This window comes from Mesocryomonas fontinalis (genome assembly GCF_055730125.2).
The window spans coordinates 112,483-166,040 of record NZ_JBUZWG020000006.1; the positions used below are offsets into that span (position 1 = coordinate 112,483).

The 53,558-nt window shown below is 67.2% G+C and carries 55 protein-coding genes, 2 tRNA genes and 1 pseudogene (2 of these 58 only partly in view); 37 read left to right on the forward strand and 21 right to left on the reverse strand.

Annotated features, from left to right (window positions below):
- A protein-coding gene (ppk2, locus tag ACZL02_RS15735; protein ID WP_472939595.1) for a polyphosphate kinase 2 crosses the window boundary here: on the reverse strand, positions 1-774 show its 5' portion. It extends 51 nt beyond the left edge of the window; only the first 774 of its 825 coding nucleotides appear in the window; the start codon lies at positions 772-774; the stop codon falls past the left edge of the window.
- Positions 775-1,086: 312 nt separating this feature from the next.
- Between ppk2 and ACZL02_RS15740 the strand changes: the two genes are divergently transcribed.
- The 3 genes from ACZL02_RS15740 to ACZL02_RS15750 all read left to right on the forward strand — a co-directional run bounded on the left by ACZL02_RS15740 (position 1,087) and on the right by ACZL02_RS15750 (position 2,513).
- Entirely contained in the window at positions 1,087-1,374 is a 288-nt protein-coding gene (locus ACZL02_RS15740; RefSeq protein WP_472939210.1) for a type II toxin-antitoxin system VapB family antitoxin, read from the forward strand.
- Positions 1,374-1,772 carry a PIN domain-containing protein gene (locus ACZL02_RS15745; RefSeq protein ID WP_472939211.1) on the forward strand — a complete coding sequence of 133 codons (399 nt, stop codon included), beginning with the start codon at positions 1,374-1,376 and terminating at the stop codon, positions 1,770-1,772. Before ACZL02_RS15740 ends, ACZL02_RS15745 begins: the two co-directional genes overlap by 1 nt.
- Before the next feature lie 123 nt (positions 1,773-1,895).
- The gene (locus tag ACZL02_RS15750; RefSeq protein ID WP_472939212.1) at positions 1,896-2,513 is read left to right on the forward strand and encodes a ribonuclease D; all 618 of its coding nucleotides are present in this window, start codon (positions 1,896-1,898) and stop codon (positions 2,511-2,513) included.
- Between the two features lie 253 nt (positions 2,514-2,766).
- Here the strand turns inward: ACZL02_RS15750 and hisA are convergent, their stop codons facing one another.
- The 4 genes from hisA to hisB all read right to left on the reverse strand — a co-directional run bounded on the left by hisA (position 2,767) and on the right by hisB (position 5,784).
- Positions 2,767-3,498 carry a 1-(5-phosphoribosyl)-5-[(5-phosphoribosylamino)methylideneamino]imidazole-4-carboxamide isomerase gene (gene hisA, locus ACZL02_RS15755; protein ID WP_472939213.1) on the reverse strand — a complete coding sequence of 244 codons (732 nt, stop codon included), beginning with the start codon at positions 3,496-3,498 and terminating at the stop codon, positions 2,767-2,769.
- 538 nt (positions 3,499-4,036) lie between these two features.
- Positions 4,037-4,693, reverse strand: coding sequence for an imidazole glycerol phosphate synthase subunit HisH (hisH, locus tag ACZL02_RS15760; protein ID WP_472939214.1), 657 nt, complete (start codon positions 4,691-4,693; stop codon positions 4,037-4,039).
- Positions 4,693-5,175 (reverse strand): DUF2628 domain-containing protein, encoded by a 483-nt coding sequence (locus tag ACZL02_RS15765; protein WP_472939215.1) that lies wholly within the window; start codon positions 5,173-5,175, stop codon positions 4,693-4,695. Before ACZL02_RS15765 ends, hisH begins: the two co-directional genes overlap by 1 nt.
- A 9-nt stretch (positions 5,176-5,184) precedes the next feature.
- Positions 5,185-5,784, reverse strand: a complete 600-nt coding sequence (gene hisB / locus ACZL02_RS15770) for an imidazoleglycerol-phosphate dehydratase HisB (protein ID WP_472939216.1) — start codon at positions 5,782-5,784, stop codon at positions 5,185-5,187.
- Positions 5,785-6,036: 252 nt separating this feature from the next.
- Between hisB and hslV the strand changes: the two genes are divergently transcribed.
- Both hslV and ACZL02_RS15780 read left to right on the forward strand, forming a co-directional pair.
- Positions 6,037-6,594, forward strand: a complete 558-nt coding sequence (gene hslV / locus ACZL02_RS15775; protein WP_472939217.1) for an ATP-dependent protease subunit HslV — start codon at positions 6,037-6,039, stop codon at positions 6,592-6,594.
- 143 nt (positions 6,595-6,737) lie between these two features.
- Positions 6,738-8,405: an adenylate/guanylate cyclase domain-containing protein gene (locus ACZL02_RS15780; protein WP_472939218.1), complete on the forward strand. Its 1,668-nt coding sequence runs from the start codon at positions 6,738-6,740 to the stop codon at positions 8,403-8,405.
- 85 nt (positions 8,406-8,490) lie between these two features.
- Here ACZL02_RS15780 and ACZL02_RS15785 read toward each other — a convergent pair whose 3' ends face one another.
- The 4 genes from ACZL02_RS15785 to ACZL02_RS15800 form a co-directional block, all read right to left on the reverse strand.
- Positions 8,491-8,964 carry a BrnA antitoxin family protein gene (locus ACZL02_RS15785; RefSeq protein ID WP_472939219.1) on the reverse strand — a complete coding sequence of 158 codons (474 nt, stop codon included), beginning with the start codon at positions 8,962-8,964 and terminating at the stop codon, positions 8,491-8,493.
- On the reverse strand, positions 8,948-9,202 hold the full coding sequence (locus ACZL02_RS15790; RefSeq protein WP_472939220.1) for a BrnT family toxin: 255 nt from the start codon (positions 9,200-9,202) through the stop codon (positions 8,948-8,950). The genes ACZL02_RS15785 and ACZL02_RS15790 overlap by 17 nt, the downstream gene beginning before the upstream one ends.
- A gap of 180 nt (positions 9,203-9,382) precedes the next feature.
- Positions 9,383-9,458 (reverse strand) — tRNA-Ala (locus tag ACZL02_RS15795).
- 206 nt (positions 9,459-9,664) lie between these two features.
- The gene (locus tag ACZL02_RS15800) at positions 9,665-10,072 is read right to left on the reverse strand and encodes a TIGR02300 family protein (RefSeq protein ID WP_472939221.1); all 408 of its coding nucleotides are present in this window, start codon (positions 10,070-10,072) and stop codon (positions 9,665-9,667) included.
- 336 nt (positions 10,073-10,408) lie between these two features.
- Here ACZL02_RS15800 and aroA point away from each other — a divergent pair, with 336 nt between their 5' ends.
- From aroA to ACZL02_RS15830, 6 genes are all read left to right on the forward strand, one after another.
- Positions 10,409-11,764: a 3-phosphoshikimate 1-carboxyvinyltransferase gene (gene aroA / locus ACZL02_RS15805; protein WP_472939222.1), complete on the forward strand. Its 1,356-nt coding sequence runs from the start codon at positions 10,409-10,411 to the stop codon at positions 11,762-11,764.
- The gene (locus ACZL02_RS15810; RefSeq protein ID WP_472939223.1) at positions 11,761-12,213 is read left to right on the forward strand and encodes a hypothetical protein; all 453 of its coding nucleotides are present in this window, start codon (positions 11,761-11,763) and stop codon (positions 12,211-12,213) included. The genes aroA and ACZL02_RS15810 overlap by 4 nt, the downstream gene beginning before the upstream one ends.
- Complete coding sequence (gene cmk, locus ACZL02_RS15815; protein WP_472939224.1) at positions 12,213-12,851, forward strand: (d)CMP kinase; 639 nt, start codon at positions 12,213-12,215, stop codon at positions 12,849-12,851. The genes ACZL02_RS15810 and cmk overlap by 1 nt, the downstream gene beginning before the upstream one ends.
- A 272-nt stretch (positions 12,852-13,123) precedes the next feature.
- A complete protein-coding gene (rpsA, locus tag ACZL02_RS15820; protein ID WP_472939226.1) occupies positions 13,124-14,848 on the forward strand; it encodes a 30S ribosomal protein S1 in 1,725 nt (574 codons plus the stop codon).
- Positions 14,849-14,936: 88 nt separating this feature from the next.
- Positions 14,937-15,629: a GYF domain-containing protein gene (locus ACZL02_RS15825; RefSeq protein WP_472939227.1), complete on the forward strand. Its 693-nt coding sequence runs from the start codon at positions 14,937-14,939 to the stop codon at positions 15,627-15,629.
- A gap of 9 nt (positions 15,630-15,638) precedes the next feature.
- Entirely contained in the window at positions 15,639-15,974 is a 336-nt protein-coding gene (locus tag ACZL02_RS15830; protein ID WP_472939228.1) for a hypothetical protein, read from the forward strand.
- Positions 15,975-16,086: 112 nt separating this feature from the next.
- Here the strand turns inward: ACZL02_RS15830 and ACZL02_RS15835 are convergent, their stop codons facing one another.
- Positions 16,087-16,266, reverse strand: coding sequence for a hypothetical protein (locus tag ACZL02_RS15835; protein ID WP_472939229.1), 180 nt, complete (start codon positions 16,264-16,266; stop codon positions 16,087-16,089).
- 196 nt (positions 16,267-16,462) lie between these two features.
- On the opposite strand from ACZL02_RS15835, the gene ACZL02_RS15840 reads away from it, so the two are divergent.
- From ACZL02_RS15840 to ACZL02_RS15865, 6 genes are all read left to right on the forward strand, one after another.
- On the forward strand, positions 16,463-16,882 hold the full coding sequence (locus ACZL02_RS15840) for a hypothetical protein (RefSeq protein WP_472939230.1): 420 nt from the start codon (positions 16,463-16,465) through the stop codon (positions 16,880-16,882).
- Between the two features lie 53 nt (positions 16,883-16,935).
- Entirely contained in the window at positions 16,936-17,490 is a 555-nt protein-coding gene (locus tag ACZL02_RS15845) for a Uma2 family endonuclease (RefSeq protein ID WP_472939231.1), read from the forward strand.
- Between the two features lie 114 nt (positions 17,491-17,604).
- The gene (hisF, locus tag ACZL02_RS15850) at positions 17,605-18,414 is read left to right on the forward strand and encodes an imidazole glycerol phosphate synthase subunit HisF (RefSeq protein ID WP_472939232.1); all 810 of its coding nucleotides are present in this window, start codon (positions 17,605-17,607) and stop codon (positions 18,412-18,414) included.
- Positions 18,411-18,758, forward strand: a complete 348-nt coding sequence (locus tag ACZL02_RS15855; RefSeq protein WP_472939233.1) for a phosphoribosyl-ATP diphosphatase — start codon at positions 18,411-18,413, stop codon at positions 18,756-18,758. The genes hisF and ACZL02_RS15855 overlap by 4 nt, the downstream gene beginning before the upstream one ends.
- Before the next feature lie 14 nt (positions 18,759-18,772).
- A complete protein-coding gene (gene coaA / locus ACZL02_RS15860) occupies positions 18,773-19,720 on the forward strand; it encodes a type I pantothenate kinase (RefSeq protein ID WP_472939596.1) in 948 nt (315 codons plus the stop codon).
- 213 nt (positions 19,721-19,933) lie between these two features.
- Complete coding sequence (locus ACZL02_RS15865; protein WP_472939234.1) at positions 19,934-21,499, forward strand: OpgD/OpgG family glucan biosynthesis protein; 1,566 nt, start codon at positions 19,934-19,936, stop codon at positions 21,497-21,499.
- A gap of 206 nt (positions 21,500-21,705) precedes the next feature.
- Here ACZL02_RS15865 and ACZL02_RS15870 read toward each other — a convergent pair whose 3' ends face one another.
- A complete protein-coding gene (locus ACZL02_RS15870) occupies positions 21,706-22,419 on the reverse strand; it encodes a LuxR family transcriptional regulator (RefSeq protein ID WP_472939235.1) in 714 nt (237 codons plus the stop codon).
- Positions 22,420-22,896: 477 nt separating this feature from the next.
- Here ACZL02_RS15870 and hslU point away from each other — a divergent pair, with 477 nt between their 5' ends.
- On the forward strand, positions 22,897-24,195 hold the full coding sequence (hslU, locus tag ACZL02_RS15875; protein ID WP_472939236.1) for an ATP-dependent protease ATPase subunit HslU: 1,299 nt from the start codon (positions 22,897-22,899) through the stop codon (positions 24,193-24,195).
- Positions 24,196-24,408: 213 nt separating this feature from the next.
- Here the strand turns inward: hslU and ACZL02_RS15880 are convergent, their stop codons facing one another.
- Positions 24,409-25,206, reverse strand: a complete 798-nt coding sequence (locus ACZL02_RS15880; RefSeq protein ID WP_472939237.1) for a class II glutamine amidotransferase — start codon at positions 25,204-25,206, stop codon at positions 24,409-24,411.
- A gap of 51 nt (positions 25,207-25,257) precedes the next feature.
- Positions 25,258-25,977 carry an aspartate/glutamate racemase family protein gene (locus tag ACZL02_RS15885; RefSeq protein ID WP_472939238.1) on the reverse strand — a complete coding sequence of 240 codons (720 nt, stop codon included), beginning with the start codon at positions 25,975-25,977 and terminating at the stop codon, positions 25,258-25,260.
- A gap of 163 nt (positions 25,978-26,140) precedes the next feature.
- Here ACZL02_RS15885 and ACZL02_RS15890 point away from each other — a divergent pair, with 163 nt between their 5' ends.
- The 4 genes from ACZL02_RS15890 to ACZL02_RS15905 all read left to right on the forward strand — a co-directional run bounded on the left by ACZL02_RS15890 (position 26,141) and on the right by ACZL02_RS15905 (position 29,885).
- Positions 26,141-26,602 carry an Lrp/AsnC family transcriptional regulator gene (locus tag ACZL02_RS15890; protein ID WP_472939239.1) on the forward strand — a complete coding sequence of 154 codons (462 nt, stop codon included), beginning with the start codon at positions 26,141-26,143 and terminating at the stop codon, positions 26,600-26,602.
- 180 nt (positions 26,603-26,782) lie between these two features.
- Complete coding sequence (locus tag ACZL02_RS15895) at positions 26,783-27,748, forward strand: DUF1402 family protein (RefSeq protein WP_472939240.1); 966 nt, start codon at positions 26,783-26,785, stop codon at positions 27,746-27,748.
- Positions 27,745-29,205 carry an SNF2-related protein gene (locus ACZL02_RS15900; RefSeq protein ID WP_472939597.1) on the forward strand — a complete coding sequence of 487 codons (1,461 nt, stop codon included), beginning with the start codon at positions 27,745-27,747 and terminating at the stop codon, positions 29,203-29,205. Before ACZL02_RS15895 ends, ACZL02_RS15900 begins: the two co-directional genes overlap by 4 nt.
- Before the next feature lie 173 nt (positions 29,206-29,378).
- Entirely contained in the window at positions 29,379-29,885 is a 507-nt protein-coding gene (locus ACZL02_RS15905; protein ID WP_472939241.1) for a MarR family winged helix-turn-helix transcriptional regulator, read from the forward strand.
- Between the two features lie 89 nt (positions 29,886-29,974).
- Here the strand turns inward: ACZL02_RS15905 and ACZL02_RS15910 are convergent, their stop codons facing one another.
- Positions 29,975-30,271: a response regulator gene (locus ACZL02_RS15910; protein WP_472939242.1), complete on the reverse strand. Its 297-nt coding sequence runs from the start codon at positions 30,269-30,271 to the stop codon at positions 29,975-29,977.
- A gap of 321 nt (positions 30,272-30,592) precedes the next feature.
- On the opposite strand from ACZL02_RS15910, the gene ACZL02_RS15915 reads away from it, so the two are divergent.
- The 4 genes from ACZL02_RS15915 to ACZL02_RS15930 all read left to right on the forward strand — a co-directional run bounded on the left by ACZL02_RS15915 (position 30,593) and on the right by ACZL02_RS15930 (position 33,737).
- Positions 30,593-31,483 (forward strand): aldose 1-epimerase family protein, encoded by an 891-nt coding sequence (locus tag ACZL02_RS15915; protein ID WP_472939243.1) that lies wholly within the window; start codon positions 30,593-30,595, stop codon positions 31,481-31,483.
- 168 nt (positions 31,484-31,651) lie between these two features.
- Positions 31,652-31,834 carry a hypothetical protein gene (locus ACZL02_RS15920; RefSeq protein ID WP_472934257.1) on the forward strand — a complete coding sequence of 61 codons (183 nt, stop codon included), beginning with the start codon at positions 31,652-31,654 and terminating at the stop codon, positions 31,832-31,834.
- 918 nt (positions 31,835-32,752) lie between these two features.
- Complete coding sequence (locus ACZL02_RS15925; RefSeq protein WP_472939244.1) at positions 32,753-33,250, forward strand: MarR family winged helix-turn-helix transcriptional regulator; 498 nt, start codon at positions 32,753-32,755, stop codon at positions 33,248-33,250.
- A gap of 160 nt (positions 33,251-33,410) precedes the next feature.
- Positions 33,411-33,737: a PepSY domain-containing protein gene (locus ACZL02_RS15930; protein WP_472939245.1), complete on the forward strand. Its 327-nt coding sequence runs from the start codon at positions 33,411-33,413 to the stop codon at positions 33,735-33,737.
- An 85-nt stretch (positions 33,738-33,822) separates the two neighbouring features.
- Here the strand turns inward: ACZL02_RS15930 and copM are convergent, their stop codons facing one another.
- Positions 33,823-34,302, reverse strand: a complete 480-nt coding sequence (copM, locus tag ACZL02_RS15935; protein WP_472939246.1) for a CopM family metallochaperone — start codon at positions 34,300-34,302, stop codon at positions 33,823-33,825.
- Between the two features lie 395 nt (positions 34,303-34,697).
- On the opposite strand from copM, the gene ACZL02_RS15940 reads away from it, so the two are divergent.
- The 3 genes from ACZL02_RS15940 to ACZL02_RS15950 all read left to right on the forward strand — a co-directional run bounded on the left by ACZL02_RS15940 (position 34,698) and on the right by ACZL02_RS15950 (position 38,668).
- On the forward strand, positions 34,698-35,714 hold the full coding sequence (locus ACZL02_RS15940) for an iron ABC transporter substrate-binding protein (protein ID WP_472939247.1): 1,017 nt from the start codon (positions 34,698-34,700) through the stop codon (positions 35,712-35,714).
- 201 nt (positions 35,715-35,915) lie between these two features.
- Positions 35,916-37,577, forward strand: a complete 1,662-nt coding sequence (locus ACZL02_RS15945) for an ABC transporter permease (protein ID WP_472939248.1) — start codon at positions 35,916-35,918, stop codon at positions 37,575-37,577.
- Positions 37,574-38,668 (forward strand): ABC transporter ATP-binding protein, encoded by a 1,095-nt coding sequence (locus ACZL02_RS15950; protein WP_472939249.1) that lies wholly within the window; start codon positions 37,574-37,576, stop codon positions 38,666-38,668. Before ACZL02_RS15945 ends, ACZL02_RS15950 begins: the two co-directional genes overlap by 4 nt.
- A gap of 107 nt (positions 38,669-38,775) precedes the next feature.
- Here the strand turns inward: ACZL02_RS15950 and ACZL02_RS15955 are convergent, their stop codons facing one another.
- The 4 genes from ACZL02_RS15955 to ACZL02_RS15970 all read right to left on the reverse strand — a co-directional run bounded on the left by ACZL02_RS15955 (position 38,776) and on the right by ACZL02_RS15970 (position 42,459).
- Positions 38,776-39,429: a DUF1345 domain-containing protein gene (locus ACZL02_RS15955; RefSeq protein WP_472939250.1), complete on the reverse strand. Its 654-nt coding sequence runs from the start codon at positions 39,427-39,429 to the stop codon at positions 38,776-38,778.
- Positions 39,430-39,687: 258 nt separating this feature from the next.
- Positions 39,688-40,269, reverse strand: coding sequence for a hypothetical protein (locus tag ACZL02_RS15960; protein WP_472939251.1), 582 nt, complete (start codon positions 40,267-40,269; stop codon positions 39,688-39,690).
- Positions 40,270-40,282: 13 nt separating this feature from the next.
- Positions 40,283-40,741 carry a hypothetical protein gene (locus ACZL02_RS15965; protein WP_472939252.1) on the reverse strand — a complete coding sequence of 153 codons (459 nt, stop codon included), beginning with the start codon at positions 40,739-40,741 and terminating at the stop codon, positions 40,283-40,285.
- Positions 40,742-40,911: 170 nt separating this feature from the next.
- Positions 40,912-42,459: a chromosome partitioning protein ParA gene (locus tag ACZL02_RS15970; protein ID WP_472939253.1), complete on the reverse strand. Its 1,548-nt coding sequence runs from the start codon at positions 42,457-42,459 to the stop codon at positions 40,912-40,914.
- A gap of 361 nt (positions 42,460-42,820) precedes the next feature.
- On the opposite strand from ACZL02_RS15970, the gene ACZL02_RS15975 reads away from it, so the two are divergent.
- From ACZL02_RS15975 to ACZL02_RS16010, 8 genes and pseudogenes are all read left to right on the forward strand, one after another.
- Positions 42,821-42,897, forward strand: a tRNA-Arg gene (locus tag ACZL02_RS15975).
- A gap of 506 nt (positions 42,898-43,403) precedes the next feature.
- The gene (locus ACZL02_RS15980) at positions 43,404-45,557 is read left to right on the forward strand and encodes a methyl-accepting chemotaxis protein (protein ID WP_472939254.1); all 2,154 of its coding nucleotides are present in this window, start codon (positions 43,404-43,406) and stop codon (positions 45,555-45,557) included.
- 258 nt (positions 45,558-45,815) lie between these two features.
- On the forward strand, positions 45,816-46,709 hold the full coding sequence (locus tag ACZL02_RS15985; protein WP_472939255.1) for a proline iminopeptidase-family hydrolase: 894 nt from the start codon (positions 45,816-45,818) through the stop codon (positions 46,707-46,709).
- A 54-nt stretch (positions 46,710-46,763) separates the two neighbouring features.
- Positions 46,764-47,702 carry an ABC transporter permease gene (locus tag ACZL02_RS15990; RefSeq protein WP_472939256.1) on the forward strand — a complete coding sequence of 313 codons (939 nt, stop codon included), beginning with the start codon at positions 46,764-46,766 and terminating at the stop codon, positions 47,700-47,702.
- Between the two features lie 41 nt (positions 47,703-47,743).
- Complete coding sequence (locus tag ACZL02_RS15995) at positions 47,744-48,580, forward strand: ABC transporter permease (protein WP_472939257.1); 837 nt, start codon at positions 47,744-47,746, stop codon at positions 48,578-48,580.
- Positions 48,577-49,659 carry an ABC transporter ATP-binding protein gene (locus ACZL02_RS16000; RefSeq protein ID WP_472939258.1) on the forward strand — a complete coding sequence of 361 codons (1,083 nt, stop codon included), beginning with the start codon at positions 48,577-48,579 and terminating at the stop codon, positions 49,657-49,659. Before ACZL02_RS15995 ends, ACZL02_RS16000 begins: the two co-directional genes overlap by 4 nt.
- A pseudogene (locus ACZL02_RS16005) lies at positions 49,635-50,678 on the forward strand (ABC transporter ATP-binding protein); the annotation flags it as partial. The gene ACZL02_RS16000 and the pseudogene ACZL02_RS16005, both read left to right, overlap by 25 nt.
- A gap of 35 nt (positions 50,679-50,713) precedes the next feature.
- Entirely contained in the window at positions 50,714-52,189 is a 1,476-nt protein-coding gene (locus ACZL02_RS16010) for an ABC transporter substrate-binding protein (RefSeq protein WP_472939598.1), read from the forward strand.
- A 147-nt stretch (positions 52,190-52,336) separates the two neighbouring features.
- Here the strand turns inward: ACZL02_RS16010 and ACZL02_RS16015 are convergent, their stop codons facing one another.
- Together ACZL02_RS16015 and ACZL02_RS16020 are read right to left on the reverse strand one after the other, a co-directional pair.
- Positions 52,337-53,353 (reverse strand): AI-2E family transporter, encoded by a 1,017-nt coding sequence (locus ACZL02_RS16015; protein ID WP_472939259.1) that lies wholly within the window; start codon positions 53,351-53,353, stop codon positions 52,337-52,339.
- 154 nt (positions 53,354-53,507) lie between these two features.
- Positions 53,508-53,558, reverse strand: partial view of a CsbD family protein gene (locus tag ACZL02_RS16020; protein WP_472939260.1) — the final stretch only. Its footprint extends 165 nt past the window's final position; the window shows 51 of its 216 coding nt (coding positions 166-216); the start codon falls outside the window, past its right edge; its stop codon occupies positions 53,508-53,510.

Sequence of the window (53,558 nt, forward strand, 5' to 3'; positions counted from 1 at the left end):
GTCGTCGTGCCGCTCGCGCGGCGGCAGCGTCACCGGCGGCTTGACCACTTCCTGGTAGGGGATCTGCTGCAGCAGATGGGCGATGCAGTTGAGGCGGGCGCGCTTCTTGTCGACCGCCTCGACCACCCACCAGGGCGCCTCGACGATGTGCGTCCGCTGCAGCATCGCCTCCTTGGCGCGGGTGTAGTCTTCCCAGCGCCGACGCGACTCGACGTCCATCGGCGACAGCTTCCACTGCTTCAGCGGATCGTTAATGCGCATGTGGAAGCGAAATTCCTGCTCCTCGTCGGTGATCGAGAACCAGTACTTGATCAAGATGATGCCCGAGCGAACCAGCATGCGCTCGAAGTCCGGCACGGTGCGGAAGAACTCCTCCACCTCCTCGGCCGTGCAGAAGCCCATCACCCGCTCGACGCCGGCCCGATTGTACCAGGAGCGGTCGAACAGCACCATTTCGCCGGCCGCCGGCAGATGCGGCACGTAGCGCTGGAAATACCACTGGCTGCGCTCGCGCTCGCTCGGGGCGGGGAGCGCGACGACCCGGCAGACCCGCGGGTTCAGCCGCTGGGTGATGCGCTTGATGGCGCCGCCCTTGCCGGCGGAATCGCGGCCCTCGAAGATCACCACGACCTTCAGCTTCTGGTCCTGCACCCAGTCCTGCAGCTTCACCAGCTCGCGCTGCAGCCGGAACAGCTCCTTGAAATAGACCCGGCGATCCATCGAGTGACCGTGGCCGATGCCGTCGAGGCTCTCCTCGTCGAGCGTCATCTCCATCTCTTCGTCGACGGAGTCGGCGATCTCGTCGCGGATTCGGTCGTAGAAGGCGGCGGTCTCGGCGAGTTCGTCCATGGAAGCGCTCCGGCGGTTTTCCTGAGCCATGGCGGTTTTTTGTTACCGATTTGTGACACCCGGCGGGCGCCGACGAAGCCTTCATTCCCGCAAGAAGCCTTGCTGCCGCAGCGAAACTCTCCTAGCGTCTTCCTCGTCTCCCGCCTGCAATCGACAGAGGCCCTCTGCAATCGCCGCGGGCTAGACATGCCGGGCTCTCCCGCTATACCGCCGGGTGTAGATTGCAGCGATGGTGCGATGCCCTTTCATATCAAGAATCCCGACACCGACGCGCTCGCCCGTCGCTATGCCAGCTTGAAGAAGCTCGGCCTGACCGAGGCGGTGCATCTGGCGCTGGAGGAGGCGCTGGTGCGCGAAGCTTCCAAGCCCTCGCTGCCGGACGTCGCCGCCGGGTTCTATCGCGAGCTGAAGGCGCGGAGCCTCGCTGCCAAGGTGGCCGGCGAGACCGCCTACAAGACCGATGGCAAGACCCCCTACAAGAGCGATGGCAAGACCGATGGCCCGGTGCCGGATCCGGCAGGCTGATGTTCGTCGACGCCTCCGCGCTCATCGCCATGCTCACCGACGAGGACGAGGCCCGGATCTTCGCGGCGCGGCTGCAGGCCTCGGCGAAGCGGCTGACCTCGCCGTCGGCGGTGCTGGAGGCCGTCGTCGCCCTCGCGGCTGCGCTGGACCTGCCGCTGGACGAGGCGGAGGCGGCGGTGAAGCGGTTTCTCGAGCTGATGGGCATCCAGACGGTCGCCGTGCCGGTGCAGGCTTTGCCGCTCGCCGTCGTCGCCCTTGCGCGCTACGGCCGCAGCGACACCCGCCCGGCGGGGCTCGAGGCCGCCGACGCGCTCGCCTATGCCGCCGCGCGCTACTACCGGGTGCCGCTGCTCTACAAGGGCGGGCGCTTTGCGGGGACCGACATCGAGGCGGCCTGACGCCCTCAGGGCGGTCCGGATGCCGCCCGGCGGTCGGGCTTGACCCGGCGGGGCGTTTGCGGTTCTGAAGGCTTCCGGCCAGCGCCGTCCGGCGCCGATCCGATTTCACCAAGAGGTACCGCGATGACCATCCGAGTCCACAAGGGCGACCTTCCCGACCTCGCCCGCTATACCGGCTCGGTCGCCATCGACACCGAGACGCTCGGCCTCGACACCCGGCGCGACCGGCTCTGCGTCGTGCAGCTGTCGCCCGGCGACGGCACCGCCGACATCGTGCAGATCGCCAAGGGCCAGCGCGAGGCGCCGAACCTCTGCAAGCTTCTCGCCGACCAGACCAAGACCAAGATCTTCCACTATGCCCGCTTCGACATCGCCGCGCTCTACCACGCCTTCGGCACCATGACCGAGCCGGTTTTCTGCACCAAGATCGCCTCGCGCCTGACCCGCACCTATACCGACCGGCACGGCCTCAAGGATCTGGCGCGCGAGCTCGTCGGCGTCGACCTCTCCAAGCAGCAGCAGTCCTCCGACTGGGCGGCCGAGACGTTAACCCAGGCGCAGCTCGAATACGCCGCCTCCGACGTTCTCTATTTGCACGACATGATGGGCGTCCTCCTGAAGCGCCTCGAGCGCGACGACCGCATGGCAATCGCGAAAGCCAGCTTCGCCTACCTGCCGACCCGCGCGAAGCTCGACCTGCTCGGCTGGGACAACGAGGACATTTTCTCGCACTCGGCGTGAGGCTTTCCGACCACACGAGGCACGACTTCAAACGTCGTCATCCTCGGGGCCGTAGCCCCGGGGACCCATGCCGAACCTTCCGAACAACACGATCGGGTCGACATTCCTGAGGTCCTGAACCAGAGCATGGCCTTGCAGTATCGGCATGGGTCCCCGGCCTCCGGCCGAGGATGACGACCGTCAAGTGCAGGCGCCTTTCGGTCGGAAACCGTTAGCGACAAGGCAGCCTGTAACGGCGCTAAGTCGTAAGACCCTACGCCAGCACCCGCAGCGCCTCGCGCACGTCGATCCGCCCGTCGTACAGCGCGCGGCCGGAGATCGCGCCTTCGAGCTTGGCGGCGTCCGGCGCGGCGAGCCTTGCGATGTCGTCCATCGAGGCGAGGCCGCCCGAGGCGATGACGGGGATGCGGACGGCGTCGGCGAGGGCGATGGTGGCATCCCAGTTGATGCCGGCGAGGATGCCGTCGCGATCGATGTCGGTGTAGATGATGGCGGCGACGCCCGCGTCCTCGAAGCGCTGGGCCATCTCGGTCACCGAGAGTGCCGAGGTTTCGGCCCAGCCCTCGACCGCCACCTTGCCGCCCTTGGCGTCGATGCCGACGGCGATCTGGCCGGGGAATTGCCGCGCTGCCTCTTTCACCAGCGCCGGATCGCGCACCGCCACGGTGCCGAGGATGACGCGCGACAGGCCGCGGCCGAGCCAGGCCTCGATGTCGGCGAGCGTCCGGATGCCGCCGCCGAGCTGCACCTTCATCGCTCCGCCGACCGCGGCGACGATCGCCTCGACCGCCGCGCCGTTCACCGCCCGGCCCTCGAAGGCGCCGTTGAGGTCGACGACGTGGAGATGGCTGAAGCCGAGGTCGCGGAACTCGCGCGCCTGGGCGGCCGGGTCGGCGTTGTAGACCGTCGCCTGGTCCATGTCCCCGAGCTTCAGGCGCACGCAGGCGCCTTCCTTCAGGTCGATGGCGGGAAAGAGGATGGGCATTTGGTTCAGCCGCGCTTGTTTCGTTCTTAAATGCATCGCGGTTGTGGACAGAGTATATACTGCCAAGACTCGCGACATAGACTCGTATTAACAATTAAGCGACTTCAACAAAAAGCCGAGGTTCGTGGCCTCGGCTCTTTGTCCACAAGCTACGATGCCGTGGTTGCGCATTCGGAAAATGCAATTATGCAAAAAGCATATTTTTATCGACTGTGTGAGAGGTAGGCATCGTTTTCCACTGCGCAAAGGAACCGTGGAGAATGACAAAAACTGCGTTGACATTTGAAGATGCGATTGAGTGTTGGCTGCTCAGGGCGAAGGGTATGATGCGTCGGCAAATTTGGACGCGCTTTGATGTGGATCCACGCCGAGTCTACAGCGTGTGGAGTGGACTGGATCACGTGGGGAGCAGAGATGTTGCTATGCAACGTTTTCGATTGGAGTTTCCGAATAAGTCTTCGGAAAATCTATTCGACTTCCACATCGTAAGTCGTGAAGTTGTACCGATTTCAAGCCAATACGAATTGTTCAGGAAGCTCTAGGGCTTCCACTGCAGGAAATTGGTGAGAAGAGCCAGACCGAGGGTCTGGCTCTTCTCCGGGTGGAACTGCGTGCCGGCCTTGTTGTCGCGGATCACCATGGCGGTGACGGGGCCGCCGTAGTCGGTGGTGGCGAGGACGTCGTCCGGGTGCTCGGCAGCGAGCTGGTAGGAGTGGACGAAATAGGCGTGCAGGCCGTCCTCGCCGGTCGCAATACCCTCGAGCAGCGGGTGCCGGCGGTGGGCGGTCAGCGTGTTCCAGCCGATCTGCGGGATCTTCAGCGCGGGGTCGGCGGGGACGATCGGCACGACGTCGCCGGGGATCCAGCCGAGGCCCTCGGTGATGGTCTTCTCGAGGCCGCGGGCGGCCATCAGCTGCATGCCGACGCAGATGCCGAGGAAGGGCCGCGCTTTTGCCTCGACCGCCTCGCGCAGCGCCTCGACCATGCCGGTGACGGCGCCGAGCCCACTGCGGCAGTCGGCATAGGCGCCGACGCCGGGCAGAACGATGCGGTCGGCGGCGCGCACCGTCTCGGGATCGTCGGTGAGCACCACGGCAATGTCGAGCCCCGCCTCGGCGGCGGCGCGCTCGAAGGCCTTGGTCGCCGAGCGCAGATTGCCCGATCCGTAGTCGATGATGGCGAGGGTTTCGGGCATTATCTCAGTCCTTGCGGGTCGAGCAGGCTGCGGCCGCGGCCCCGTTCGAAGGGGGCGGCTGGGCCTGCGGTCTCGGCGATCGCGTCGGCGACGGTCGGCGGGATCTCGGCCGTTTCGGCATAATAGAGGATGGCCGCCTCGTCCTCGTCGTCCGCCTCGACCACGGCGGCCTCGCGATAACCGCGGCGGCGCAGCCGGCCGGCGCGCAGGCTCGGGCCCTCCAGCGCCACGAGGACGCCGAGCGCCAGCGGCAGCACGGCGGCGGCGGCGCCGAGCCCCGGCATGTCGGCGAGGAGGCCGATGAGGATCACCGCGGCGAGCACCACGAGGCCGGAGAGGATCAGCCCGTGCCGGAACAGCCAGAGGAAGGGAAACAGCACCGCCCACTTCGCCATCGCATCGCGCACCAGCACCGCCCGGTCGCTCTTGGCGGGCGCCTCGCCGATCCCTGCCGGCGGCTCGAAGACGATGTAGCGCGTCATGTCCGTCCCTTACGCCAGCACGCCCTTGGTCGACGGCACGAGGTCGGCCTGGCGGAGGTCAATCTGAACCGCCTCGCCCAGCACCCGTGCCACCGCCTTGAAGCAGGTCTCGGCGATGTGGTGGGCGTTGTCGCCATAATGGTTCTGGATGTGCAGCGTCACCCCGGCATTCTGCGCCAGCGCCTGGAAGAACTCGCGCACCAGCTCGGTATCGAACGTGCCGATCTTCTCGCGCGGGAACTCGACCTTGAAGACGAGGAACGGCCGCCCCGAGACATCCACCGCCGCGCGCGTCAGGCACTCGTCCATGGCAAGGTCGAGCGAGGCGTAGCGGCGGATGCCGCGGCGCTCGCCGAGCGCCTGGCGGATCGCCTGGCCGATGGCGATGCCGGTGTCCTCGACGGTGTGGTGGTCGTCGATGTGGAGGTCGCCCTTCGCCTCGATCACCATGTCGATCATCGAGTGCCGGCCGAGCTGCTCCAGCATGTGGTCGAAGAAGCCGACGCCGGTCGCGGTCTTCACCATGCCCGTGCCGTCGAGATCGACGCGGACGTGGATCCTCGTCTCCTTGGTCTCGCGCGTCACCTCGCCGGTCCGCCGTCCCGCCATGCCGATCGTCCTTTCCTGATTGCCCTCTCGCTTTAGACGAGATCGCGGCCGGAGCGAAAGGGTTTTGCGCCACCGCCGCGTCGTTCCGTCGCCTCCTGGGAGCTGCGCGCCGGCGGCAATGGGGATGCGGGCCGGCGGCATTGGCGATGCTGATTGGCGCCGGGCCCCGGCGCGCTTACATGAAGGGCGGAAAGACGGCATCGGCCGTCCCGCCCGTCTCGGGCGACAGATATTTTGGACAGAGCGATAGCCATGGAAAAGCACGATCCCGCCCAGATGTATTCGACCACCATCGTCACCGTGCGCAAGGGCGGCAAGGTGGTCATCGCCGGCGACGGGCAGGTCTCGCTCGGCAACACCATCATGAAGGGCAATGCCCGCAAGGTCCGCCGCATCGGCAAGGGCGGGGCGGTGATTGCCGGGTTTGCCGGCGCGACGGCCGACGCCTTCACGCTGCTGGAGCGGCTGGAGGCCAAGCTCGAGCAGTATCCGGACCAGCTGATGCGCGCCTCGGTCGAGCTCGCCAAGGACTGGCGCACCGACCGGTATCTCCGCCGGCTGGAGGCGATGATGCTGGTCGCCGACAAGTCGATCACTTTGGCGCTGACCGGCAATGGCGACGTGCTGGAGCCGGAGGGCGGCATCATGGCGATCGGCTCGGGCGGCAATTACGCGCTGGCCGCGGCGCGGGCGCTGGGCGATACCGATTTCGGCGCCGAGGAGATCGCCCGCCGGGCGATGAGGATCGCCGGCGAGATCTGCATCTACACCAATGGCAACATCGTCCTCGAAAGCATCGACGAGGCTTAGAGCCTGCCTTCAAGATGCCGGGAATGCAGGCGATCCAGAGGTTGACGGTGTGGACACGGCCGTGGCCATGGCGGCCGGCGTCCTGAGCTTCTACTCCTGGGTGCACGGCCGCTGGCCGTCCCGATGACGAAGGATGCGCTCGCTTGCCCTGGAGAACTGCGCTGAGCACCCGCCGGGTGCGCCTTATCACCGGCTGGATCCTCTTCGCCTTTGTCGCGATGCATCTCCTCAACCATGCGCTCGGCCTGATCTCGATCGAGGCGATGGAGGCGGGCCGCTGGTGGTTCAACCTGGTCTGGGGCGGCCTTCTCGGCGCGCTGCTGTTCTACGGTGCGCTCGCGGTGCATTTCGCGCTGTCGCTGCAGACGCTCTACCGGCGGCGGACCCTGCGCATGCCGGCGCGCGAGGCGATGCAGCTGGTGCTCGGTATCGGGCTGCCGCTGCTGCTGATCCCGCACATCGTGGCACTGCGTGTCGCACCGGTCGCCACCGGCCACTACCTCGACTACGGCCGGGTGGTGCATTCGCTGTGGAACAACCCGGTTTCCGGCTTCCGGCAGGTGGCGGCGCTGCTGGTCGCCTGGATCCACGGCTGCCTCGGTCTGTGGTTCTGGCTGCGCCCGCGCGACTGGTTCGCGCGGTTCACCCCGCTGTTCCAGGCGATGGCCGTGCTGGTGCCGGTGCTGTCGCTGCTCGGCTTCGCCAGCGCCGGCAAGGAGATCGACGACGGGCTCTACCGCGTGGTCCAGTATCCTGCCTCGGCAGAAGGCGTGCAGCTCGCCAGCGACGCCTCGCTGGCGCTCTACGCGCTCTGCCTCGGCAGTGTCGCCCTGGTGCTGCTGGCGCGGGCGATGAACCGCCACCGCGGCCTGCAGCGCGGCTTTCGCGTCACCTATCCCGATGGCAAAGCGATCGCCGTGCCGCTCGGCGCCAGCGTGCTGGAGGCCAGCCGGATGGGGATGATCCCGCACCTCGCAGTCTGCGGCGGCAAGGGTCGCTGCTCGACCTGCCGGGTGCGGGTGGTCGCGGGGCTGGCGCTGCAGCCGCCGGCCGGGCCGGAGGAGCGGGCGACGCTCGACCGCATCCGCGCACCCGACGACGTTCGCCTCGCCTGCCAGCTCAGGCCGGTCGGCGACGTCTCCGTCGCGCCGATCCTCTCGGCCGGCGACCTGCAGCCGCCCGGCGCCGTCCAGGAACTGCGCTCGGCCGGCTCGGAGCGGCGGATCGCCGTGCTCTTCTGCGACATCCGCGGCTTTACCCGGATGACCGAGCGGCGGCTGCCCTACGACACGGTGTTCCTGCTCAACCGCTATTTCGCCGCGGTGGGCGAGGCGATCGAGAGTTCGGGCGGCTATATCGACAAGTTCATCGGCGACGGCGCGATGGCACTGTTCGGCCTGGGCAAGAGCCAGGACGAGGCCTGCAATGACGCGATCCTCGCCGCCGCCCGCATCGCCCGCGCGGTGGAGGCGCTCGACCGCGCGCTGTCGCGCGAGCTCGACGGCGAGCGGCTGCGTGTCGCCATCGGCATCCACACCGGCCCGGCGATCGTCGGCCGCATGGGCTATGGCCGCGCCGTCAACCTCACCGTCGTCGGCGACACCATCAACACCGCGAGCCGCCTCGAGGGCGTCGCAAAACTCCACGACGCCGACCTCGTCATGTCCCTCGACCTCGCCCGTCGCGGCGGGCTGTCCGACGCTGCCGGCGAGCGCCGCGAGGTGGAGATCCGCGGCAGAGCAGCGCTGCTCGACGTGGTGATCGCGCGGGACGCGAAGGCGGTGGACGGGTTTTTGGCGGGGGCGGCTTAGGGTTTCGGGGGGAGAAGTTGCCGGGAGACCGACGGGCAACGAGCCGCCGGGCAACCGCGCCATCCGCGGAGCGTCATCCTGCGGCTCAGCCGCGGGCTTTTGCCGAGGGCGTCGGTCCGGCGCCGTCCGCCTTGCCGTCCTCCGGGCCAAGATTTTCCACGACCGCGAACCTCGCGAAGGCAGCCGCCAGCGCGGTGGCCAGCGCCGACGGCGGTGCCGCGTTCCTCTGTTGAGCAAGGACCGTGATGGCCGATGCGACGTCCGGCGAGAGGGTCATCATCCTCGCCGCATCGTTGACACGGCTTTGCCATCCCGGTCCCGAAGCGCGCAGCCTTTCAAGGACGTCGTCGTCCAGTCTGACGGAGACCAGGGTCTTGCGCCGAACGGGGCCGGGCTTGCGGGCCTTCGCGAGCGCCGCGTGGACCTCCGGCAGCGCTTCGCGCATCGGGCGGAGGGTCGCGAGTTCCGCGTCCGTCAGTTCAGGGCTGTCGACCGCGTCCCAGTCTTCGCGGGAATAGCCGCGGGCGGCGGCCTGACGGGCGTCAAATTCTTTCGGCATAGGCATTTCTCTCCTTTTCAGAAGCCGGGCGCATGCTGATGACGGACAGGGCTTCGGAGCCAAGCTGGACGAAGATGACGGTGATGATGCCGTCGATCTCGCCAATCGCTTTCAGGCGAGCGCCGTTGGCCGCGCCCACAAGAGCGTCCGCGAAGAAGCCGGGGTCGAGGTCGGCAAAATCCATCCCGTGCTTGACGAGATTGGCCTGCCGTTTCGGCTCGTCCCACAGGATCATCATCACCTGTATCTACAGGATGTAAGCGCTTGCCGCTATGCCGCCGCGCTACCGCAAACGCCTCAGAGCGCCGAAGTCAGCAGGATTTGCCACCGATAGCTCAACGCTCGTTCAGCACAAGGCCGCTAATGACCAAGGCTAATTGAGCAGTATCGCTGAGCAGATAGGATCGAGAAAACTGATTGGTGGAGCCAGACGGAATCGAACCGACGACCTCTTGCATGCCATGCAAGCGCTCTCCCAACTGAGCTATGGCCCCACTGGATCGCTGCCGAGGCGCGAACCTTGTCACGAAGCGTTTGGGGCGCTTCGGTCGTGGCGGGTTCATACTGAAGCTCGGCCGAGAGATCAAGCGGGAAATCCGCCGATCTTCAGAAAGTGCCGCCCGAGGAGGTTTTTCGGGCGGCAGCAGATGCCAGAACGGCGATTGCCGTTCGTCGTCGGGTGTCGAAAAGGCGACTGCCGTCAGTCGTCGTCGTCGTCGCGCGAGCCGATGATGTCGGTCATGTCGTCGTCTTCGTCCTCGTCCGGCTCGAGGAAGGTGTCGTCGGCATCCTCGACCTCAACTTCCTCGTCGTCGTCGATGTCGACCACTTCGTCCTTGGCCGCGACTTCCTCGTCTTCCTCGACATCGGTCAGCGAGACGGTCTCGACGGCGTCGGTCTCGGCCTCGACGACCTCGACCTCCTCCTCCTCTTCCGCCTCGGGCTGGACGACGGCAGCGCCGCGCTTGGCCCGGGCCGGGATCTCGAAGAAGCTGATCGGATAGCTCGTGCCGGTATAGGGCGAGACGATCGGGTCCTTGTTCAGATCGTAGAACTTCCGGCCGGTCTCCGGGCAGATGCGTTTGGTACCAAGTTCGGGATTCGCCATGCTCGCCTCGTGTTGAATGTCAAAGTCTTCGGCCGTCAGTGCCAGGGCTTGCCCCGAGCCATTTCCGAGGCCGCCGCGCAGGGCTTCGGAGCGCCGCCGCCGACAGGGCTTTCGGAAGAAAAAACCGGTGGGTCCCTTACGTCGTGCCCGGGCCCTTGTCAAAGCACGGTCCTTGCGCGCCCTTGGCGACGATTGCGCTCCCGCGAGGGTGACGCAAGGGTTTTTCTCGTGGTAACGCAGCCCAATGCGGCGGGGGGCCGGCGCTGCCGGCGCAAAAACACCGCCGCAGGATGCGCAAGTCCCCGAAATGGTGCGTGTGGAAGAGGGCGACAAGCCATGAGTGGACATGTTTCGATCCCCCGGCCGTTGAAGGCGGCGCGCAGCGGCGGCCTCAACGGTTCTGCCCGCGTCCCCGGCGACAAGTCGATCTCGCACCGCGCCTTCCTGTTCGGCGGCATCGCCGCCGGCCGCACCCGCGTCACCGGCCTGCTCGAGGGCGAGGATGTGCTGGCCACGGGCCGCGCCATGCAGGCGATGGGTGCCCGCATCGAGAAGGCCGCCGACGGCGCCTGGCTGGTCGACGGCGTCGGCAATGGCTGCCTACTCGAGCCCGAGGGCGTCATCGATTTCGGCAATGCCGGCACCGGCGTGCGCCTCACCATGGGCCTCGTCGGGCCCTATGATTTCGGCGCCACCTTCGTCGGCGACGCGTCGCTGTCACGCCGGCCGATGGGCCGGGTGCTGGATCCGCTGCGGCTGATGGGCGTCCAGGTCGCCGGCCGCACCAAGGACCGGCTGCCGCTGTCGATCCGCGGGCCGCGCGTCGCCGCGCCCATCACCTACCGCGTGCCGATGGCCTCGGCCCAGGTGAAGTCCGCCGTGCTGCTCGCCGGCCTCAACGCGCCGGGCATCACCACGGTGATCGAGCCGGTGATGACCCGCGACCACACCGAGAAGATGCTCGAGGGTTTTGGCGCGGTGATCTCCGTCGAGACGGATGCCGCGGGCGTGCGCACCATCGCGCTGGAGGGCCAGGGCCGCCTCGTCGGCGTGCCGGACTTCGTGGTGCCCGGCGATCCGTCCTCGGCCGCCTTCCCGATCGTCGCCGCGACCATCGTGCCGGGCTCGGACGTCCTGGTCGAGAACGTCCTGATGAACCCGACCCGCACCGGCCTCGTCGCGACGCTCCTCGAGATGGGCGCGTCGATCGAGATCCTCAACCCACGCTCGTCCGGCGGCGAGGATGTCGCCGACCTCCGGGTCCGGCACGCCGCGCTGAAGGGCGTCGCCGTGCCGGCCGAGCGCGCGCCGTCGATGATCGACGAGTATCCGGTGCTCGCCATCGCCGCGGCCTTCGCCGAGGGCACGACGGTGATGCCCGGCCTCGACGAACTCCGCGTCAAGGAGAGCGACCGCCTCGCCGCCGTCGCCGCCGGCCTTGCCGCCAACGGCGTGACGCACGAGGAGGGGCCGGACTGGCTCACCGTCACCGGCCGGCCTGACGGCAAGGGCCTCGGCGGCGGCACGGTGGTCACCCATCTCGACCACCGCATCGCCATGGCCTTCCTCGTCCTCGGGATGGCGTCGGAAAAGCCGGTCGAGATCGACGACGCCGCGATGATCGCCACCAGCTTCCCGCAGTTCGTCGGGCTGATGGAGGGCCTCGGCGCGGTGCTCGTCGCCGCCGGATGAGCCTCTGGCCGCTCCTCGGGCTGCTGGTGCTGCTCGCGCCGCTCGCCGCCGTCTACGGCCTGCGCAAGGCCAGGCGGGCGCGCGACCGCGTCGCTGCCGGCCGCCGGTCGCTGTGGGGGCAGGGGCTGCGCATGCTCGTCCTGCCGGCCGTCGCCATCGTCTCTGCGGCCATGGCGGGCCGCGAATATGGCTGGATCGATGCCGGCCACCGCGCCGCCGAGACCGGCACCACCGCGGTGCCGCCGACCTTCTACACCGGCAACCCGCTGGTCGATCTCCTGGTCTGGCTGGCGCTGTCCTTCGGCAACCTGATGCTGATCCTGTTCTTTGCGTCGATCCCCTACGTCCTCGGCAGCCTGCTGGCCGTCGGGCTGATGATCGCCGACCGGCTCGGCGCCCTGACGCTCGGCCCGACGCCGGCCCCCGACGATCCCACCGGAGACCCCTGATGCCCCTCACCATCGCCATCGACGGACCGGCCGCGGCCGGCAAGGGCACGCTCGCCAAGCGCCTTTCGGCGCACTACCAGCTGCCCTATCTCGACACCGGCCTGCTCTACCGCGCCATCGGCAAGCTGGCGGCGGATTCCGGCGTCGACCTCGACGATCCCCAGGCGACAGCCGCCATTGCCGAGGTCCTCGACACCTCGCACCTCGACGACGGGTCCCTGCGGGGCCGCGAGGCCGGCGAGCTCGCCTCGCGCGTCGCCGTGCACCCGCCGGTGCGCGCGGCGCTGGAGGCGTTCCAGCGCCAGTTCGCCGCGCAGGCGGCCGGCGCCGTGCTCGACGGGCGCGATATCGGCACGGTGATCTGCCCGCAGGCGACGGTGAAGATCTTCGTCACCGCCTCGGCCGAGGTGCGGGCGCGCCGGCGAACCGACGAGCTCTCCGCCAAGGGACGCCATGTCGACTACGAGACCATCCTTGCCGAGGTGCGCGAGCGCGATGCCCGCGACGCCGGCCGGGCCGTGGCGCCGCTGAAGCCCGCAGCCGACGCGCACTTGCTCGATACCAGCGAAATGGATATAGAAACGGCATTCCTGACCGCATGCGCCTTGATCGACAAAGCGCGCGCGACCGGAAACTGAGAAGAAAAGGCGGCTTTCTCGAAAGGCCCGCCTTTTTGGCTTTGATGCGATGGGCTTTATGGCCTCGCCGAGAAGCCGATGCAGAACCCCTGCCCAAGGCCGGTCCACCGCGCCAGCCGGATCGTTTTTCGCCAGCCGAGAAACCTCTCCGGGTCCGACATCGCCGAGGCGAGACGGACGGGACCAGCCCGACGGCGACCCGAAGCACGAACCCAGACGGCGCGCTGCCTCGCCCCCGACGACACGGGGCCCGAGGTTTCCAAGGAGAACGAATGTCAAACACCAACCCGTCGCGCGATGATTTCGCTGCGCTGCTCGAAGCCTCGTACCAGGATCACGATGTCGCCGAAGGCGCCGTGGTCCGCGGCATCGTGGTCGCGATCGAGAAGGACATGGCCGTCATCGACGCCGGTCTGAAGGTCGAAGGCCGCGTCGCGCTGAAGGAATTCGCCAGCAAGGGCCAGCCCGAGCTCAAGGTCGGCGACACCGTCGAGATCTACGTCGAGCGCATCGAGAATGCCCTCGGCGAAGCCGTCCTGTCGCGCGACAAGGCGCGCCGCGAGGAGAGCTGGGTCAACCTCGAGGTCAAGTTCAACGCCGGCGAAAAGGTCGAAGGCCAGATCTTCAACCAGGTCAAGGGCGGCTTCACGGTCGACCTCGACGGCGCCGTGGCGTTCCTGCCGCGCTCGCAGGTCGACATCCGCCCGATCCGCGACGTCACCCCGCTGATGAACACCCCGCAGCCGTTCCAGATCCTGAAGATGGACAAGCGTCGCGGCAACATCGTCGTGTCCCGCCGGACGGTTCTCGAAGAGTCCCGCGCCGAGCAGCGCTCGGAGATCGTGCAGAACCTCGAGGAAGGCCAGACCGTCGACGGCGTCGTCAAGAACATCACCGACTACGGTGCGTTCGTCGACCTCGGCGGCATCGACGGCCTGCTGCACGTGACCGACATGGCCTGGCGCCGCGTCAACCACCCGACCGAAATCCTGCAGATCGGCCAGACCGTCAAGGTCCAGATCATCCGCATCAACCAGGAAACCCACCGCATCTCGCTCGGCATGAAGCAGCTCGAGGCGGATCCTTGGGACGGCATCGGCGTGAAGTACCCGATGGGCGTCAAGGTCACCGGCCGCGTCACCAACATCACCGACTACGGCGCGTTCGTCGAGCTGGAGCCGGGCATCGAAGGCCTGATCCACGTCTCGGAAATGAGCTGGACCAAGAAGAACGTCCATCCCGGCAAGATCCTCTCGACCACCCAGGAAGTCGAAGTGGTCGTGCTCGAGGTGGATCCGGTCAAGCGCCGCATCTCGCTCGGCCTCAAGCAGACCCTGCAGAACCCATGGGAAGCCTTCCGCGACCAGTTCCCGATCGGCACGGTCGTCGAGGGCGAGGTCAAGAACAAGACCGAGTTCGGTCTGTTCATCGGCCTCGAAGGCGACGTGGACGGCATGGTGCACCTCTCCGACCTCGACTGGAACCGTCCGGGCGAGCAGGTCATCGAGGAGTTCAACAAGGGTGACATCGTCAAGGCCCAGGTCCTCGACGTCGACATCGACAAGGAGCGCATCTCGCTCGGCATCAAGCAAGTCGGCGGCGAGTCCGGCGCCTCGGGTGTCGGCGGCGGTCAGCCGGAGACCCCGGCCGAGCCAGGCGATATCCGCCGCGGTTCGATCGTCACCTGCGAAGTGACGCAGGTCACCGACGGTGGCCTCGAGGTCAAGATCCTCGAGACCGACTACACCTCGTTCATTCGCCGGGCCGATCTCGCCCGCGACCGCGAGGACCAGCGTCCGGAGCGTTTCTCGGTCGGCCAGAAGGTCGATGCCCGCGTCACGCAGTTCGACAAGAAGGCCCGCCGCGTCGGCGTGTCGATCAAGGCCCTGCAGATCGCCGAAGAGAAGGAAGCCGTCGCACAGTACGGTTCCTCCGACTCGGGCGCCTCGCTCGGCGACATCCTGGCCGCCGCCATGAAGGGCCGCGAAGAGGAATAGCACCCTTAAGTGTGCCGCTAGGCATACGGTGAGATGAGTGGAACGCGCGGCGAGTTAATCGCCGCGCGTTTTTTTTGGCTTAGGCCAGTTGATCGCCCTCGAACATCTCGCTTTTGACTTGCATTCAGCGAAGGCTTTGCACCATTCTGAGTTGATTGGGGAATGGGTCTTGAAGATGTCTGAATTGCCACTTGCCGTGCCATCGACCACTCTAGGGGAGGTGATGCGGCTTCCGCCCCATCCACTGGATGGAGAGTGGTTTACCCATTCGGCCGGCGAGACATTTGGTCCCTATACGGGTCATCACGTGGCTGGGTTTATCAAGGAAGGCCGAATACAGAGCGATACCCAAGTGATGCGGGTCGACGGATCCGAATGGCGACTTGCAAAGGATGATGCCGTCCTTACGGGCCTCTTCAAGGCTCAGGCGCCGATCCCGCCACCGCATGCTTCGCATGTATCGGCTGCGCCGGGAGCGACGGTGGTGCAGGTGACAAACACAGTGGCACCGGCGAGCCGTCCTGTTATATTTGAAGATGGCCCTGCCAAAGCAAAGTCCGCCGGCGTTGCGCTTCTGCTGTCAATTCTATGCGTAGGATTGGGGCAGATCTACAACGGCCAAGTAGGCAAGGGGATTCTTATGTTCATCCTCTGCGTCGGAATGTGGTTTGTTCTGCTTGGATGGATCATCATGATCTGGTCATGGCTCGATGCGTACAAGCAGGCATCGAGAATGAATGACCGTTACCTCCGACGCTTGGCGGCAGGCTACTCTTTGTAAGTATTTGTCATGGCCGAAAACCGTAATTTAAGGTTGCCAGATTTTCTGGCTCGCCTTCCGACAACGACAGTTGCGCGCGTCCTTGCGCTGGTGCCGTTCCTGATCGGGCCGCCTCTGCTTTCAATAGGGCTGGTCGGGTATCTTCGGCTGAAGGCGACATTGCCGATAGCTGAAAAGCAGAATCTGGACATATCGACCGTTATCGCACTATTGAATATTATTATCAGCGCTTACATAATAAGCAAAGTATCCTATAGCCCAATCGACATGATCTATTATTTAAAGAGCATAATAAAGGGAATTATTGATACGGGTCCGATGGAGACGGGCGTGCGGCAAGTGTAACGCATATATTGCCGCACGCGATTTTATAATTCCCGGGCTTTAGCTGGACGGCAGGCGTTGATCCTGCCGCGTGACCGAAAATCGAATTGCCGAGCCTTCTCTGCGCTTTCGGCTACTTGTCGTCGCGCGCGCCCTCGCCGCCCTTCTTCACCGGCGATTCCGGGGTCTCGTCCTTGCGCTCGGCGGCAGCGGTGCGTTCGGCCGGCTTCGGCTCCACGGCCGGGCCGGTCTTGGCGGGACCCTCGTTCTGCGCCGCCATCGGCGATACGTCTGCGTCGGCCTGTTTCGACATGTCTTCTCTCCTGTTGTGGAAGAAAGACGCGGCCAGCCGCGGCCGGGTTCCGCCGGCCCATCCCTCACGGATCTGTGCGCCGCCGGTAACCGGCTGTTAACCCTATGACTTAACTGGCGCTTTAGTGGAACCGGTGCAGATTGTCCGGGTTATCTCAGCGATCCCTTGCGGGATGATCGAGACGGGAGGGCATGACATGGATTTCGCTGACGTGCTCGACGGCATCGCCAAGCCCGTCCCCACCGACGACGAGGGCAGCTATCGCGCCGCGGGTGCCGCATCCGTGCCGTTCTGGCAGGTGCTCGACCAGATCGGCGGCACAGCGCCCGTCGGCGGTGCCCGGCTGAAGGAAGCCTACTTTCCCGATCTGCCGAAGCAGACGCCCAAGGCCGACTTGCCGACGCCCCAGGAACTCAGTCTCGATCCCGAGGAAATCGCCTTCGAACTGGATATTTCGGCTGTCCGCTCGGTCGAGGAGCTGTCGCACCTCCGCCGTCGCTTCGCGATGCTCAACCACCCCGACCGCACGGCCCCCTCGCTGCGCGCCCGTGCTAACCAGCGCATGACGATTGCCAACACGCTGATCGACGAGGCGGCGCGCAAGTTCGCACGCTGAGGGGCAGGGGCATCGCTCTGGTGAGCGCCTCCGGCCTTTGCTAAAGTGCCACCATGAACCTGCATATGCCGCCCTTGCAATCGGCAGACGACTTCCTGCTCTGGAACGAGGGGCGAGAAGGCCGGCGGGAATTTGTCAGCGGGAGGGTCGTCGAGATGATGACAGGCGGTTCCCTCCGGCATGCCCGCCTGTGCCTCCTATTGGCGACGCTGCTCCACCCCTCGATGGCCGCCATCGGCTTGGTTGCAACCGTTGCTGACTTTGGCGTTCGCACACAGGCGGGCATCCGTTATCCCGATGTCCTGATCCACAGGCAGGTTGACGACGGGCGGGAACTGGCCACCAGCGAACCGCTGTTCCTGGCCGAAATCCTGTCGCCGTCCTCCCTTGCCGCTGATTTTGGGCCGAAGGCCGCCGAATACACCGCCATCCCCTCGCTCCGCCACTACCTCGTCCTCAGCCAAGACGAGCCGCGGGCCTGGCTCTGGAGCCGGATCGACGGCGTGTTTGGCGAGCCGGAGATGCTGGTCGGGGCTGAGGCGGTCCTGCCGCTCGCCGGCTTCGATCTGACGCTGGGCCTTGCCGAGATCTACCGCGGCATCGCATAAGCGGGACGATTTTCGCGACGGGCGGTGCCGCAAGGCCGTTCCGCCGCGTTCCCCGGGCACCCGCCGGTGCCGCTTCTGTGGCGCCTTGGCGCGCCGGGTCGGAAAGACCGTGCGATGACCCTCAAATCCCGCATCATTCCTTGCCTCGACGTCAAGGACGGCCGCGTCGTCAAGGGCGTGCGCTTCGAGGGCCTCGTCGATGCCGGCGATCCCGTCGAGGCGGCCGCGGCCTATGACGCGGCGGGCGCCGACGAACTCTGCTTCCTCGACATCACCGCCTCGTCCGACAACCGCGAGACGATCTTCGACGTCGTCGCCCGCACCGCCGAGCGCTGCTTCATGCCGGTGACGGTTGGCGGCGGCGTGCGTGCGGTCGCCGACATCCGAAAACTGCTGCTCGCGGGCGCCGACAAGGTGTCGATCAACACCGCCGCGGTGGCGCGGCCTGAATTCGTCGCCGAGGCCGCCGACAAGTTCGGCAACCAGTGCATCGTCGTCGCCATCGACGCCAAGCGCGTGAGCGCCGAGGGCGAGGAGGGGCGCTGGGAGATCTTCACCCATGGCGGCCGCACCGCCACCGGGCTCGACGCGGTGGAGTTCGCCCGCCGGGTGACGGCGCTCGGCGCCGGCGAGATCCTTCTCACCTCCATGGACCGCGACGGCACCAAGTCCGGCTTCGACATCGACCTGACCCGCGCGGTGGCCGATGCGGTGGCGGTGCCGGTGATCGCGTCCGGCGGCGTCGGCACGCTCGACCATCTCGTCGCCGGCATCCGCGACGGCCATGCGACCGCGGTGCTCGCCGCCTCGATCTTCCATTTCGGCACCCACACCATCGCCGAGGCCAAGGATCACATGGCACGCGCCGGCCTTGCGATGCGGCGGGATGGCGCCAGTGACCGTCTGACCGGAACAGCCCGATGACCTTCAGCCTCAATGACCTCGAAACCATCGTCGCCACCCGCGCCACCTCCGGCGACCCGGCCTCCTATACCGCGCAGCTCGCCCGCAAGGGCATCGGCAAGGCGTCGAAGAAGCTCGGCGAGGAGGCCGTCGAGTGCGCCATCGCCGCGGTGTCCGAGGATGACGCCGCGGTGACCTCGGAGGCGGCGGACCTTCTGTACCACCTGATGGTGGTGCTGCATCTTCGGGAAGTGCCGCTCGGTGCGGTGATGGCCGAGCTCGAGCGCCGCACGGCCGAGACCGGCCTCGAGGAGAAGGCGCGTCGGCCGGTCGATCCGGTTTCGGCCGGGACCGCCGGGACCTGATCGCCGTGGACCAGATGACCCCGTCGAAGTTCTCGCCCTACCGCTTCTATTCGGCGGACGAGTGGGCGCTGTTCCGCGCGGGCCAGCCGATGACGCTGACGCAGGACGAGGTGCAGCGGCTGCGCAGTCTCGGCGATCCCGTCGATCTCGACGAGGTCTCGCGCATCTACCTCGCGGTGTCGCGGCTGCTCTACGCCCATGTCGAGGCCTCGCAGCTGCTGTTTCGCCAGCGCCAGCGCTTCCTGTCGCGGCCGGAGACGGTGAAGACGCCCTTCATCATCGGCATCGCCGGCTCGGTCGCGGTCGGCAAGTCGACCACCGCCCGCATCCTGAAGGAGCTGCTGGCGCGCTGGCCGACCTCGCCGAAGGTCGACCTCGTCACCACCGACGGTTTTCTGTTTCCGAATGCCGTGCTGAACGCCGAGGGGCTGATGCAGCGCAAGGGCTTTCCGGAAAGCTACGACGTCGGCGCCATCCTGCGCTTCCTCTCCGACATCAAGGCGGGCGTGCGCCATGTCGAGGCGCCGGTCTACTCGCACTTCGTCTATGACGTCGTCGCCGGGCAGCACGTCGCCGTCGACCAGCCGGACATCCTGATCTTCGAGGGCCTCAACGTCCTGCAGGTGCGCGACCTGCCGAAGGACGGCAAGGTTGTGCCCTTCGTCTCCGACTTCTTCGACTATTCTATCTACATCGACGCCGAGGAGGCCGACATCCGCCGCTGGTATGTCGACCGCTTCATGCGGCTGCGCGAGACCGCCTTTCGCGACAAGGGCTCGTTCTTCTACCGCTACTCGCAGATCGGCGACGACGAGGCGCTGGCGATCGCCGAGGGGCTGTGGGCCAACATCAACGGGCAGAACCTCTACGAGAACATCCTGCCGACCCGTCCACGTGCCGACCTGATCCTGCGCAAGGGCGGCAATCACCGCATCGACCAGGTGGCCTTGCGAAAATTGTAGCGGCAGAGCCTCCGGACGCTTGTCGCGGTGGCGGCTGCCCGGTAACGATTTGGTGTTGCCGCCGGCTTGCGGGCGGGAAAGGATCATCGGCGGCGGGACGCCCCCGGCGATGCCGACGTGCTGATGCCACATTCCCTGCCCATGCCGCAGCCGTGATGCTGCACGGCACTTTCTGGTGCCGCGACGACCCGCGACTTCTCCGAAGGAGACCGAATGTTCGACGTCAACCGCCGCCAGCTCCTCGCTTCCCTTGCCGCCCTCGGCGTGACCTTGCCTTTCGGCAAGACCGCGATGGCCGCCGAAAGCGCCCTCGTCTTCGGCGAGGCGAAACCCTATTCCTTCGAGGCCCTGGTCGAGGAGACGCGCGCGCTCGCAGCGAGCCCCTACGTGCCGGAGGTGCCGCGCTTCGGCGACGTGCTGGAGGCGATCGACTACGACCAGCACCAGCGCATCCAGTTCCTCTCCGACAACACGCTGGAGCTGAACGGGGGCGAGTCGCCGGTCCGCTTCTTCCACCTCGGCCGCTACTTCAAGCTGCCGGTCGGCATCCACGTCGTCGAGGACGGGAAAGCGCGGGAAATCCGCTACGATCCGAAGCTCTTCAAGATTCCCGCCGACAGCCCGGCCAAGCAGCTCCCCGACGATATCGGCTTTGCCGGCTTCCGGGTGCTGGAGCCGAACAGCGAGCGCGACTGGATCGCCTTCCTCGGCGCTGCCTATTTCCGCACCTCGGGCGAACTCGACCAGTTCGGCCTCTCCGCCCGCGCGCTGGCGATCGACGTCGCCATGCCGACGCCGGAGGAGTTCCCGCGCTTCACCGACTTCTACCTCGGCAAGTCCGATGTCGGCGGCCGCATCAAGATCACCTGCAAGCTGAACAGCCCGCGGATCGCCGGCGTGCTGGAGATGGACGTCACCAAGGACGGCCCGATCGTCATGGACATCCGCTCGCGCTATTTTGCGCGCGAGGCGATGGAGCGCGTCGGCATCGCGCCGCTGACCTCGATGTTCTGGTACTCCGAATCCGACCGCAAGCGCCGCGACGACTGGCGCCCGGAGATCCATGATTCGGATGGCCTGTCGATCTGGACCGGCGAGGGTGAGCGGCTCTGGCGCCCTCTGAACAACCCGCAGAACGTCATGACCTCGACCTTCTCCGGCAAGGCGCCGCACGGCTTCGGCTTGCTGCAGCGCGACCGCAACTTCGACCATTACCAGGACGACGGTGTGTTCTACGAGAAGCGCGCGAGCGTCTGGATCGAGCCGAAGGGCGACTGGGGCGACGGCGGGGTGCAACTGGTCGAGATCCCGACCGACGACGAGATCCACGACAACATCGCCGCCTACTGGCTGTCGGCCAAGCCGGTCGCCAAGGGCGACGCCATCGCCTACGACTACCGCCTCACCTGGTCGAAGGACGCCCCGCACCCGCCCGAGGTCGGCGTCGTGACGGAGACCCGCATCGGCCGCGGCGGCATTGCCGGCCAGGAACGTCCCCGCGGCGTGACCAAGATCGTCGTCGACTTCGACGGCGGCAAGATCGCAGCCCTCGCCCGCGAGGCCAAGGGCGTCAAGGCCATGGTCTCCACCTCGCGCGGCACCGTCTCCAATGCCAGCGCCTATTCGGTGAAGGTCGACACGGCCTGGCGGGCGATGTTCGACCTGACGGCGGAAGGCCGCGAACCGGTCGAGCTGCGGCTGTACCTCACGCAAGGCGACGAGACGCTGACCGAGACCTGGGCCTATCAGTTCCTGCCGCTGGATCCGAAGGCGAGCTGAGGGGCGGTTCTGAGGGCTCAGGCGTCAAGGGCGAGGCTTCAAGGGCGCGGCAGCGTGCCCCCTCTGCCCTGCCGGGCATCTCCCCCTCGGGTGGGGAGATCGATAGTCGCTTGCGTCGCAGCTGCTGATCCCTCCTCGAGGGGGAGATGGGCGGCAGGGCAGAGGGGGGCGAGCGCCGCAGCGAGGGCAGAGCAAGGCATCTGGCCTCAGCTCAAATACCCCATCTGCGCCGCGATCGCGACGGCGTGCGTCCGGTTCGAGGCGTTCACCTTGCGGGTCGCCGAGCTCAGATACTGCGACACCGTGTATTCCGACAGGGACAGGATCGTGCCGATCTCGGACGAGGTCTTGCCGAGCATGGCAAGCTTCAGGCAGTCGCGCTCGCGGCCGGACAGTGGGTTGCTCTTGCGGTTGTCGTCGAAGCGGCAGGCGGCAAGGATGCCGAAGATGACGAAGGCGGCCAGCTGCAGGTCGCCGGCCTCTTCCTCGGAGATGTCGGTGCGCAGGCCGGCGAGCGCGATAGCGCCGTGGAAGGCGGTCAGCCCGTGCACCGGCACGTAGACGCCGCCGAGATAGCCGTGGTCGTTGAGAAGGCGCGCCGGCGGATTGGCATGGCCCGGCTCCTCCGCCCCGTGCAGCATCTCGACATCCCAGGGAAACGGTGTCGGCCCGGCTTTCAGCGCCCGGATCACTGGCGTGAAGCGCATCAGCCCGAGTTTCTCGTAGGCTTTGAGGAAGGCCGGCTCCCAATTGCCGAAGAGGAGCTTCATCTCGGTGCGGGCATCGTCCGCCGAGGGAATGCTGAACACGGCATAGTGGCGATAGCCGTAGGCGTCGGCAATCTGGAGGAGCGCCGCTGCAAGGCTCTCCTCCGACCAGGGACGGTCGATGCGCTGGATGATTTCCAAAGCCTTCGACATTGCTTCCGGTTCTCCTTCCCGCCCCTCTCGGACCCGTCGACCGGCTTGCCGGCAAGCGTACCTGCAAACAGATAGCAACCTATTGGAAACGTCCACCTTCACCAGCGGTTCGTTTTCGAAGGGAGGCTGACGAACCGGTATTGCATCCGCGAACAGCTACGCCAAGGGCAGATGCCCCGAAACCCGCGTTGCGAAATGCCGCGGCGACCCACTGGAAAAGCCTGCCGCGCCGCCCGGCATAGCGTGTCCGCTGGAAATCGCTGCCCGAAAATTGCGTCGTGGCAAAACGTCGGCGGCGTGCCTGCCGCCGGATCGGCGTCCAAAACCGCGATGCCGCTCCGCCGCGCGGCCTTTCCTGATGCCGCGGGAGTGGCGATGCCGCCGGACAGCTCCCATCTAGAACGCGGGTGCTGTATCTCAGCACGAGGATATTGGCCCCGGCTCCTAGCGCCCGGGCGGCTTTCAAGAGACCCTTTCATGAGCGATTATTCCCCCCGCGAGATCGTGTCCGAGCTCGATCGCCACATCATCGGCCAGAACGATGCCAAGCGCGCGGTCGCCGTCGCGCTGCGCAACCGCTGGCGCCGGCAGCAGCTCGAGGGTTCGCTGCGCGAAGAGGTGATGCCGAAGAACATCCTGATGATCGGACCGACCGGCGTCGGCAAGACCGAGATCTCGCGGCGCCTCGCGCGCCTCGCTGGCGCGCCGTTCATCAAGGTCGAGGCGACGAAGTTCACCGAGGTCGGCTATGTCGGCCGCGACGTCGAGCAGATCATCCGCGACCTCGTCGAGATCGGCATCGGGCTCGTCCGCGAGAAGCGCCGCGAGGAGGTGAAGGCGAAGGCCCACCAAGGCGCCGAGGACCGGGTGCTGGAAGCCCTCGTCGGCAAGACCGCCTCGCCGGCCACCCGCGACAGTTTTCGCAAGAAGCTGCGCTCGGGCGAGCTCGACGACAAGGAGATCGACATCGAGGTCGCCGACACCACGCCGATGGGCGGCATGGAAGTGCCGGGCATGCCGAACATCGGCGTCATGAACATCTCGGAAATGCTCGGCAAGGCGATGGGCAACCGCACCAAGCAGCGCCGCACCACGGTGAAGGAGAGCTATGCCCTCCTGATCGGCGAGGAGAGCGACAAGCTGCTCGACCAGGAGCAGCTGGTGGCCGAGGCGATCTCCTCGGTCGAGAACAACGGCATCGTCTTCCTCGACGAGATCGACAAGGTCGCGAACAAGGAAGGCTATGGCGGCGCCGGCGTCAGCCGGGAGGGCGTGCAGCGCGACCTGCTGCCGCTGGTCGAAGGCACGACGGTGGCGACCAAGCACGGCCCGGTGAAGACCGACCACATCCTGTTCATCGCCTCCGGCGCGTTCCACGTGTCGAAGCCCTCCGACCTCCTGCCGGAGCTGCAGGGCCGCCTGCCGATCCGCGTCGAGCTGAAGGCGCTGACCAAGGACGACTTCCGCCGCATCCTGACGGAGACCGAGGCCTCGCTGATCAAGCAGTACATCGCCTTGATGAAGACCGAGAACGTCGACCTCGAGATCACCCCGGATGCGATCGACGCCATCGCCGACATCGCCGTCAGCCTCAACGGCTCGGTCGAGAACATCGGCGCGCGCCGCCTGCAGACGGTGATGGAACGCGTCCTCGACGACATCTCCTTCGAGGCGCCGGACAAGTCCGGCGCGCACTACACGGTGGATGCCGACTACGTGCACAAGGCGCTTGACGGCATTGCGGGAAATGTCGACCTGTCGCGGTTCATCCTGTAGCCGGCACAAGGCGGGGCGTGAACGGACGGCGGCGGCGGCGGCCGAACCTGCTCCTTCTCCCCTGCGGGGAGAAGGTCGCGGCAGCGGGATGAGGGGGCGCCGAAGCGCGCGCTGCCCGGCGGTGATGCCCGAACCTGTCGCGCGGCGCGGCTGCCCCTCATCGGCCTGCCGGCCACTTCTCCCCGTAGGGGCGAAGAACGCGCGGGGCCGTTTTTACGCCGCCTTCATCCGCGCCCGCGCCGCCACCGGCACCACCAGCTCGCGGATCGCGGCGCTGCGGGCAGGCCCGACCGTCAGCACGCTGCCGGAGGGCACCGAGCCCCAGATGCCGGCATTCTCGTCGCAAGGTTCGGAGGCGATGACGATGCCGTCGCCCTCGCTGCGCCAGTAGAGCGAGGGCGGGTTGCCGTCGCTGGCCCAGCGGTAGGCGTAGAGCATCTCGCCGTCGGTGTGGACGGCGGCAAAGCGCAGCGGTGCCTCGGCGTCGCCGACGGCGGCGGAAATCTCGGCAAGCGTCGCAGTGATCGCATCGACCGGGTCGGCGTCGAGGCCGCGCCCCATGGCGGCAAGGAAGATCGCCTCGGAATCGCTGGTGCCCTTGCGCAAGGGGTAGAGCGCGTCGGGGATCAGCGCATCGACGCGGCGGCGCAGCCGGTCATAGCCGCCGACCTGGCCGTTGTGCATGAAGAGGTGCCGGCCGACGGCGAAGGGGTGGCAGTTGGCGGTCGACACCTCGCCGGACGTCGCGGCTCGGACATGCGCCAGGAACAGCCGCGAGCGGATCTGGGTGCAGAGCGAGGCGAGGTTGGAGTCCGACCAGGCCGGCAGGATGCCGCGGTAGAGGCCGGGCTCGGGCAGCTCGCCATACCAGCCGACCCCGCAGCCATCGCCGTTCACCACCGTCTTCGCCTCGCGCGCCGCCAGCGACTGCGAGATCAGCGATGCCCGCGGCCGGATCAGCAGCCGGTCGAGGAAGACGGGTGTTCCGGAATAGGCGAGGAAGCGGCACATGGCAGATCCACAACAAGCCGGCGCAGCAAAAAGCCGCGTCTCCAGAAGAGGTTAGGCGCTGAGGCGTTCGCGAAGCTGGTTTTGCTGCGTTGCAAAGCGGTGCGCGGCGGCGGCGTGGATCGCGGTGGAGTCGAAGCCCGGCAGTTCCAGCTGGTCGGGGTCGAGCAGTAGGCAGATCTCGGTGCAGCCGAGGATCACGCTGTCGGCGCCGGCCGCCTTGCCGCGGGCGATGACGTCCAGCACCGCCGCGCGCGAGGCGTCGAGCACCCGGCCCTGGCAGAGCTCGTCGAAGATCACCGAATGCACCAGCGCGCGGTCCTCGGCCTCCGGCACCAGCGGCCTTATGCCGTGGCGGGCGTGCATCCGGTCGGAATAGAAGCCGTGCTCCATGGTGTAGCGCGTCGCCAGCAGCAGCGGCTTCGTGCGGCCCGCAGCCTTCAGCGCGGCACCGGTCTCGGCGATGATGTCGATGACCGGGATGCCGACGGCCGCCGACACTTCCGGCGCCACGAGGTGCATGGTGTTGGTGCAGATCAGCACGCAATCGGCACCGCCGGCCTCGAGGCGGCGGGCGCTGTCGGCGAGAAGCTTGGCGCAGAGATCCCAGCGGCCGGCCTTCTGCAGCGCCACCACATCGGCGAAATCCAGCGAATGCAGGAGGATGTCGGCGGAGGCGAGACCACCGCTCGCCGCGCGGGCCGCCTCGTTCAGCATGCGGTAGTAGACCGCCGTCGATTCCCAGCTCATGCCGCCGATCAAGCCGATTGTCATCGTCGCGTCTCCCTGATTGTCGACAGCCAGTATGTGGCGTCTTTCCCGCGCCGTGCGCGCGTTCTTCGTGAAATTAACCGCCGTATTCGCAACCCATGTGCATCAAATCGTCGCCGTCTGCATCCAGCTTGCGCGCCATTGGGTCGGCGTGCATCCTGGTGCGATGATCGACGATCGCGACCAGACCATTCTCGCCCTCCTGCAGGACAATGCCGACATGCCGGTGGCCGAGATCGGCGCCCGCGTCGCGCTGTCGGCCTCCGCCTGCTCCCGCCGCATCCAGAAGCTCGAGGCGGACGGCCACATCGCCCGCCGCGTCGCGCTGCTCGACCGGCAGGTGATGAACTTGCCGACGACGATTTTCGTCCTGGTGAAGACCTCGCAGCATGCCGTCGGCTGGCTCGACGAGTTTCGCGCCGCGGTGACGGCGATCCCGGAGATCGTCGAGGTCTACCGGCTGACCGGCAATGTCGACTACATCATGAAGATCGTACTGCCGAACGTCGAACATTACGACGTCATCTACAAGCGCCTGGTCGCGCGCATCGAGCTGTTCGAGATGTCGGCCTACATCTCGATGGAGACGCTGAAGTTCGGCACCGCCGTGCCCACCCGCTACGCCTGACGGGGACGCCGTCCCGGCCGCGGGGGAAGACCCGGAGCGATGGGAGGCCGGGGAGGCTGGGGAGGGCGGGGAGGGCGGTGAGGGCGCATCGCCTGTGGCAGCGCTGCGCTCGACAGCCATCCGGCCGGCCCGTAGAATGCTACTGCCGGATGATCCCGGTTTTCCACGAGAGCCGTCATCATGCAGCGCTGGAGTGCCCGCCCCCTCTGGCTGGCTTTGATCGCCTTCTGCCTCCTCGCCACGCCGGCCGCGGCGGTGACGCTGGTGCCGCCGGGCAACCGCAATGCCGAGCAGCCGGGGGTTCCCGCCGCGTCGGCCCGCCGCACCCAGCAGCTGAAGACCAGCTACCAGCGCAAGTACGAGAAGATCCGCGACCTTATCGCCGGCAACCGCGAACTGCAGGGCAAGATCCGCAAGGCGGCGAGCGACTACGGCATTGACCCCTTGCACATCGTCGGCGCACTGGTCGGCGAGCACACCTACAATGTCGACGCCATCGACCGGCTGCAGACCTATTACGTCAAGGCGATGAGCTACCTCGAATCCGGTGTCTCCTTCGCCTATGAGGGCGAGGACGTCACCACCTTCGTCAAACGCCCGGAATTTGCCGCCTGCAACGGCACCGACGAGCAGCTCTGGACCTGCCGCGAGGCGGTGTTCGACCGCGCCTTCCGCGGCAAGACGGTGGGCGGCACGAAATTTCCGGACAACCGCTTCGGCGCCGTGTTCTTCCAGCCGTTCTATGCCGGACAGACGTTCGGCCTCGGGCAGCTCAACCCGATGACGGCGCTGAGCGTCTCCGACGTCGTCCACCGCGTGTCCGGCTATCCCGAGCTCGAGGCCGGCAAGGCGCCTGAGGTCTACCAGGCGATCATGGATCCCGACCGGTCGCTCGCCTACATGGCGGCGGTGATCCAGGGATCGATCAAGGCCTATCGCGACATCGCCGGCATGGACATCTCGAAGAACCCCGGCGTCACCGCGACGCTCTACAATGTCGGCAATGCCCGCAGCCGCGCCGCGGCCCTCGCCGCTGAGAACAAGCGGCGCGTGGCGGCGGGCGAGGCGCCGAAGCTGCCGGAAGAGAACTATTACGGCTGGCTGGTGAACGACAAGATCGACGAGTTGCGGGCCATCTTCCGCTGACCCCGCCCGATTGTTTCACGTGTGACACGGCGGCCCCCCGTTTTGTCCCGCGGCCGCACCAGCTGGAGGCCCGCGACGCGATCCTTGCCGCCCGCGCCGCCGGCCGGCCGGGCTTCCTCCTCGGCGACCTGACGGGGCTCGGCAAGACGCTGTCCGCCTGGCTCGCCATCGCCGACATGCCGGAACACGACGTGCTGGTGATCTGCCCGAAAGGCGCGATCCCGCAATGGCGGCGGACCATCGACCGGTCGCCGCCGACCGGCAAGCGCGTGACCTTCCTGAACTTCGAACGGACGAAGTCGCTGATGGCCCCGCCGGCGGCGAGCAAGCGCAAGTCGGTGCGGGCGAAGAACAACGAGCTGGCGAAATCCGGCAGCTTGAAGAAGCGCTGGCCGATCGTGGTGATCGACGAGAGCCACCGCATCCGCAACCCCGCCTCGCAGCAGAGCCTCGTCTGCCGGCAGGTCGCTGCCGCCGCCGATTTCGCGCTCTATCTCAGTGCCACCGCCGGCCAGTCGCCGTTCGAGCTGTCCTATCTCGGCAAGCTCCTGGCCTTCGCCACGGAGAGCGAGGGCGACGACATGGACGCCTTCCGGGCGCTGATGAAGACGCTGAAGATCGGCCGCGCGAAGGGACGCTGGAAGAACTGGAGCTGGGAGCCGAACGAGGACGACAGGGCGACCATGTCGGCATTGCTCTACCGGGGGCCGCGCGCGATCGGCCTGCGGCGGCGTCCCGAGCAGATCGCCGGCTGGCCGGAGGTGCAGCGGGAGCTCGCCCCGACTGCGCTCGATGGCGAGAGCCTCCGGCTCTACGACGCCACCTGGCGCGAGTTCCGGCGCGAGATCGGGCTTGCCGGCGGCTCGACGCGCAAGCCGACTGGCTGGGCCGCCGACCTGCGCTTTCGCCAGAAGGCCAGCCTGATCCGGACGGCCGGCACCGCCGACTTCGTCAGCGATCTCCTGGAGAACGACGAGCAAGTGGCCGTCTCCGTCGCCTTCCTCGAGACCTCGACGCTGCTGATGGAGAAGCTGTCGGGCCGCGGCTGGAAAGTCGGCGAGATCAATGGTGGCCATTCCGGCGAGGCGAACGAGGCGACGCGGCTTGCCTTCCAGACGGGACAGCTGGACGTGGTGCTGTTCACCGTCACCGAATCGATCTCGCTGCACCGGGGCGAGGTCGAGGGCGGCGACCGCGAGCGGGCGCTGGTGATCCACGACATGCGCCACAGCGCCATCCAGCTGCAGCAGATCGAGGGGCGGTGTCATCGCGACGGCCAGCGTGCGGTGATCTACTACGCCTATGCCGAAGCGACCGTCGAGGAGCGCATTGCCGGCATCGCCATCGCCCGCATGGCGGGCATGGAGGGGCTTGCCGGCGACGATACGCGGCTGCTCGACGACATCACCGAGGCCGTCCAGCAAGCCGTTTCCGCCCGGCAGCCATCTGGCGCTTAAAGCGGCAACATATCTTTCGGATTACCCCTTCCGGGCTCAGTTCTGGCAGATGTTACCGACAGTTGCAGTTCACTGACCTAAAATTGCACTATGATGTTTCGATACAAAATAGTGAGTTGATTTTAGGGGGGATTTCAAAGTTACTTGCCGCCTCACGAGGGAAGCATTTGCGTATGAGAGAAGTGCGCATTGACGCGGCGGCAAACGGCAACGAGAGAGCCGAGGCGCCATCGCCCGGCCTGCTGCAGCGGCTCGTCTCCGTCAGTCAGGCGATCAGGGCGTTGCTGCAACTGCGGCTGGCCGAACTCGGCCTCAGCAGCGGTCAGGACGAGATCCTGATGGGGCTCGCCGAGAAGACGCCGATCTCGGCCGCCGCCCTGGCCGTCCGGCTGGATCTGCGGCCGCGGCAGGTGGTGGTGCTGCTCGATGGACTGGCGGAGAAGGGCCTTGTCGACGCCGTCGGCCTGTCCCGCGACCCGCGCCGCACGATGATCCAGCTGACGGCGGCGGGCCTTGCCCAGCAGGCGGCGGTGCGTCGCCTTTGGGAAGAACTCAACCGTGACCTTCAGCCGCCGGACGGCAAGCCGCAGATTGACCGCCTGAACGAAGTGCTGACCCTCCTGCGCGACCGGATGGACCCGCCGGGGCTCGCCGCGCCGAGCGATGGGCCGGGCGGATAGCGCTGCGCCGGTCCTGAACGGTCCGCGGGCATCGGACCGGTGCCGTGAACCGGCAGGTGGCTCTCGCCTCCGCTGATGCATCGACCGTTCTACTGTTCGCCGGCGAACCATTCGTCGTGGCCCGACACAAAGACGAGGTCGACGCGGCGCTCCGAGAGCGCCGACATGACGGCGGCGCCGGCAAGCAAGTGAATGTCGAGCATGGCGCAGTCGACGTCCGCCTGCGTGGTCACCAGCGCGAGGGCGCTCTCGACATCGTGGACCTGGCCGACGGCGATACCGCCGCACTGCTGGATCTCGGAGGCCATGCGCTCGGCCATGCCGTCTTCCGGCTCGACGATCAGGATACGCCGGCCGGTGAGTTCAAGGGATGAAAGTCGAAACATGCTACTCCGATAGGCTGCTGCCGCGGTCGGTCGCACGACACTGCTTGGTCGCACGACACTCCGGCAAGATAGACCTATGGCAACGTTAAAGAGGAGTTCAAAGCTTAACTGTCGCCACGGTCGGCGAAAGTCGGACACGTCGGCGTGATTATTGCTGTCCTTGAAGTAATGATGACAGAATATCGCGTTTAGAGGGTTCTCGGCATGCCTGTGGTTGTGGCTGCGGTCCCTCAGCCTGCGGGCGCCCCGCCGTCTGGCAGCGGGCAGGCGAATCATCCTAGAACACCTCGAAAGCGGCGAAGAGCAGCGGGGAGTGGCGGGATGAGCGATGCGCACGGGATCGGCAGCGAGACGCTGCGGGCGAACGTCGTGGCAGAGGGCGCCGAGCTGGTCGGGCTCGCGCATGCCGTCGGCGGCGAACTGCTTTGGCAGGCGGGTCCGGAATGGCCGCGTCATGCCCCGGTGCTGTTCCCCATCGTCGGCCGCCTCGCCGGCGACACGCTTCGGCATGGCGGCGCCGAGTTTGCGCTGACACAGCACGGATTTGCCCGCGACAGCCGTTTCGACTGGGTCGAGAAGTCGGCCGGGCGCGCGGTGCTCCGGCTCGGCGACAGCGCAGAAAGCCGCGAGCGCTATCCCTTCGCTTTCGGGCTCGAGATGATCTACGCCGTCGCCGGCGAGACGCTGACCGTGACGACGCGGGTGTCCAATTCCGGCACCTCCGTGCTTCCCTGTGGCATCGGCGCGCATCCCGGCTTTCGCTGGCCGCTGGTCGAGGGCGTCGCGAAGGACGACCACTTCATCGACTTCGACGCCACCGAGACGGGACAAGCCCTGTCGGTCGAAGGCGGGCTGCTCGGTCCGCCAAAGCCCTTGCCGTTCGACGGAAACCGGCTGGCGCTGTCGACATCGCTGTTCGCCCGCGACGCCCTGGTGCTGCCGGACGTCGCCAGCCGGGGGCTCCGCTATGTCGCCGCCAACAGGGACGGGCGCGAACGGGCCAGCCTTACCTTTGCCTGGGAGGGTTATCGCGATCTCGGCCTCTGGTCGGCGCCGAGAGGGGCGCCGTTCCTCTGTGTCGAACCGTGGTATTCGATGGCGAGCCCGGTTGGCTGGGATGGCGAGTTCGCCGACAAACCGGGGCTTCTCCTGCTACCGCCGGGGGAGAGCCGCGATTTCGTCTGGTCGGTGACCGTTTCGATTCCCAGCTGAGTGATTCGCCTCCGGGTCGACAAGCTGCTAGAGAACGGCGACGCGTTCGCCTCCGGCGGACGTCGCAGTTGCAGCGCGCCCGATCCCCGGTGCCGTTTCTGGCCCGAGCGTGGTCCGTGAAGCCCTGTCGCTTCGCCCGATCTGCCCGGCCCTTCAAGGACAGTTTCCATGGCTTTGCCCCGTATGACGCCGGAGGGCCGCGCTCTCCTGGTCAAACTCGTTCGTGCCCCTGCCGAAATGCCGGACAGCGGCCTGATCCCGGATCTGCGCCAGCTCGGCTTCATCGAGAAGCTCGACACCCGCTGGCAGGCGACGCGCGCCGGTAAGGATTATTTGCAGGCGCAGCGCTAAAGCATCCTGCGATCGGGTCGGCTCACTCGATCAAGGAAGGATGCTCTGGCTTGAACAAGGTAGAGCATCCTTCCGTCCTAACGGCGCTGTAGAGACACCGTCGATCGGGGCGAAGATCCCCTGTCACAGAAAGCCGCTCTTCGTTCAGGCAGGAGGCGGCGTCCTTCGGGCGTCCTTACTTCCAACGGCGCCCGATGACCCAAATTTCGGCTGTCCGTCGACCGCAAGGTCTGGACGGTAGCGACGCGCCTTCGGCCAGTCGGACAGGCCGGTTGCGAAAGCTGCGCGAGAAGCCGGCGCTTGGCCGCGTGCCCGCGCACCGCGGTTCGGCCGGCGACGGTCATCAGCGTCCCTGCAGGCGGGAGCGCGACATGGTTGGCCCTGCGGCCGCAGTGAGGCCCCGCCCGTGCCATATTGTCGGCACGTCCGCGCTCTATCACTCCAGTGCTCCAACAATGCCCCGATTAGTGCCCCGACCTGTGCCACTTGAAAAAACTTGCAGGCTCTGGAAACTTTTTCGTGAGGGGCACGTTGTCTGTAAGGTCAACTGAAACTATGCATGCAGGACTAGTCGACTTAAATCGTTAGCCGGCTCAATAAATATTTCAGAGATCCAGCTTTGAGTAAAAATCATTCGTATGCCGTCGTTCTCGGCAGATCGGGAGCGGGGGCTCAAAAAATACTAGAGGCGATTTATAGATTATCCCGCGTTGCCTATATCCGCGGGAATCATTAGCAGGCTTCAGTTAATAGTAGCCGGCAACACTTTGACTTGGTTCACGTATCGGCAGGAAATCCAGTGCTGCGCAAGTGTGCGTGCCTAGGTTTAAAGAAAGCTAGTTAACGCTTCGGTACGATAACTACATTGATCTTGCTGGCCTAAGCGCGTAATTGGCTTGCCAGCTATGGAGGTTTCCCATGTTTTTACGAGAAGTCGAGGCTGATCCCGAAGCCGTGGCGACGGACTTCCTGCACGAGGACCGGGATCTGCAGGTGACGCAACTTATGGTGTCGGTCTCCAAGACCGTGCGCGCGCTTCTCGGGATCAAGCTGGCCGAGATCGGTCTCAACAACGGCCAGGACGAGGCGATGCTCGCCCTCGACGAGGCCAATCCGATCAGCGTCGCGATGCTCGCGGAGAAGCTCTCGGTTCGTCCCCCGACGGTTTCCAAGATGCTGGACCGCCTGGTGGCGAAGAACCTCGTCGACCGCGTCAACGATACCAACGACGCCCGCAAAACCATGGTGAAGATCACCTCCACCGGCCTCGAGACGCAGGATCGGATCCGCGCCGTCTGGGCCCAGGTCGGCGCCGACCTGTCGGAGTTTGCCAAGGCCGAGGACTCGCAGGTTCTGATGCGCGAGCTCTCCGGCCTCCAGAAGCACCTGACCAAGCGCCTGACGCAACTGCGCTAGGGCATCCCTCCGCTTCATCGCATGATCACGCGGGTCGCCCGCGTCCCCTCGCCACTGCCTTGGCATCCGCGGAACCTCCCCATGGAATTGCCCGGCGGAACCTCTTTGTCAGCCTACGGATTATCTCAACAGATAGACGGGTCTGAAACGGGAGGCATCCATGCAGAAGAACAGGAAGATCGCCGGGCTGATTGCTCTCATCGCTTTGACATCGACGGCGCCGGCCCTGGCGCAGTCGGTCGAGTTTGGCCGTGACGGCATCCAGTTGCGGCAGGACCGGCAGGAGCGGCCCGAACGACGCGATCGTGCCGCGCGCGAACTGACCGAGCGCCAAGCCATCCGCATCGCCAAGGGCGAGGGCGTGCGCGAGGTCGAGGATGTCACGCGCGACCGCGCGAACTACGACATCGAGGGCAAGGATCGAAACGGCGACGACATCGAAGTGGTCGTCGACCGGGTGTCCGGCGAGGTCATTTCCGTCGAGTAGAGTTCTCAGGAGCCCGCAAAAGGCCCGCTTGCCACCGGCACGCGGGCCTTTTCGTATCCGCGGCTGAAGCCGGCGGACAGCTGGTCTAAGGCTGGCGCTGCTCGATCCAGCGGGTCATGGCGGCAATTTCTTCGCGCTGCGCGGCGATGATCGTCTCCGCCAATTTGCGCGAGGTCTCGTCCTTGCCGTTCTTCAGCTCCGTCTCGGCCATGGCGATCGCCCCCTGGTGATGGGCGATCATGCCGCAGTTGAAGGCGAGGTCGGGATCCTCGATCTCGGCCGATGACATCATGTTCTGGTGCATCTGCATCATGGGATCGGCGCCATCGCCCTGTTTGCCCATGCCGTCCATGCCCGGCATGCCAGCGTGCTCCTCCCCCTTTGGCGCATCCTTCATGCCCGGCATGCCCGCGTGACCTTCTCCCTGGGGTGCATCCTTCATGCCCGGCATGCCGGCGTGAGCCGCGGCGTTGCAGGCGGCCGGCAGGCCTTGCCCTTCCGCGGCAGCAGCCGGCAGCGTGAGCGCGGACAAAGCGAGGCCGAAAGCGATGAGATGGTAGCGCATGTGATTCTCCGTTGGTCGTCGGCTGCGGCAGCATGTCTCATGCCAGTGCCACCCCTCCTGCGCGGGAAGGCAAGACGCCGGGTGGCGCAGCGCTTCACGACTTTGTCAGCGCCTGCCCCCGAACGACGGCAGCGGTGAAAAGGGCCAGCGGGGGCGGCATACGCTCCCTATAGAGACTTATGCCACGCCGAAAATGCAAGTAACCAGACGATCTTCCGTCGATGCTGCCGCGATGTCGCCGAAAGATCGAGTAGTCAGCGATACGACGCTTCGATTCGCTTTCGATCTTTCCTTAAAACCATTCTAAAACATCGTGTTTGACTTGGAGCATGGTGCGTGAGCATTGAGCCCTGGCTCCGTGACTGCGGGGTACTGGAAAATCGTAGGATGTCATCATGAGATCTTCTCTCTCCGGCTTCGCCAGCCTGGCGGCCCTCGCGATCGGCCTTTCCGGCTATCCGACAGCCGGTCTTGCCCAGGATGCCGCCGGCATCGTGGTCTACAATGCCCAGCATGAGAGCCTCACCCAGGAGTGGGTCGACGGCTTCAACAAGGAAACCGGCATCAAGGTGACGCTCCGCCAGGGCAGCGATACCGAGATCGGCAACCAGATCGTCCAGGAGGGCGCGGCGTCCTCGGCCGACGTCTTCCTGACCGAGAATTCGCCGGCCATGGCGCTGGTCGACGGTGCGGGCCTGTTCGCCCCCGTCGATCCCGCGACGCTGGCGCAGGTGCCCGAGAACTACCGCCCGGCCGACGGCAAGTGGGTCGGCATCGCCGCGCGCAGCACCGTCTTCGCCTACAACACCAACAAGGTGACCGAGGCCGACCTGCCGAAGTCGATGGTCGATCTCGCCGATCCGAAATGGCAGGGGGCCTGGGCCGCCTCGCCGTCGGGCGCTGACTTCCAGGCCATCGTCGGGGCGCTGCTGCAGCTGAAGGGCGAGGCGGCGACGGCCGACTGGCTGAAGGCGATGAAGACGAACTTCGTCGCCTATCGCGGCAACAGCACGGCGATGAAGGCGGTGAACGCCGGCGAGGTCGATGGCGCGGTGATCTACCATTACTACTGGTTCGGCGATCAGGCGAAGACCGGCGAGAACTCCAAGAACGTCAAGCTGCACTATTTCCGCAATCAGGATCCGGGCGCCTTCGTCAGCGTCTCCGGCGGTGGCGTTCTGGCCTCCAGCAAGCATCCGAAAGAGGCCCAGGCCTTCCTCAAATACATCACCGGGAAGGCCGGCCAGGACGTCTTGAAGAACGGCACCTCGTTCGAATACGCCGTCGGGAACGGGGCCGAATCGAACCAGAAACTGACGCCGCTCGCCGACCTGCAGGCGCCGAAGGTCGAGGCATCGACGCTCGACAGCAAGAAGGTCACCGAGCTGATGACGGCGGCCGGCCTGCTCTGAGCAAGGTCCGCCTGGGGCAGCACGTCTGCCCGGTGCGGCCGGTCTGCCAAGTGCAGGACGTCTGCCCGGAGAAGCCTGAATGAGCCCGGACACGCCCGGACAAGAACAGGCGCGTCGGCACCACTGAGCCCTGCACCGTCCGGCGTTCACCGGGCGGTGCGGCGTTAAAACCTTCGCCGCACCCTCACATTTTCCCTCGGCATGCGCTATGCCGCGAGAGATCCCGGGAAGCCGCGTTTCCCTCCAGCCAAGCCGGTCCGTTTGTCCGTATCATCGCGCTCCTTGCCCGAAGACAACGCCTCTGCCGTCCGTGCCGATGGCGGCCGTGGCGGCATGGCGCTGCGGCTGCCCCGGCGGTTCTGGATCGCTCTTCTCGCCGTCCTCGTCGCCTCGGTCTCGCTGCTGCCGCTCGGCTTCATCCTCTACGTCGGCGTCGACACCGGCTGGGAGACGGCCTCGGCGATGATTTTCCGGCCGCGGGTCGGCGAGCTCCTCGTCAACACGCTGCTGCTGCTCGGGCTGACCGTGCCGATCGCCACGGTCCTCGCGCTGGCGCTGGCCTGGCTGACCGAGCGCAGCGACCTGCCGGGCGCCCGGCTGTTCGCCTGGCTGGCGGTAGCGCCGCTGGCGGTGCCGGCCTTCGTCCACTCCTACGCCTGGATCAGCCTGGTGCCCGGCCTCAACGGCCTGTTCGCCGGCGTGCTGGTCTCGGTGATCGCCTATTTCCCCTTCCTCTATCTGCCGATCTCGGCAGCGCTCCGGCGGCTCGATCCCGGCCTAGAGGATACGGCCGCGGCCCTCGGCCTGTCGCCGGTGCGCGTCTTCTTCCGGGTCGTGCTGCCGCAGATGCGGCTGGCCATCGCCGGCGGCGCGCTCCTCGTCGGGCTGCATCTCCTCGCCGAATACGGGCTCTACGTCTTCATCCGCTTCGACACCTTCACCACCGCGATCATGGACCAGTTCCAGTCGAGCTATAACGGCCCGGCCGCCAACATGCTGGCCGGCGTGCTGGTCGCCCTCTGCTTTGCCCTCCTGGCGCTCGAGGCCTCCTATCGCGGCACCGCGCGCTATGCCCGGCTCGGCGCCGGCGCGGCGCGGCCGGCGACGCGCACCCGGCTTGGCCGGGCGACGGCGCTCTGGCTGCTGCTGCCGGTGGCGACGACGCTGCTGGCGCTCGGCGTGCCGCTGGTGACGCTGACGCGCTGGCTGATCGCCGGCGGGGCCGAGGTCTGGCAGCTGCCGCAGATTTCCGCGGCGCTCAGTCAGACGCTGCTGCTGGCGCTGGCCGGCGGGGTCCTCGCGACGCTGTCGGCGATCCCGATCGCCTGGCTGTCGATCCGCGCGCCCGGCCGGCTGCAGCGCGGGCTGGAGGGCTGCAACTATATCGTCGGCGCGCTGCCCGGCGTCGTCGTCGCGCTGGCGCTGGTCACCGTCACCGTCAAGGTGGCGCTGCCGCTCTACCAGACCGTCGCGACCATCCTCCTCGCCTACACGCTGATGTTCCTGCCGCGGGCCCTGGTGGCGCTGAGGGCGAGCATCGCGCAGGCGCCGATCGAACTGGAGCAGGCGGCCGCGAGCCTTGGCCGCTCGCCGGCTCGTGCGATCTTCGCCACGACGATCCGGCTTGCGGCGCCGGGGGCGGGGGCCGGCATGGTGCTGGTCGCGCTCGGCATCACCAACGAGCTGACGGCGACGCAGATGCTGGCGCCGAACGGCACCCGCACGCTCGCCACCGCCTTCTGGGCGCTGTCGAGCGAGATCGACTATGCGGCGGCCGCGCCCTATGCCCTGCTGATGATCCTGTTCTCGCTGCCGATGACCTGGCTGCTCTATACCCATTCGCAACGGACGGCGGGACGGTGACCGTGCTTCGACTGCAATCCCTCGCCAAGCGCTACGGGCAGGTCCAGGCCCTCGGCGGCGTCGACCTGCGCGTCGCCAGCGGCAGCCGGACCGCCATCGTCGGCCCGTCTGGCTCCGGCAAGACGACGCTGCTGCGCCTCGTCGCGGGCTTCGAGGTGCCGGACGCTGGAAAGGTGACGCTCGGCGACGTGCTGCTGGCGGACGGCCAAAGCGCGGTACCGGCGCACCGGCGGGGGATCGGCATCGTCACGCAGGACGGCTCGCTGTTCCCCCATCTCAGCATTGCCGACAACATCGGCTTCGGCCTTCCCCGCAATGCCGAGGGCCGCGCGGCGCGGATCGACGGGCTGGTCGACATGGTCGGCCTCGACCGGGCGATGCTGAAGCGGCGGCCGGACGAGCTCTCCGGCGGCCAGCAGCAGCGGGTGGCGCTCGCCCGAGCGCTGGCGCTGCAGCCGAAACTCATGCTGCTCGACGAGCCGTTCTCCGCCCTCGACACGGGCCTGCGCGCGCAGACCCGCAAGGCGGTCGGCGAGCTGCTCTCGGCTGCCGGCATCACCACCATCCTCGTCACCCACGACCAGGCGGAGGCGCTGTCCTTCGCCGACCAGGTGGCGGTGATGCGCGACGGGCTGCTGCAGCAGGTCGGCACGCCGCGCGAGCTCTACCTCAGGCCGCGCGATGCGATGACCGCGCGGTTTCTCGGCGATGCCATCATCCTCTCGGCCGTCGTTTCCGGCGGCGTCGCCGAGTGCGCGCTCGGTCGGCTTCCCGTCGACGCGCCCGGGCGGAGCGGGCCAGCGGAGATCATGCTGCGGCGCGAGCAGGTCTCGATCGTTCCACGCCCCGAACACGCGGCCGGCATGGCGCTGGCCGATATCCTCGACGTCGAGTTCGGCGGGCCGTTCTCTACGGTCACCGTGGCGCTCCGTGGCGGCTTCCAGGCCCAGTCCGGCCGTGGCGGCCCAGTAGGCCCGTCCGCCACGCCGTGCCCGCCGATCGTGCTGCGCGGCAGCGGGCCGGACCTGCTCGCGGCCGGCGACGTGGTGGCGCTGAGCGTCAGCGGCCCGGCGCACGTCTTCGACGCCTGAGCCTCACTCGGCCTGTCACCCCATCGACGTCAGACCAGCCCTCGCCGAGATGATGCGTGCATCACGCATCCCCCGGTGCACGGTGCCGACGGCACCAAACCGTTGCCTCAATGCGCCCCGCCGAGTGCGGCATTGACGGCGACGGCGACGAGGACGGTGTTGAAGACGAAGGAGGCGATGCCGTGTGCCAGCGCTGCGCGGCGCATGCGCCGGTGGCTGATGGCGACGTCCGAGGTCTGCGCGGTCATGCCGATGACGAAGGCGAAGTAGAGAAAGTCGACCGAGTCCGGGTCGTCGTCGCCGGGAAAGTTTAGCCCGCCCCGGTCGCCCGGCTTGCCGCCCGCGCTGGCGTCGGCAGCATAATAGAGGTTGCCGTAGTGCTGGGCGGCCATGACGTGGAGGGTCATCCAGCCGAGCGGCACGCTGGCCAGCGCCAGCCCCATGCCCAGGGCGTTGTCGGCCGTCGGCGAGTTCAGCACGCTGAAGATCGAGACCAGGCTGAAGCTGATCGCCGCCATGGTGAGCACGGCGATGATGAGGATGCCCTCGTCCTCGGTCTTCGCCCGCTCGCGCAGGCGGTCCGGCCCGCTGCCGAGCGTCATCTGGAGGATCAGCACGAGGTAGACGAGGAAGAAGATGTTGCCGCTCATCAGCAGCTGCAGCTCGGCCGGCAGGACGCCGAGCGGAAAGAACGCGATGAGGCCGGTCACAACGGCGATGAGAAAACGCTTGTGGTGGCGGATGAAGGAATGGTCGAACACGGCTTGCTTTCCCGTCGGTTTCGTCCGCTCGCACCGAAGGACACGCCTCACTCCAAGCACGCTGCGACGCTCGCCGGTCATCCTTCGATCCGGACCCGCGTCGACCCTTGAGGGTGTCGCGGAAGTTAGCGCGCCCATTTGGCGCTTGGCCGGGGCACAGGCACACTCTCAGCGGTGAGGGCGCTAGCCGTCACGGGCCAGACCGCCCTGCAACGGCATCCGGCACCGCCTTCGCGCCGCCGGATGCCGTCAGGTGTTTCAGAGCCCGCGCAAAATACTCTCGATCTGGCCGAGATATTGCTGCGAGGTGCGGATCTGCAGCTCGGCATCCGTCAGCTTCTGCTCGGCATTACGGCGCGAGAGCTTGGCTTCCCAGGTTTCCAGCCGCATCGCCTGGACCTCGGTCTCGGCGGCGAGCGCCCGGTCCTCGGCCTTGCGCAGATCGCGCTCCAGCCCGGCGACCTGGCTGTTCAGGCGGCGCTGCTCGGCATCGACGCGGTCGATGAAAGCGAGGGCGTCGAGCTCGATCGCCTTGAACTTGCGCTCATAGGCCTTGATCCGGGCGGCGGCAGCCTCGACCAGCTGGATTGCCGTATCCCAGTGGGAGAGTGGCAGCGGGCCCCCCGGCGCCAGCAGCGGGCCCCCTGGCGCCTGCAGTGGGAAAGTCTCGGCCTGCTCCGCCGGATGGTGTTCCCCGCTCGGCTCCTGCAGCGTCGGCAACTCCGCCCCGCGGTCCGCATCGTCCTGGCCCGCGAACGCGTCGCGCTGCTGGCGCAGCGTGGCGTGGATCACGGACATCTCGTCGGCGCCGTCCGCCCATCTCCTGTCGGCCTGGCTCATGGTGAGGACCGATCTACGCCTGGGGTTTCTTGAGGCTTGGCGAACGCGCGAAGCCCTGCGTGATCGCCGAGTTCAGCCGCGAAAGCCACTCATTGGCTTCCTGCGCCTGGCGTTCGGCCGCATCGGCGCGGGCGTAGGCGTTCTCGATCTCGCGCTGGGCAAGCTGGAGCTGGTCGCGGAGCGCGGCATATTCGGCGCGCGTGCGGATTTCCTGCTCCTCGGCCTGGCGCTCGAGCTCTTCCACCCGCTCCTCGCTGAGGCGGATCGCTTCGGTCGCCTCCTGGATCAGGTCGAGGGCCGAGGACCAGTCGCGCCGTCCCGCCGGCGTCGGCTCCTCGGCCGCGGAATCGACCAGCTCCGACCCTTGCGGCGGCAGGGCTACCGCGTTCTGCAGGTTGGCATCGGTCCGCTCCGGCTCGGCAGAGCCCCGCAACGCCCATCTCGATGTCGTCTCACCCATGGCCTCGTCCATTCTTCTCTCCCAGGGCTTCCTCGCGTCTTGCCGGACGCTTCAGGACGCTCTGCCTTTCCCAACCGGCGAGCCGCCGTTTCTCTTACAAGTCGCCGAACCGGCGGACCGCCGTTTCTCTTACAAGTCGAGGAGAGCGGCGAGGTTGCGCCGTCCCGCTCCACCTTCTGGCGTCAGTCCGTCTTCTTGTCGGACAGGAAGCTGACATTGGAATTCGGCGCATAGGGATCGTCGCCCTGGCGCGGACCACCCTGCGACGAGCCTTGCGGCTGGTCGTCCGGATGCGCCTGGCCGGCCCGGACGGCGCGCTTCAGCGACTCGTTCTGCCGCTGCAGCGCCGTCCGGTTCTCGCGGGCGATCTCCAGCGCGCCCTGGGCGAGCGTCCGCTCCGCCTTCTCGTTCTCGAGCTCCTCGATCAGCCGGCGGTTGACCGCCTCCTGTCCGAGCCGGTCGTTCTCGTAGCGCCGGGTCAGGCTGTCGATCCGGTCGGAGAGGCTGTTGGCCTTGTTGACCGCGTTCTCGAGCGCTGCGTCCTTGGCGGCCAGCGCCTTGTTCAGCATGTCGCTGCGGTCGTTCAGCTCCAGCTGCTGGCGCTGGCTCTCCTCCAGCTGGGCGATGTAGTGGGCGAGCTCGCCGCGCAGGCCGTCGACGCGGCGCTCCAGCGTCACCTTCTCGGCGGCGTTTTCCTTCAGCTGGCGGTCCGAGCCGCGCAGCGCCTCGTCCTTCTCGCGGTATTGCTGGCGAACATTGCCGAGAATCTGCTCGGTGGTGCCGAGGCGTGCGAGCAGCGCGTCGAGCCGCAGCGTCATGGTCGCGCGTTCCGAGGTCAGCTGCGAGATCGCCGTCTCGTGGTCGACGCTGATCTTCTGGTGGTGCGCCTGTTCGTCGAGGAGCCTCGCGTCGAGCGTCGCGATCTCCGCGAGGTGCCGGTCGCGCTGCTGCGTCAGGTCGGAGTTCTGCGCCTGCAGGCCGGAGAGACGGTCGAGCTGGTCCTCGACCACCTGCTGCAGCCGGCGGCTTTCCTTCTCGAACATCGAGCGCTGCTCGGACTCGCGCTGCAGCGTGCCTTCCGCCTTCAGGAGCGCCTTCTCGGTCGTCTGGTATTCCGCGCGTTGCAGTGCGAGATCGCCGGCGAGCGCCTGCTGCTTCTCGATCTCGAGCGTCAGCTGGCGCTCGGCGTTCTCGAGCAGCCCGGTCCGCTCGCGCAGCGTCAGCCGGGTCTCCTCGTACGCCGCGGCGATCTCGCCGCGCTCGGTCTCGGTCTTCTGCAACCGCGCCTTCTCGTTGCGCAGCTCGCCCGATATCGCCGAGAGCCGGCTCGACAGCGTGTCGACCTCGCGGCGCAGCGCCTGGCCGTTCTCGAGCTCGCGCGACAGCAGCGCCTCGGTCTCGAGAATGCGCGATTTCGCCTGCGGCAGCTCGGTGAAGATCGATTCCAGCGGCTCGGCCAGCAGCGCGAAATCGTCGTTCAGCGATTTCAGGTCCTCCAGCCGGTGCGACAGCTGGCTGAAGCGCACGCGCAAGAGCTCGTTGCGCTGGCCGATGCTGTCGAGCGGGCCGGCATCGCGAGGAATGTCGATGGTGCGCGACGGCGCGGGCTGCGGCGTGCCGACCGCGTCGACCGGCTGAACCGGCTGAACCGACGCCGACCGATCGGGCGCGGGCGGCGTCTCATCTTCGGCCGCAAGCCGTTTCCAGATGAAATTCCACGCAGACACCATCGGACAGCTCCCGGAGCAAAACAAGAAATGCTCGATGAGCCGGTATCTGTTAAGGAATGTGGGGACCTGCGCAATGCTGAAAAGAATGAAAATCGGGTGACTGCGCGATTTCCGCAGGTTTTTCCCGTGGGTGCGACCTTGCTGCCGCGCCGGGGGCAGCACCCCGGCCGCTGGCCCGGCCCGCCCGGCGATCCGCTGGCCCGGAGCGCCCCGCAATCCGCTGGGCCGGCGGCCCCGGCAAGGAGATGTCGCCTTCGGACGAAGAGCCTTGCCGCAACGCCTTGCCCGGCGGTCCGGTATCGGCTAGGAAGTTTCCGTCCGCGCAGCATCTGCCGGACCACGGCCGGCCCCGCCGCCGTCCGCACCCGTAGCTCAGCTGGATAGAGCGCTGCCCTCCGAAGGCAGAGGTCACTGGTTCGAATCCAGTCGGGTGCACCATTTTCCGCCACTCCACTGCCGCTTCGTTCCGCCGGTTCTTTCGGTGCTGACTTGCCCTGCGATCGCTCTCTCCAGTGCGCTGTGCGATCCCCTGATGGGGCGCTTGCGCGTCGCCTGGTCGAGGGCAATGGACCATTGTCGTTGGCATCGTGACCATCACGCAGGGCAGCGAACTCCGGTTTGAGGTCGCCGGCACCCCAATGGCGATGGGGGCACAGCCGAGCGCTAGGCTGCGCCCATCAGCGCTCTGGCGCGGTTGGGCGGCGGCGTTATGGATGGAAATACCTGCTGGGCGATCGACGAGGGACACACTCCCGCGGTCGACCGGCGGTTTTGACCGACCGTGACCTCCCCACCCAAGAATCATCGAAGTATCTTTCGTTCGCGGCCGACTTTTTATGATTCCGAAATCCCGACGTTCTACCGATGCTGACGGAAGATCGGCGAAGATTGCTTCGCGATACTGACGTTAAAGATCAGTGACGAACGGGAACGAGGGTCTCAGGATGTCGGACATCAAGGTTCAGAGGCCGCTCGCGGTGCGCATTACCGCTTACGGGTTTGCCGCGGTGCTGTTCACCAGCGCCGCCATCGGCTCGCTCTCCTGGTTCCAGCAGAGCCGCATGGGCGCGGAATCCATCCGCACCGAGCTCGCCAGCGACTTCTCCCATATCCGCTCCGACATGGACGCCCAGAAGCGGGTGGCCGCGGCGCTGGCGCTGGCCGTCGCCGGCGAGCCCGACATCGGGCTGCTCGTCCAGGCGGACGACCATGACGGGCTGCTCAAGCGCTTCTCCGGCAATTTCGGTGCGGTCGTCGCCAATGGCGCGGTGCAGCTGATGACCTTTGCCGACGCGAAGGGGAACGTCGTCCTGCGTCTGCATGAGCCTGCGACCTTCGGCGACAACTTCGCCGCGCGGCGCAAGACCGTCGCCAAGGCGCTGCAGGACGGCCAGCTGGTCCAGGGCATCGAGCCCGGGCGGACGGCGGTGAGCATGTTCGCCACGGTGCCGATCATCCTGCGCGGCGCGACGGCCGGCGTCGTCGACATCGGCACCAAGCTGACCAACGAGTATTTCACCCGGCTGGCCCGCGAGGTGGCGGCCGATGTCGCCATCCACATCCGGACCAACGAGGGCTTCGTCCGCCAGGCCTCGACCTTCGCCGGCGAGTCGCTGTTGTCGCCGGAAGAGATCCAGGCCGCCTTCGACGGCGTCGTGCCCGACCGGACAGTCAGCGTCGGCGATCGGAGTTTCGCGGTGTCGGCCCAGCCGATCATCGACTTTTCCGGTGCCAAGATCGGCGTGATGGAACTGGCGTCGGACATCACGCCGCTGATCGCCGGACAGCGATCGGCGCTGCTGGAATCGGTTGCCGGCATGGCGGTGATCTGCCTCGTCTCGCTGATCGGCTTCTTTCTCTTCGCCCGGTCGCTCGGCCGGCTGATCCGCCGCATCGCCAACACGATGGGCAGCCTCGCCGCTGGAATGCTGTCGACGAACGTCGAATCGCAGGATCGGCGCGATGAGATCGGGGCCATGGCGCGGGCGGTCCAGGTCTTCAAGGACGGCGCGATCGAGAAGCTCCGGCTGGAATCGGAGGCCGAGACCGGCCGGCAGGCCCAGCAGCATCAGCAGGATCGCCAGACGGCGCTCGACCATTCGAAGGCCGAGGATCTCCGGGCCTTCGTGCAGGCGGTCGAGGACGCCTTCACCGATCTGTCCGCCGGCGACCTGACGGTTCGGATGGGCCAGACCGTGGCGCCGGAGTTCGAGCCGATCCGCGCCAAGTTCAACACCAGCGTCGAGAAGCTGGAAGCGGCGATCGGCGGCGTGGTCGGCGGCGTCTCGAGCCTGCGCACGGGCCTTGCCGAAATCTCGGTCGCCTCCAACGACCTCGCCCAGCGCACCGAGCAGCAGGCCGCGAGCCTCGAGCAGACGGTCGCAGCGCTCTCTGAGGTCATGCAGGGTGTCACCCGGACGGCCGATGGCGCGGCGCAGGCCCGGATCGGAGCCAATGCCGCCCAGAAGAACGCGGAAACCGGGCAGGAGATCGTCGGCCGTGCCGTCGCGGCGATGACCGAGATCGAGCAGTCCTCGGACAAGATCGGCAAGATCATCGGCGTCATCGACGAAATTGCCTTCCAGACCAACCTCCTGGCCCTCAACGCCGGCGTCGAGGCGGCGCGGGCTGGCGAGGCAGGCCGCGGCTTTGCGGTTGTGGCGCAGGAAGTGCGCGGCCTGGCCCAGCGTTCGGCCGAGGCGGCGAAGGAGATCAAGGCGCTGATCTCGACCTCCAGCAAGCAGGTCGGGCAAGGCGTCGAGCTGGTCACGCTCTCCGGCCAGTCGCTCGGCGAGATCGTCCAGCAGGTCGCGGCGATGTCGATCGTCGTCGCCGAGATCGCCGAAAGCGCCAAGGAGCAGGCGTTGAGCCTACGCGAGGTGTCGATCGCCGCCGACCAGATGGACCAGGTGACGCAGCAGAACGCCGCGATGGTCGAGGAGGCGACGGCCGCCGCACAGACGCTGTCCGACGAGACCGACGATCTCGCCGGAATGGTCGAGCGGTTCCGCACCCGTGTCGGCGGCGCACACGGCGGCGCGGCCTCGGCCCGACTGGCGCCGAACGTCGTGCAGTTGCACCAGCAGCGCGCCTCCTAAGGCCCTCGTCGGGGCGGTCGTCCCTCGACCGGACAAGGGTGTGGCCGACCACGGCACGCGAAGATGCCGGTCGGCCCGAGGGGCCGGCCGCGGTCGCCCCGGCAGAGCCGCGTCAAGCCCGTATCAGACCCAACTGATTTTATTTTCAGCACGCTTACTTTTCATGCACGATATGGCAGGGTGCCGCGTCCGCGGGGCACCCATCGCTCCGCCGACCCTTGCGCCTTGCCGCAAGCGACCAGGCTGAGGACATGTGGCATGTGGCGCGAAATGACCCCCGACGAGACCCGCACTATCGAGGTAGCAGGGCATAGGATCGTCACCTACAGCTTCGGCGAGGGCGACGATGTCGTGCTCTGCCTCAATGGCGGGCCCGGCCTGCCGTGCGACTATCTCCGCGATTCGCATTCCTGCCTCGTCGACGAGGGCTACCGCGTCGTCGCCTTCGACCAGCTCGGCACCGGCAAGTCCGACCGCCCGACCGACCCGGCGCTGTGGACCATCACGCGCTATGTCGAGGAGGTGGAGGCGGTGCGCCAGGCGCTCGGCCTCGGCCAGGTGCATCTCGTCGGCCAGTCCTGGGGCGGCTGGCTCGCCATCGAGTATGCGCTGACCTACCCGCAGGCGCTGAAGACGCTGGTGCTGGAGAACACCGCGGCCGACATCCCGCACCTCGTCGGCGAGTTGAACCGGCTGCGCGAGGCGCTGGGCTCCGAGACGGTGGCGATGATGCAGCGGCACGAGGCCGAGGGCACGCTGTCGCACCCGGAATACCAGGCGGCGGTGACGCTGCTGAACTACCGCCACGTCTGCCGTCTCGCGGAGTGGCCGGCGCCGGTGAAGCGGTCGCTCGACGACTGGAACATGGGCCCGTACGAGACCATCCAGGGCCCGAACGAGTTCACCTATACCGGCAACCTCAAGGACTGGAACCGCATCCTGGACATGCACCGCATCGCCGTGCCCGTGCTGATCACCGTCGGCGCGCATGACGAGCTGACGCCGGCCTGCGCCGCCCGGATGAAGCACGCGCTGCCGGACGCCGAGCTGAAGGTGTTCCCGAACTCCAGCCACATGCCCTTCTTCGAGGAGCCGGCGGCGTTCTTCCCCGTGCTGATCGACTTCCTGGCGCGGCGCGGAGGGCGGGCATGACCGCTTCTTCGACCGTCTTGCGGCCCCTGCCGGCACGGGCGACGGCGGTCTGAGATGCACCGGTTTCGTTTCGTCCTGACCCGGCCCTTCCAATTGATCCCGGTGCTCTTCGGCATCAGCGTGATCACCTTCGTGCTGGTGCGCTCGATCCCGGGCGACCCGGCGCGGCTGATCCTCGGCACCAAGGCGACGCCGGCGGCGCTGGAGCGGATCCGCGCGCAGTTCGGCCTCGATGAGCCGCTCTGGCTGCAGTATTTCTACTTCCTGAAGAACCTCGCCCATGGCGAAATGGGCAAGTCGATCCTCTACAAGATCGACGTCCTCGGCCTCATCGCCGACCGGCTGGAGCCGACGCTGGTGCTGGTCGCCGGTGCCGTGCTCCTGTCCGTCCTCATCGCCATACCGATGGCGACGCTGGCGGCGAAGCACCGCGGCGGCTGGGCGGACCAGGTGGTGCGGGTGGTCTCGACCACCGGCCTCGGGCTGCCGAACTTCTGGCTGGCGATCATGCTGATTATCGTCTTCAGCGTCACCCTCGGCGTGTTTCCGGTCTCGGGCTATGGCCGAACCTTCGGCGACAAGCTGCACCACATGATCCTGCCCTGGCTGACCATCGCGCTGTCGCTCTCGGCCGTGCTCACGAGAAGCCTTCGCGCCAGCCTCATCGCCGGGATCGGCTCGGACGTCGCGCTCGCCGCCCGCGCGCGCGGCATCCCGGAGCGGATGATCTTCCGTCGTCACGTGCTGCCGAACGCGGTGATCCCGACGCTCAACCTCCTCGCCGTCAACATCGGCTGGCTGATCGGCGGCACGGTGGTGGTGGAGACGGTGTTCGCGATCCCCGGCACCGGGCAATTGCTGGTGCGTGCGATCTTCTCGCGCGACTACATGGTGGTGCAGGGCGTCGCCATGGTGTTCGCCTGCGCGACGGTGATCGTCAATTTCCTCGCCGACATCCTGACCGTCGCCATCGATCCGCGGGTGAAGCTGTGAGCGCCGTTCCCCTCCGAAGCGCTGTTCCGGCGACCTTGCCGGTGTCCGAGCCCCGCGCGCCCCGGCGGCGCCTCGCCGGCGCGCCCGTTCCGCTCTGGGCCGGCGGTCTGCTGCTCGCCGCCTTCGTCCTCGTGGCGCTGCTGGCGCCGGTGATCGCGCCCTATGATCCGATCTACCAGGATGCGACCGCGCGGTTGACGCCGCCGTCGCTGGCGCACTGGTTCGGCACCGACAATTACGGCCGCGACATCCTCTCGCGGGTGATCTTCGCGACGCGGATCGACCTGCAGCTGTCCTTCCTCGGCGTCGCCTTCCCCTTCCTCATCGGCACGACGGTCGGCACGGTGGCGGGCTATTTCGGCGGTCTTGTCGACACCTTGTTCATGCGGCTCGTCGACATCATCCTCGCCTTCCCCTTCCTCGTCCTGATGCTGGCGATCATCACCGTGCTCGGGCCCGGCCTCCAGAGCTTCTACATCGCCATGGCGCTGGTCGGCTGGGTCTCCTATGCCCGGCTGGTGAGGGCGGAGATCCTGATCCTGAAGTCGAGCGACTTCGCGCTCGCCGCGCGCAGCCTCGGCTACGGCCACGCCCGCATCATGTTCCGCCACCTTCTGCCGAACGCGCTGACCGGCTCGATCGTCTTCGCCATGTCCGACTGCGTGCTGGTGCTCCTGGCCGGCGCCTCGATCTCCTATCTCGGCCTCGGCGTGCAGCCGCCGCTGGCCGAATGGGGCATCATGGTCGCCGAAGGCCAGGGCTTCATCACCAAGGCCTCCTGGATCTCTGCCTTTCCGGGCCTTGCCATCGTGGCGCTCGCCTTCGCCTTCAGCCTCGTCGCCGACGGGCTCGGCGAGAAGCTCGGAGCCCGGCCATGAGCGCCGCGGTAATGGCGCAAGGGACGGCCCGTGCGGTTGGCACGCCCGTCCTTTCCGTCGAGAAGCTGACGGTCGAGAGCCGTGACGGCACCACGCGCCGCGCCATCGTCGACGGCCTGTCCTTCACGCTCGGTGAGGGCGAGATCCTCGGCCTCGTCGGCGAGAGCGGCTCGGGCAAGACCATGGCCTGCCGCGCGCTGATGCGGCTCCTGACCTCGCCGAACCTTTCCGTTTCCGCCGATGCCATCCAGCTTGGCGGTCGCGACGTCTCGACGCTCGGCGAGGTTGAGTTCGCGAAAATCCGCGGGCGGGAGATCGGCATGATCTTCCAGAACCCGTCGAGCCATCTCGACCCGGTGATGCGGATCGGCGCGCAGATCGCCGAGACGGTCGTCATCGCCAAGGGCGCCAGCCGGCGCGAGGCCAAGCGCGAGGCGGTCGAGATCCTTCGCCAGGTCGGCATTCCCGATCCCGCCGCCCGCGCGGAAGCCTTCGTGCACGAGTTCTCCGGCGGCATGCGCCAGCGCGCGATGATCGCCGTGGCGCTGGCGTCCGACCCGAAGATCCTCATCGCCGACGAGCCGACAACGGCGCTCGACGTCACCGTCCAGGCGCAGGTGCTGCGCCTGTTGAAGGAGCTGCGCGACAGCCGTGGCATGTCGCTGATCTTCATCACGCACGATCTCGGGGTCGTCGCCCAGCTCTGCGACTCCATCGCCGTGCTCTATGCCGGAAGGCTCTGCGAGAAGGGGCCGGTGCGGCAAATCCTGCGCCAGCCGCGCCACCGCTACACCGCCGGCCTGATCGCCTGCCAGCCGGGCCAGGACTCGGGCCTCCGGCGCCTGCGCACCATCGACGGCCAGCCGCCCTCGCCCTTCGCCATGCCGCCGGGCTGCCGCTTCCACCCGCGCTGCGCCCACGCCGCGGACGATTGCCGGCGCGAGCAGCCGCCGCTCCGGAGTTTCGACCCCGGCGAGGTGGCGGCCTGCTTCCATCCCGTGGCCGAGGTGTCGCCCGCCGCCGGGGTGCCGGCGCCGTTCCGTGAAGTGCTTGCCCCGTTCTCCCCGGTGAAGCCATGAGCGCCCGTCCGATCCTCGAGGTCGACGACCTCGTCGTGCGCTTCGCGCTCGGTGGCGGCGGGCCGCTCGGGCTCTCCAAGCGGACGCTCGCGGCGGTCAATGGCGTGTCGCTCACCGTGGCAGTCGGCGAGACGCTCGGCATCGTCGGCGAGAGCGGCTCCGGCAAGTCGACGCTCGGCCGCGCCATCCTCGGCCTCGAGCCGGTCGCATCCGGCGATGTCGTCTTCGACGACCTCCGCGTTTCCGATGGCCGCCGCGACGCCCTACACCGGTTGCGGCGCGAGACGGCGATGGTGTTCCAGGACCCCGCCAACGCACTGAACCCGAAGATGACGGTCGGCGCGACGCTCTCCGAGGTGCTGCGCGTCCACGGCAAGGTGCGGCGCGGCGGGGAGGCCGCGCGCGTTGCCGAGCTCCTGACGCTGGTCGGTCTCGATCCGGCGCTCGCCGACCGCCGGCCGGGGGCGCTGTCGGGCGGCCAGTGCCAGCGCGTCGGCATTGCGCGGGCGCTGGCGGTGGAGCCGAAGCTCGTCATCGCCGACGAGTGCGTCGCCGCCCTCGACGTCTCGATCCAGGGCCAGATCATCAACCTCTTCCTCGACCTGAAGGAGGAGATCGGCCTGACGCTGATCTTCATCGCGCATGATCTCGCGATCGTCCGCCGGCTCTCGGACCGGGTGGCGGTGATGTATCTCGGCCGCATCGTCGAGGAGGGGCCGACCGAGGCCGTGTTCTCCGCCCCGCGCCATCCCTATACCGCCGCGCTGATCGCCGCGATCCCGGAGATCGATCCGGACCGGCAGCTGCCGGCAGCGCCGATATCGGGCGAGCCGCCGAGCCCGCTGGCGCTTCCCGCCGGCTGCGCCTTCCATCCCCGCTGCGCTTTTGCCGAAGACGTCTGCCGCAGTGGCCCGCCGCCGGCATTGAACCGGGCAGACGACCATGGCTGGGCCTGCATCCTGCCGCCCGGCACGCTTTTACCGCCCCATCCACCCGCCCCTCCCGGAGAGACAGCATGACCCGACAGCGCCTGACCCGCCTCCTTGCCGCCACCATGCTGGCCGGCCTCACCCTTGGCACCTCGATCGCCGAGGCCGCCGGCGTCCTCACCATCGGCCGGCGCGAGGATTCCACCACCTTCGACCCGATCCTGTCGGCGCAGAACGTCGACAACTGGGTCTATTCCAACGTCTTCGACGTGCTGGTGCGCGTCGACAAGACCGGCACCAAGCTGGAGCCGGGCCTTGCCGAAAGCTGGACCGTCTCGGACGACGGCCTGACCTACACGTTCAAGCTGCGCGACGCGAAGTTCTCCGACGGTTCGCCGGTGACCGCCGAGGACGCCGCCTTCTCGCTGCTGCGCATCCGCGACAACGAGGGCTCGCTCTGGTCGTCTTCCTACGCCATCGTCGACACCGCGGTCGCGACCGATCCGAAGACGCTGACGGTCAAGCTGAAGACGCCGTCGGTGCCCTTCCTCGCCTCGCTGGCGCTGCCCAACGTCTCGGTCCTCCCGAAAGCCGTGGTCGAGGCCGACCCCGAGAAGTTCGCCTCGGCGCCGATCGGCTCGGGCGCCTTCTCGGTCAAGGAATGGATCCGCGGTGACCGGGTGATCCTCGAGAAGAACCCGAACTACTGGGAGGCCGAGAAAGTGAGCCTCGACGGCGTCGAGTGGATCTCGGTGCCCGACGACAACACCCGCATGCTCAACGTCCAGGCGGGCGAGCTGGATGCCGCGATCTTCGTGCCGTTCTCGCGCGTCTCGACGCTGAAGGAGGACGCAAACCTCAAGGTGACGCTCGATCCCTCGACCCGCGAGGACGCGCTCCTGATCAACCACGAGCACGGCAAGCTCGGCGACAAGGCGGTGCGCCAGGCGCTGGACATGGCGATCGACAAGAAGGCGATCGTCGAGGCCGTGACGTTCGGCATCGGCGAGGTCGCCAATTCCTACATCCCGAAGGGCGCGCTCTACTACAACGCCGCCAACATCCAGCGTCCGTACGATCCGGAAAAGGCGAAGGAGATGCTGGCAGCCGCCGGCGCCTCGGACCTCTCGCTCGACTACAACGTCAAGGCCGGCGACGAGGTCGACGAGCAGATCGCCGTGCTGCTGCAGCAGCAGCTGCAGAAGGCGGGCGTCACCGTGGTGATCAACAAGGTCGATCCGTCGACGCAGTGGGACATGTTCACCGCCGGCGATTTCGACGTCGCGGTCGGCTACTGGACGAACGACGTTCTCGACCCCGACCAGAAGACCACCTTCGTCCTCGGCCACGACACCAACCTCAACTACATGACCCGCTACAAGAACGATGCGGTGAAGGCCCTGGTCGCCGAGGCCCGCACCGAGGCGGATGCGACCAAGCGCGAGGCGATGTACGTGAAGCTGCAGGAGACGGCGAAGGAGGACGTCAACTGGGTCGACCTCTACTACTCGCCCTACATCAACGTGACCCGCACCAACATCGAGGGTTTCTACCAGAACCCGCTCGGCCGCTTCTGGCTGGAGGACGTCGTCAAGAAGTAGGCGGTCGGTCGCAACCGAGGCGAAGAGCAGGCGCCGGGCGGTCTTCGGATCGGCCGGCGCATCAAGGGGCTGCGAACGCCTCGAGCAGCCGGTTGCTGCGCCCTGCCGCAGATATTACCGGTAGTCCGGCCCCGGCGACAGGGACGGTCAGCCGGCCCGGTCGAGCAGCGGGCTGGGCGGCTCGCGGTCGAGATAGTCCTTGACGTAGAAGGTCTGTCCCAGCCGGAGCGCGACGGCGGCGAGCGGTGTCGCGAGCGCGAGGCCGAGGATGCCGAAGAGCGTGCCGAACAGCAGCTGGACCGATATCGTCAGCGCCGGGGGCAGCGAGACCGCGCTCTCCTGGACGCGCGGGGTGACGAGATAGCTCTCGATCGTCTGGACGACGACGTAGAGCCCGACGATCCAGAGCGCGGTCGTCAACCCGTCGGAAAGTCCGAGCAGCACGGCCGGCACCGCCGCGAGGACCGGGCCGATGTTCGGGATGAAGGTCATCAGCGCGGCGAGGACCGCGAGGATCGGCGCCAGCGGCACGCCGAGCAGCCAGAGCCCGATTCCCGTCAGCACGCCGACGACGGCCATCGAGACGAACTGCGCCTTCAGCCAGCCGCGCAGCGCAATGCCGGCTTCCACCAGCATGGACCGCCCTTTCGGCCGGGCGGAAGGGGCGAGGAGCAGCGTGAACCCGGTCATGTACGTGCCGGGACTAGCGGCGCCGTAGAGGCCGATGAAGGCGATGATGACGGCGTTGCCAAAAGCCCCGAAGGTCGAGGACAGCGCCGACTTGGCGCCGGTGCTCGACGGCGCGATGGTGCTCGGATCGAGCTTCTGCAGCGTATCGTTGATCCAGGCATGGTCGTCGATGTAGCTGCGCGCCGTTCGCAGCGCTTCCGGCAGCCGGTCGAACAGCTGCTGCACCTGGTCGGCGAGGGCAGCGCCCGCAAAGCCGAGGAACACCAGCCCGAGCACCGTCAGCCCGACGCAGAAGACCGCGAGCCCATACCCGCGTGCCATGCCGGTCTTGTCGGCGATCCAGTTGCCGCCGCCCCGCAGGAAAACCGCCATCAGGATGCCCGCGAAGACGACGAGGAGCACGTCCGGCGTCATCCACAGAAGGAGGACGAAGGCAGCCGAGAGGACGAGGATGGAAACGGTCGAGCGGGGCATGCCGGTCCTTGGCGTCAGTCCCGGGCCATCGCGGGTCCCGCCGGGAGGGCGGAGGAAACCAGAGGTCGCAGGGAATATCGGGGTGCACGAAGCTGAACGAGAAAAGGGCGGGAACCGTCATGGTTCCCGCCCTTCCGCTTCGATCCTTCCGGATTTAGAGCTTGCGGTGCGCCGCGTCGCTGAGGGTATCGGCGCCGCTCTTGAT

What these genes read in the sequence shown, in the direction of transcription:
- hisA (WP_472939213.1), bottom strand. Translation starts at nt 3,498, where the DNA reads ATGCCCATCCTCTTTCCCGCCATCGACCTGAAGGAAGGCGCCTGCGTG.
- ACZL02_RS15855 (WP_472939233.1), top strand. Translation starts at nt 18,411, where the DNA reads ATGACCTTCAGCCTCAATGACCTCGAAACCATCGTCGCCACCCGCGCC.
- ACZL02_RS15880 (WP_472939237.1), bottom strand. Translation starts at nt 25,206, where the DNA reads ATGTGCCGCTTCCTCGCCTATTCCGGAACACCCGTCTTCCTCGACCGG.
- ACZL02_RS15920 (WP_472934257.1), top strand. Translation starts at nt 31,652, where the DNA reads ATGGCTTTGCCCCGTATGACGCCGGAGGGCCGCGCTCTCCTGGTCAAA.
- ACZL02_RS15790 (WP_472939220.1), bottom strand. Translation starts at nt 9,202, where the DNA reads ATGATGATCCTGTGGGACGAGCCGAAACGGCAGGCCAATCTCGTCAAG.
- ACZL02_RS15830 (WP_472939228.1), top strand. Translation starts at nt 15,639, where the DNA reads ATGGCCGAAAACCGTAATTTAAGGTTGCCAGATTTTCTGGCTCGCCTT.
- ACZL02_RS15740 (WP_472939210.1), top strand. Translation starts at nt 1,087, where the DNA reads ATGCCCTTTCATATCAAGAATCCCGACACCGACGCGCTCGCCCGTCGC.
- ACZL02_RS15960 (WP_472939251.1), bottom strand. Translation starts at nt 40,269, where the DNA reads ATGAGCCAGGCCGACAGGAGATGGGCGGACGGCGCCGACGAGATGTCC.
- ACZL02_RS15765 (WP_472939215.1), bottom strand. Translation starts at nt 5,175, where the DNA reads ATGACGCGCTACATCGTCTTCGAGCCGCCGGCAGGGATCGGCGAGGCG.
- hisB (WP_472939216.1), bottom strand. Translation starts at nt 5,784, where the DNA reads ATGGCGGGACGGCGGACCGGCGAGGTGACGCGCGAGACCAAGGAGACG.
- ACZL02_RS15810 (WP_472939223.1), top strand. Translation starts at nt 11,761, where the DNA reads ATGAGCCTCTGGCCGCTCCTCGGGCTGCTGGTGCTGCTCGCGCCGCTC.
- ACZL02_RS15750 (WP_472939212.1), top strand. Translation starts at nt 1,896, where the DNA reads ATGACCATCCGAGTCCACAAGGGCGACCTTCCCGACCTCGCCCGCTAT.
- ACZL02_RS15835 (WP_472939229.1), bottom strand. Translation starts at nt 16,266, where the DNA reads ATGTCGAAACAGGCCGACGCAGACGTATCGCCGATGGCGGCGCAGAAC.
- ACZL02_RS15865 (WP_472939234.1), top strand. Translation starts at nt 19,934, where the DNA reads ATGTTCGACGTCAACCGCCGCCAGCTCCTCGCTTCCCTTGCCGCCCTC.
- ACZL02_RS16000 (WP_472939258.1), top strand. Translation starts at nt 48,577, where the DNA reads ATGAGCGCCGCGGTAATGGCGCAAGGGACGGCCCGTGCGGTTGGCACG.
- ACZL02_RS15980 (WP_472939254.1), top strand. Translation starts at nt 43,404, where the DNA reads ATGTCGGACATCAAGGTTCAGAGGCCGCTCGCGGTGCGCATTACCGCT.
- hslU (WP_472939236.1), top strand. Translation starts at nt 22,897, where the DNA reads ATGAGCGATTATTCCCCCCGCGAGATCGTGTCCGAGCTCGATCGCCAC.
- ACZL02_RS15785 (WP_472939219.1), bottom strand. Translation starts at nt 8,964, where the DNA reads ATGCCGAAAGAATTTGACGCCCGTCAGGCCGCCGCCCGCGGCTATTCC.
- coaA (WP_472939596.1), top strand. Translation starts at nt 18,773, where the DNA reads ATGACCCCGTCGAAGTTCTCGCCCTACCGCTTCTATTCGGCGGACGAG.
- ACZL02_RS15890 (WP_472939239.1), top strand. Translation starts at nt 26,141, where the DNA reads ATGATCGACGATCGCGACCAGACCATTCTCGCCCTCCTGCAGGACAAT.
- hisH (WP_472939214.1), bottom strand. Translation starts at nt 4,693, where the DNA reads ATGCCCGAAACCCTCGCCATCATCGACTACGGATCGGGCAATCTGCGC.
- ACZL02_RS15915 (WP_472939243.1), top strand. Translation starts at nt 30,593, where the DNA reads ATGAGCGATGCGCACGGGATCGGCAGCGAGACGCTGCGGGCGAACGTC.
- ACZL02_RS15745 (WP_472939211.1), top strand. Translation starts at nt 1,374, where the DNA reads ATGTTCGTCGACGCCTCCGCGCTCATCGCCATGCTCACCGACGAGGAC.
- ACZL02_RS15940 (WP_472939247.1), top strand. Translation starts at nt 34,698, where the DNA reads ATGAGATCTTCTCTCTCCGGCTTCGCCAGCCTGGCGGCCCTCGCGATC.
- ACZL02_RS15840 (WP_472939230.1), top strand. Translation starts at nt 16,463, where the DNA reads ATGGATTTCGCTGACGTGCTCGACGGCATCGCCAAGCCCGTCCCCACC.
- ACZL02_RS15870 (WP_472939235.1), bottom strand. Translation starts at nt 22,419, where the DNA reads ATGTCGAAGGCTTTGGAAATCATCCAGCGCATCGACCGTCCCTGGTCG.
- ACZL02_RS16010 (WP_472939598.1), top strand. Translation starts at nt 50,714, where the DNA reads ATGCTGGCCGGCCTCACCCTTGGCACCTCGATCGCCGAGGCCGCCGGC.
- cmk (WP_472939224.1), top strand. Translation starts at nt 12,213, where the DNA reads ATGCCCCTCACCATCGCCATCGACGGACCGGCCGCGGCCGGCAAGGGC.
- ACZL02_RS15885 (WP_472939238.1), bottom strand. Translation starts at nt 25,977, where the DNA reads ATGACAATCGGCTTGATCGGCGGCATGAGCTGGGAATCGACGGCGGTC.
- ACZL02_RS15905 (WP_472939241.1), top strand. Translation starts at nt 29,379, where the DNA reads ATGAGAGAAGTGCGCATTGACGCGGCGGCAAACGGCAACGAGAGAGCC.
- hslV (WP_472939217.1), top strand. Translation starts at nt 6,037, where the DNA reads ATGGAAAAGCACGATCCCGCCCAGATGTATTCGACCACCATCGTCACC.
- ACZL02_RS15925 (WP_472939244.1), top strand. Translation starts at nt 32,753, where the DNA reads ATGTTTTTACGAGAAGTCGAGGCTGATCCCGAAGCCGTGGCGACGGAC.
- ACZL02_RS15910 (WP_472939242.1), bottom strand. Translation starts at nt 30,271, where the DNA reads ATGTTTCGACTTTCATCCCTTGAACTCACCGGCCGGCGTATCCTGATC.
- ACZL02_RS15970 (WP_472939253.1), bottom strand. Translation starts at nt 42,459, where the DNA reads ATGGTGTCTGCGTGGAATTTCATCTGGAAACGGCTTGCGGCCGAAGAT.
- ACZL02_RS16015 (WP_472939259.1), bottom strand. Translation starts at nt 53,353, where the DNA reads ATGCCCCGCTCGACCGTTTCCATCCTCGTCCTCTCGGCTGCCTTCGTC.
- ACZL02_RS15985 (WP_472939255.1), top strand. Translation starts at nt 45,816, where the DNA reads ATGTGGCGCGAAATGACCCCCGACGAGACCCGCACTATCGAGGTAGCA.
- ACZL02_RS15930 (WP_472939245.1), top strand. Translation starts at nt 33,411, where the DNA reads ATGCAGAAGAACAGGAAGATCGCCGGGCTGATTGCTCTCATCGCTTTG.
- ACZL02_RS15895 (WP_472939240.1), top strand. Translation starts at nt 26,783, where the DNA reads ATGCAGCGCTGGAGTGCCCGCCCCCTCTGGCTGGCTTTGATCGCCTTC.
- ACZL02_RS15965 (WP_472939252.1), bottom strand. Translation starts at nt 40,741, where the DNA reads ATGGACGAGGCCATGGGTGAGACGACATCGAGATGGGCGTTGCGGGGC.
- ACZL02_RS15990 (WP_472939256.1), top strand. Translation starts at nt 46,764, where the DNA reads ATGCACCGGTTTCGTTTCGTCCTGACCCGGCCCTTCCAATTGATCCCG.
- ACZL02_RS15800 (WP_472939221.1), bottom strand. Translation starts at nt 10,072, where the DNA reads ATGGCGAATCCCGAACTTGGTACCAAACGCATCTGCCCGGAGACCGGC.
- hisF (WP_472939232.1), top strand. Translation starts at nt 17,605, where the DNA reads ATGACCCTCAAATCCCGCATCATTCCTTGCCTCGACGTCAAGGACGGC.
- rpsA (WP_472939226.1), top strand. Translation starts at nt 13,124, where the DNA reads ATGTCAAACACCAACCCGTCGCGCGATGATTTCGCTGCGCTGCTCGAA.
- copM (WP_472939246.1), bottom strand. Translation starts at nt 34,302, where the DNA reads ATGCGCTACCATCTCATCGCTTTCGGCCTCGCTTTGTCCGCGCTCACG.
- ACZL02_RS15945 (WP_472939248.1), top strand. Translation starts at nt 35,916, where the DNA reads ATGCGCTATGCCGCGAGAGATCCCGGGAAGCCGCGTTTCCCTCCAGCC.
- aroA (WP_472939222.1), top strand. Translation starts at nt 10,409, where the DNA reads ATGAGTGGACATGTTTCGATCCCCCGGCCGTTGAAGGCGGCGCGCAGC.
- ACZL02_RS15845 (WP_472939231.1), top strand. Translation starts at nt 16,936, where the DNA reads ATGAACCTGCATATGCCGCCCTTGCAATCGGCAGACGACTTCCTGCTC.